Raw genomic sequence first — 57,202 nt, forward strand, 5'->3', positions numbered from 1 at the left:
GGTTCGTGACGTGCACGATTGAGCGGGTCGGTGCGGCGTCGCCTCCTGCGATCGGAAACCGCACCGGACCGCAGCGACACTACTGGCCGCCCTCCCTCCCGCCAAGCCCCGTGAGCTGCGTAAACATCGTCGGGTCGGCTTCTTTGCGGGGCACTCGGGCAGCGAGGGCCAGCCCCGGGGACGAAGCGTCGTCGGACCCCGGCATGGCGACAACCGGACAACCCGACCGCAACCTCCGATGATCATCGAAGTCGATGTGACCGCCTGTGACTGCCTGTCCGATTTTCCCCGGCCGTGACGCCCCCCACACCGGAGCTGGATAACAATTCGACCCCCGAGACCCCCGCCCGCACGGCCCCGGAGCCCTGGGGCCCTGGGGCCCTGGGGCCCTGGGGCCGCAACGGGGCCGAAGTTGCGGGGTCAACGTGGGGTGGACACCGCCATTTGCGCGTCGTTGTGTCGATCACCCCGGGCCGGGCCGGGCCGGGACAGGCCGGGCCGGGCCGGGCCGGGACAGGCCGGGAGCGGCGGTCGCGGGGTGGTCAGCCGACCCGGGCCGGGTGCCAGCGGGCGGCCTGCGTGGGGCGGGTCGCCGCCGACGTCGCGGTACGGGGCAGCGGGACCCGGCCCGGCCGCACCCGCTGCGCCGCCGCGTACGCCTCGGCGGCCAGGGATCGGGCGGCCTCGGCGGCCAGCTCGGCGTCCCGCCACGCGACGCTTTCCCGCCAGGCCGCCGCCCGGTACGCCGCACGCCTGTCCTCCCGGACCGCCCGGGCGAGCATCACCTCGTGCTCGACGGGGTGCCGGCGCGGGTCCCAACCGTCGCGGTGCGCGAAAACGTCCCGCAGCCGCTCCACCGACAACTCGCCCCGCCAGTGCGCCGCCACCGCCTCCTGGTGCAGCCACCGCTCCCGGCCCGCGTACTCGGCGGGTGTCCGGGGGGTACGCGGGCTGGGCAGCGTCCCCGCGCCGACGAACCGGCGGGCGGCCGTCTCGGCCTCGTCGTACGCCTGCCAGGCCCGTTCCAGGGTGTCCTGGGCGGCCAGCCAGGCGGTCCGGTGACGGCGGGCGGTCTGGGCCGCCCCGGCGGCGGCGACGGCCACCTCCTCGGCGTACCGCCGCAGGTCGGCGACCGGGGGTGGGGCGTCCGGCGGTGGTACGACGGGGGTCGCGTCGGTCGCCCGGTCCCGCTCGGGACGGGCGACCAGGACGGCGAGGCCGGTCAGCGCGAGGACGAGCAGCAGGGACCAGATCGCGGTGGCGGTCGGCACCCCGATCAGGAACTGGGAGAGCACGGTGTTCACGGGTCGACACCTCGCGGACGGATGTGGCGGGTCGGGGCCGTACCGGGGCGGGACCGTTGCGGGCAACGCCCGCCCGGGGCGGTACGGGGACGAGGTCGTGGTGGTGGCTGGCGGGTGACTCCGGGTGGAGCGGGGTCAGCCGGCCGGGGGTGCCCGGGGCCCGGCGGCGGCGGGCACCCGGCCGGTCGGTGTCACCAGGGTGGCGGCCGGAAGCTCCCGGGCCGCGCCGGCCGGCACGGCGGACACTCCGGCGTCGACCCGGTCGGTCGCCACCACGTCGACCCGCCCGGTCCCCCGGTCGTCGGAGCGGATGCCGTCGCCCCGGCCGAACGGGGTGTCGAGGGCGACGGCGGCGGGGAAGGAGTGCGCCGCGTCGGCCGACAGGGCACCCGGGGCCGGGTCGAACAGTGCGGGGCCGGCGGCGGCGAACGCGAGTGCGACGGCGAGGCCGGCGAGCAGCCGGGACATCCCGCGCGCGACCCACCACAGGGGACTGGTGGGCGCGACCGGGAACACGTGACCACGCTACCGAAGGGGTCACCGACCCGCAGCACCGCCGGGCGTGTCGCCGCGCCGGTCGCGTATGGCAACCGGTCACACCCGGCGGGCGACAGACACCGGCCCGACATCCACCGTGGAGCGAGCACCGCCACCACCCGCGCCACACCCGGCACCGCCGCCGAGCCCGGCACCGCCGCCGAGCACGGCAGCGAGCAGGGCGGGCGGCAGCGAGCAGGGCGGGACGCGCAAGGCGCAGAGCCGGACGCGCCGGGAACAGGGCCGGGTCAGTGCGGGTCGCGCGGTCCCGCGTACTCGACCGGGCGGCCGTCGCGCGGCCCGCCGTCGGCACCCCTCGGCCCCGGCACGACGGCCGGCCCGCCGGCACCCGGAGCACCGGCACCGGAAGCACCGGCGGCGACGTCAGGAGCAGCGGCGGAGGTGGCCGGGGTGGTGCGGCGGCGGGGGGCCAGGCGGCGCATCATCGGGGTCTCCACGAAGCGGTGCAGCGCGGCGGCCAGCGCCAGGTTCACCACCAGGAAGCCGAGCACGGCCAGCGGCCCCGACCAGCCGGGCAACCCGACACCCCAGTGCCCGGTGAGCCGCAGCACGGTCATCATCACCAGCACGTGCACCAGGTAGAAGGCGAACGACACCTCACCGAGCCAGATCAGGGTGCGGTGCCGCCACGGCGACCAGCGACCCTGCACGTCAGCGCGGGCCGCCGCCGGGATGACCAGGATGTACGCCACCGACAGCAGCGCCGCCCACATCTCGGCCGGGATCCAGTGCGCCGCCACCCAGACGACCACGAAGAGCACGCTGGCCAGGGGCAGCCCGGGGCCCCGCCAGTGCCCACGGCGCAGCAGCTCGGCGGCGGCGACACCCAGCCAGAACTCGGTGGAGCGGACCAGCGGGAAGACCTGGGTGAACCACCAGTTGGTGCCCTCGGGCAGCAGTTGCTGGCCGGGCCACAGCGCCAGGATCACCAGCGGCACCGCCACCACCACGGCCCAGAGCAGGCCGGACCGGGCCCGCCGGATCGCCGGCAGCGCCAGCGGCAGGCAGAGGTAGAAGAACAGCTCGCAGGACAGCGACCAGCTCACGTTGTTGATGCTGTAGAAGTAGCCGGGGGTGGGGTCCCACGCCTGGACGAGGAAGAGGTTCTCCAGGGCGGCACGGGGCACCACCGGGTCGGCGAACCACCACATCACCAGCAGCGCCGCCGCCCAGGTCAGCACGTGGTTGGGATAGATCTTGGCGAGCCGGCGACGCCAGAAGTCCCGCCGCCGGTCGCCGTCGCGGGCCGACCAGACCAGCACGAAGCCACTGAGGATGAAGAAGAACTGCACCCCGGACAGGCCCAGGGTGAACAGCCAGTCGACCACCGCCTTGGCGTCGGGCTGGGTGACGATCCGCATGGTGCCGACGTGGTAGCCGAAGACCAGCATGGCGGCGATCCAGCGCAGCCCGGTCAGCGACGGGAGCCGGTTCAGCGCCGGGGACGCGGTGGTGGGCACGCTGGTCACCCGGGGCACCCTACCGGCACACCCCGGTACCGGCGACGGACCGGGGTGGTGCGGATGTGCGGAAGGTGTACGAAATCCCTCCACTGACCTAACATCGCGGGACCTGTCGGTGTCGGCGTACCCGTGGGTCAGGTCGGCGGCCGGCGGAGGCTCCCGGCGAACGAGGAACGGAGCGAAGTGGTGCACCAACGGATCCTGATGCGGGCGAAGAAGGACCCGTTCGACGTACGCGGCCCGGAGGAGGCGTACGAGGGGAACTGGATCGGGGAGAACAACGGCAACCTGGTCTTCAGCCACGCCGCCCACAAGCTGCTGCGCACCTCCACCGCGCGGATCACGTCGACCGAGTTCAAGGTCGACCTGCGCGACGCCGACCGGATCAACGAGCAGTACGACGTGTACGTCATCCCGCTGGCCAACGCGTTCCGGCGCAGCTACGCCCACCGCATCGAGCTGATGACGAAGCTGGTCGAGCGGCTGCGCATCCCGGTGGTGGTGTTCGGGGTGGGCGTGCAGACCGACATCCACGGCGACCGGGAGTACCTGCGTCCGATCGACGACGTGGTCAGCCGGTTCGTCCGGGCGGCGCTGGAGCGGGGGCCGAGCATCGGCGTACGCGGGGAGATCACCGCGCAGTACCTGAACACGCTGGGCTTCTCCGCCGTCGACGTGATCGGCTGCCCGTCGATGTTCCTGCACGGCGACCAGCTCCGGGTGGAGAAGTCCGCGCCGGCCCTGACCACCGACGCCCGGGTGGCGCTGACCGTCTCCCCGTACGTCAAGTCGATGGCGAAGATCATCGCCTCGCACCAGGCCCGCTACCCGAACCTGCGCTACCTCCCGCAGGACCTCAAGACGCTGGGCACCCTGCTCTACGGCGACGCCCCGCAGGACCGGGGCAAGACCAGCGCCATCCCGATCCACACCTCGCACCCGCTGTTCACGCAGGACAAGGTGCGGATGTTCCTCGACCCGTGGACCTGGATGGACTACCTCGCCGGGTTCGACTTCGCCTTCGGCACCCGTATCCACGGCACCATCACCGCCCTGGTCGCCGGCACCCCCGGCTACCTGTTCGCGCACGACTCGCGCACCCTGGAGCTGGCCCGCTACTTCGACATCCCGCACAAGCTGATGCCGGACGTGCCGGCCGACGTGGACGCCGCCCAGCTCTACGCCGAGGCCGACTACACCGGCCTGAACACCGGGCACCGGGCCCGCTACGAGGTGATGCGCGCCTTCCTCGCCCGGCACGACCTGGGCAACGCGTTCGACGACGGCGACAGCGCGGCCCGCTTCGACGCGCAGGTCCGCGAGACGGTGTTCCCGCCGGCGGTCCGGCCCGCCTCGGCCAGTTCACCCGAGGAGCTACTGGCCCGCATCCAATGGCTACGCGACCGCAACGCGGCGCTCGGCGACGACGTGCGGGAGCTGCGTGAGCAGCGGCTGCGGGCCCGGGTACGGCGCGCGGTCCCCGCACCGGTACGGCGGATGCTGAGCCGTTAACCTGCCGCTCGGCCGCTGTTCAGCAGCTCCATCTCCACCGGATACGTCACGTTCCGTGGCCGTCCATACCCGTGCACCAGGGTGGCGGGGTGGTCATCCAGCCCGCGCCCACCCCGCTGCTCAGCGTCGTCGTCCCGGTCCACGGGGTGGAGGCGTACCTGCACCAGTGCCTGGACTCGGTGCGCACGGACGTGCCGGCCGACGCGACGGGCGCGGTCGAGATCGTCGCCGTCGACGACGCCTCGCCGGACCGGTGCGGGGAACTGCTGCGCGCGTACGCGGCAGAGCATCCGGGCGTACGCACGGTGCACCTGACCCGCAACGTCGGGTTGGGGCCGGCCCGCAACGCCGGCCTGGACGTGGCGACCGGCGAGTACGTCTGGTTCGTCGACAGCGACGACTGGCTGCCCGCTGGCACGGTCCCGGCGGTGCTGGACCGGCTCCGGGCGCACCGCCCCGACGTGCTGATGCTCGACCACCTGCGGGTGAGCGAGGACGGCCGGCGGGAGGTGGACGCGAGCAGTCACCTGCTGCGCGGCATCCCCGGGGTGGTCCGGCTGGCCGACCGACCCGGGCTGCTGCGGGTGCAGCACACCGCGTGGAACAAGGTGGTCCGCCGGGCCTACCTGAACGCGTTGGAGCTGCGCTTCCACCCCGGCTGGTACGAGGACATCCCGTTCAGCAACCCGCTGCTCATCGGCGCGGAGCGGATCTCGGTGCTGGACCGGGTCTGCTACCTGTACCGGCAGGGCCGGCAGGGCGCGATCACCTCTACCCGCAGCGGTCGGCACTTCGACGCCTTCGACCAGTACGACCGGCTGTTCGACTGGGTCGCCCGCCGGTACCCGGACGAGCGGCTGCGCGGCGAGCTGTTCGCCCTGATGGTCAACCACATGCTGGTGGTGGTCGGCAACGACGGCCGGCTGCACCCGCACCTGCGCCGGGAGTTCTTCCGCCGGGTCGCCGCCCACTACCGCCGGCACCTGCCGCCGGGCGGCTACCGCCGGCCGGGCGGGGTGGCCGGGCTCAAGCACCGGCTGGTCGGCCGGGACGCCTACCTCGCGTACGCGGTGCTGCGCCACGCGCACCGGCTGGCGGGGTGGCTGCGCCGCCCGGTCGCCACGCCGCAACCGGCGCCGACGGTCGTCGGGCCGGCCCACGACTGCACCGCCGACCGCGACGCGCTGGCGGGTCGCGGCAGCCGGTGACCGGCCGGCCCACCGTCGGGGGGACGGCGGCCGGGGTACGAGCAACGAGCACAGGGAACAGGGGTCTTGGAATGACGACAGTGAAGATCGGGCCGCACCTGGTGGGGGCCGGGGAGCAGCCGTTCGTGGTGGCGGAGATGTCCGGCAACCACAACGGCGACCTGGGCCGGGCGCTTTCGATCGTGGACGCGGTGGCGGCCAGCGGGGCGCACGCGCTGAAGTTGCAGACGTACCGGCCGGACACCATCACCATCGACGTGGACACCCCGGCGTTCCGGATCTCCGGCGGGCACGAGCTGTGGGGCGGGCAGAACCTCTACCGGCTCTACGAGCGGGCCCACACCCCGTACGAGTGGCACGGGCCGATCTTCGAACGGGCCCGGGAGCGGGGGCTGACCGTGTTCTCGTCTCCGTTCGACCCGTCGGCGGTGGAGCTGCTGGAGGGGCTGGACGTCCCGGCGTACAAGATCGCCTCGTCGGAGCTGGTCGACCTGCCGCTGATCCGGCTGGTCGCGGGCACCGGCAAGCCGCTGGTCATCTCCACCGGCATGGCCACGCTCGCCGAGATCGACGCCGCGGTGCGCACCGCCCGCGACGGCGGGGCCGGCGGCATCGTGCTGCTGGCCTGCACCGCCGCCTACCCGGCCCCGCCGGCCGACAGCAACCTGCGCCGGATCCCGGTGCTGGCCGACGCGTTCGGGGTGCCGGTCGGCCTGTCCGACCACACGCCCGGCATCGGGGTGCCGGTGGCCTCGGTGGCGCTGGGCGCCTGCTTCATCGAGAAGCACGTCACCCTCGACCGGGGCGACGGCGGGGTCGACTCCGACTTCTCGCTGCACCCCGACGAGCTGGCCGCCCTGGTAGTGGAGTCGGCGCGGGCGCACGCGGCGCTGGGCGGCACCGCCGTCGGGCCGACCCCGGCCGAGCGGGAGGGGCTGCGGTTCCGCCGTTCCCTGTTCGTGGTGGCCGACGTCCGGGCCGGCGACGAGGTGACCGCCGCGAACGTCCGCTCGATCCGCCCGGCCGGCGGCCTGCCCCCGGTGGAGATCGACCGGGTCCTCGGCCGCACCTTCACCACCGACGTCCCCCGGGGCACCCCACTGAGCTGGGACCTCATCTGACCCCGCGCCCCCCGCCCCATGATCCAATAACGAAAGAGAACACGACACGCCGGGGAAAGTCGCCGAAATTGCAATCTGATCATGTTGGGGCGGGGCAGCACGGGGTGGGGTGACACTCAGGGGGCGAAGGCGACCGTGATCACCAGGTCGGCCAGGCGCAGGGTGCGCCAGACCGCACCTGCGTGCGGTGGCACGGACAGACCGTGCCGCCGCCACCAGGCCGCCACCGGCACCTCGGCCAGCTTGCAGAGGCTCTCCGCCCTGGTCCAGCGGGCCCAGAAGTCGACCGGCCCGAACCGCGCGGCCAACGCGGGCGGAACCTCGGCGGCAGCCCGTTCGGCATCGATCGCCACCCGCCAGCCCGGCGCGGTCGGCCCGTACCAGCCGACGCAGCGCCCGTCGTCGAGGTGACTTCGGGTCACCGCGTCCCGCAGCTCGGTGGGGGTGCCGACCCGCAGATGCCGTTCGGCCGCCCCCAGCAGCGCCGGCACCGGCCGTATCCCCGCGTCCCCGCCCGTCCCCGCCGGGTGACCCGTACGCCCGGGCTCCCCGCCCACCTCACCGCCACCCGCCCCGTCCGGCACGACCCCGCGACGGTCACCGCCGGTCGGAACCCCGCCGAGCCGACCGTCGCCGGCCTGCACCCCACCGGGCCGGCGGGTGGGGTCAGATCGAGGCGGCACCGTCGACCACGATGACCTGGCCGTTGATGTTGGTGTGCGCGCACAGCAACATCCGCACCACCGGGACCACCTCGGCCGGTTCGGTCAGGTGACCGGTGGGGGTGCGACGGACGATCTGGTCGAGCTGGGTGCTGCCCAGCACGGCGGACATCTCCGAGGCGAAGAAGCCCGGCGCGACGGCGTTGACCAGCATCCGCCCGCCCAGCTCGCGGGCCAGCGAGCGGGTCGCCGCGTCCATGCCGCCCTTGGTGGCCGAGTACGCGACCAGGCCGGGGAAACCGCGCTGTGCGCAGATCGAGGTGACGTTGACGATCCGCCCGCGCCGCCCCTGGCCGAGCATCCGCCGGGCCACCATGCGGGTGAGCTGCAACGGGGCGGTCAGGTTGGTCTCGACGATCCGGGCGATGTCGGCGGTGGCGGTGTGCGTGTGCATCGAGTCCTGCCCGACGGCGGCGTTGTTGACCAGGCCGTCGACCGGGCCGAACCGCGCCTCGACCTCGCGGAGGAACCGCTGGGCCGCCGCGAGGTCGGTGACGTCCACCGCCCCGACGTGCACCCGGTCGGGGTGCGCGTCGGCCAGCTTCTCCAGTTCGGGGGTGATGGTACGGGCGAACGCGGCCACGGTGAGGCCGGCGTCGAGCAGGTCGGTGACGATGGCCAGGCCCAGCCCCCGGGATCCGCCGGAGACGAGGACCACGGTGCTGGCGGGAACGGGCGGCGAGTCAGACATCGCTCTTCAGGGTCTCCTTGACGGGGATCTCGGTCAGTAGCCGGATACGGCGGGGCACCGCGTACTCGGGGAGCCGGTCGGCGCACCAGCGCACCAGCGCGCCCTCGTCGGGCGGGGCCCCGGCGTCGCCGGGCGCGGTGGTGGGGACGACCTCGGCGACCACCATCCGGCCGAGCACCGGCGCGCGGCGGCCGGTGACCCGCGCCCAGGCCACCCCGGGATGGGCGGTGAGCACGTCGCGGACCAGCCCGGCGGAGACCTTGCTGCCGCCGACGTTGATCTCGTCGGAGTCCAGCCGGCCGGTGATCACCACCCGGTCGTCGACCACCTGGGCGCGGTCACCGGTGCGGACCGGCCCGTCGAGTCCGACCCCGTGGTGCGGGGAGGTGATCACCAGTTCGTCGTCGCGCAGGGAGAGGGTGGGTCGGCCCGGGGTGACCCGGTCGAGCCAGCCGACCGGGAACCCGGCCCGCCCGTCGTGCACCACGATCGACGCGCCGACCTCGGAGGAGGCGTAGATCCAGGAGATCCGCGCGGTCGGGAAGAGCGCCCGGAGCCGGTCCAGGACGGCCTGGTCGACCGGTTCGCCGCCGAGGGTGAGCTGGCGCAGCGGCACCCGGGCCAGCGCCTGCGGGTCGCGGTGCAGGGTGCGCCGCCAGAAGGTGGGGGTGCCGGAGACGGCGTCGACGCCGTGCGCGGCGGCGATCGCCGGCCAGTCGTCCAACTCGTCGGGGTCGACCACCACCAGGTGCTGGCCGGGCTGGGTCAGCGACAGGGTGACCACCTGCCACCAGGCGTAGCTGCCGGGGGCGTACGGGCAGAGCCAGGTCCGTTCCGGCTGCGCCGACCGCACGGTGGTCAACGAGTCGAGGCTGTGCCCGACCCGCTTGGGCCGCCCGGTCGACCCGGAGGTGAGCAGCCAGAGCCGACCCGCCTCGGGTGCCCGGGGGACGGCCGGCGGCACGGTCTGCGGCACCCCGGCGGCGAGCACGGTGACGGCGAACCCGGCGGCGCGCAGCTCGTCCCGCATCGTCGCGTCGACCCGGGTGGGGGCGGCGAGCAGCAGTTCGGTGCCGTCGACGGCGTGCCGCCGGGCGACGGCGAGCGCGTCGGCGGCCCCGGCGGCGAGGACCACGCCGGGGGACGGCAGCACCGGGGCGGGCAGGTCCCGCCAGCTCCTGGCCACCCCGGCGACGACGACCCGGTTGTCCAGCCCGGCCGGCGAGGTCGCGACGGTCACTGCCGCTGGAGTTCGGCGAGGAAGTCGAGGACGTCGCCGACGGTGGCGATCCGGCGCAGGCCGGGGGCGTCGAAGTTCAACTCCTCGCCGGTGGCGTCCTCGACCCGCAGGGCCAGCTCCGAGAAGTCCAGCGACCGGAAGCCGATCTCCCGCAGGTCGGTGGCGTCGTCGGCGGGCAGCACCCGGCCCTGGTTGCGCACCACCTGCGCCATGAGGTCGCGAATCTGCGCGCGACTCAATTCGTTCATGCGCCGGAGTGTACAGCCCGACAATTATCCGGCCGCTTTACCCGGGTAGGGTCCGCAGGGGTCCACCAGATGAATACAAAGGGGTACGGGTGCTGCGCGAGGCCACCACGGACGACGTTAACCTGATGTTGTCCTGGCGTAATCAGGAAACCAACCGGCAGGTCAGCAAGACCAGTCACGAGATCACCCCCGCCGAGCACGCGGCGTGGTGGTCGCGGGTGCGCACCGACCCGACCCGGCAGGTGCTGATCTATCTGCACGACGACCGGCCGGCCGGCGTGGTGACCTTCTTCGACCTGCGCCAGGACGGGCCGCAACGCACCGCTTCCTGGGGTTTCTACCTGGACGCCGACGGGTTGGCCGAGCGGGGGGCGACGCTGCCCGCGTGGCTGGGCGTGATGCGGGCGGCGGTGGACCACGCCTTCGACGTGCTCGCGCTGGACCGGCTCGACGGCGAGGTGCTGGCGGACAACACGGTCGTACGACAGATGAACCGACGGTTCCGGTTCGTCGAGGGCACCGGTCGACGGGAGACGCACGACGGCCGGGAAATCACCGTCGTCCCCATTTCCCTGAGCCGGGAGAACCGTCGCCGCCGTTAATTTCGGCGATTGTCCGGCGACCATTCACCGGCCGGCAATCCTCCGTTAACCGAATTGCGATCGGCGGGGCGGTCCAGGGCGGCGCGGCGATGGATTCAGCCACGCCGCCAGGCGGCCCAGCGCTGCTCAGGGTTGCCGCCGAGGCGGACGAAGCCGTACCGGGTGCCGTCCCAGTCGTCCGGCTCGCCGGGTGCCCACCTCACGAACACCACGTCGGCGTCGGCCGGCGGGTCGTCCCCGAACCACCGCACGTCGGCCCAGGTGACCTGGTGGCTGAGGTTGAACCGGAGCACCCACTGCACGCCGAGCGACGCCCAGACCCGGTCGCCGGGGCGTACCCCGAGGTCGGCCACCCGGGGGGTGGGCGCGGTCGCCGCGACCAGCGGTCGGACCAGCCGGTCGGTGATCACCTGCATGGTGCCGAGGTTCACCACCACCAGCGCGGCGAGCACCGGCAGCCGCCACCGGCGCAGCCGCAGGCCGGCGACCAGCAGCAGGCAGCCGGCGATCCCCACGGCGGCCCCGGTGAACGGCCGGAACTCCCGCCAGCCACCCGTGAGCGCCATCAGGTCCGGGGCACCGAACCCGCCGTAGCGCAGCTCGTGTCCCCGGCTGGCGACCCAGGCCAGCCGGGCGGCGATCAGGGTCGCGCCGGCCAGCAGCAGGCCCACCGCGACCGCCGCCCGCCGCCACCGCTGCCGGGGCGTCGCCGTCACCAGCGTCCCCACCCCGAACAGCAGCCAGAACGGGGCGAGCATCTGCACGTACCGGCCGTAGATGGCGTCCAGCGGTTTGCCGGTGATGCCGGCCAGGATCACCGACGCGCCGGCCGCCACCCCCACGCTGGTCACCAGCGCCACCCCGACCGTCCACCGGGTCGCCCCGACCTCGTCCGCCGGGCCGGCGGCGGGGTCCGGGGAGGCGGCGGGGGTGGGACGACGCAGCAGGAGGCGGACGGCCCCGGCCCAGGCGACACCGGCCAGCCCGAACGTGATGACCACCAGGTACCAGAGCTGGGTGGCGACCGCCGCGCCGACCCGCAGCAGCCCCGGCCCGGAGGCGACCGCCCGGACGGTGCCGTCGCCGGGCGGGTCACCCAGCAGGTAGACCCGGTCACCGAGCAGCCGGATGACCGCCTCGTTGAGCAGCGCCAGCACCAGCACCGGCAGCACCGCCGCGAGCACCTGCGCCGGGCCGACCCGTCGCCGCAGGAACAGCAGCAGCACCAGGCCGGCGTGCACACCCACGATCACCAGACCCCGGGAGTGCAGCAGGTGGAACGCCCCGACCAGGGCGCCGGCGGTGGCGGCGGCCAGCGCGCCGGGCCGGCGCACCCAGCGGTGCACGGCCAGCAGCCAGGCCAGCACCAGCGGCGCGAGCACCGCGTCGATCATCGCCACCCCGGCGTAGAACACCGTCGCCGGCAGGGTGGCCGCGGCCACGGCGGCGGCCAGGGCGACCGCCCTGCCCACCGGCACCACGCGGCGCAGCAGCAGGTACGCAAGCGGCAGCACCGTCGCGTTCACCGCCGCGTTGACCAACTGCACCAGTCGGTAGCTGTCGGCGAAGTCCCGCTCCCCGAGGAACGCCGGGGAGATCAGCAACGGGTAACCGACCCGACGCAACGGCCCGTTCTCGCTGCTGAAGCCACCCGGCCCGCCGGCCAGCGCGCGGGCGGTGTGCAGGTAGCTGTCCTCGTCGGTGTGGGCGATGGGCAGCGGCACGTGCCGGGACAGCCACATCCGCCAGCCGACGCCCAGCAGCCAGCCCACCACCAGCAGCGCCGGCACCAGTCGCCGGAGTCGGCGAGCCGGCTGCCCGGCCGGGTCGGCGACCCGGTTTCCCACCTCGGTGACGGCCACCATGCGTCGTCTCCTGCCTCGTCGGGGTAACCCCGTCGGCCCGCGCGGGGTGCGCGACGGCACCGGCCCGCAGGCCGGGCCGGTGGGGGCGAAACCCGGCCGTGGGTGTCGGATGTGCCTGCGGCAGGATGCCCACCGGCCGCGCCGGGCCACTGTAGTCAGCGGCGTACCCGCTGGTCAGCCGGCAGCGGTCGGGTCGGCAAGTGTTCGCCCGCCGGGGGGCCGGCATTCACACGACCAGCGTGGGCGGTTAACCCGGGGGCGTCGGTGCGTTAACCCGACCTGGTTAGCGTCCGTCCGGTCGCCTGGCCCGAGCCGGCGGCGCAACCACGAGCTGGGGAGCACCACCTTGAGTGAGTTGAACGGGTCCTCCATTCTGGTCACCGGCGGGACGGGGTCCTTCGGGAAGACGTTCCTCCGGCACGTCCTCGACGTGGCCGACCCGGCCCGGGTGGTGGTGTTCTCCCGCGACGAACTCAAGCAGTACGAGCTGCGCCAGCAACTCGGCGACGACCCCCGGCTGCGCTGGTTCATCGGGGACATCCGGGACCGGCACCGGCTCACCCGGGCCATGCACGGGGTGGACCACGTGGTGCACGCCGCCGCCCTCAAGCAGGTGGACACCGCCGAGTACAACCCGTCGGAGTTCATCGCCACCAACATCACCGGCTCGCAGCACGTGGTCGACGCGGCCATCGAGGCCGGCGTCCGGAAGGTGATCGCGCTCTCCACCGACAAGGCGTCCAGCCCGATCAACCTGTACGGCGCGACCAAGCTCGTCGGCGACAAGCTGTTCGTCTCGGCCAACCACTACGCCGCCCAGCACCCCACCCGGTTCGCCGTGGTCCGCTACGGCAACGTTGTCGGCAGCCGGGGCTCGGTGGTGCCGTTGTTCCGCCGGCTCGCCGCCGAGGGCAGGAGCCTGCCGATCACCGACAAGCGGATGACCAGGTTCTGGATCACCCTGGACCAGGCCGTGCAGTTCGTGCTGGACAGCTTCGACCAGATGCAGGGCGGTGAGCTGTTCGTGCCGCGCATCCCCAGCATGCGCATCCTCGACCTGGTCGAGGCGGTCGCCCCGGACGCCACCACCCACGAGATCGGCATCCGGCCGGGCGAGAAGCTGCACGAGGAGATGATCGCCCCGGACGACAGCCGCCGGACGCTGCGCGCGAAGGACCGGTTCATCGTCCAGCCGACGATCGCCACCTGGGGTTACCGGCCGCCTGTCGACTGCGAGCCGGTGCCGGACGGGTTCGCCTACCAGTCCGACGGCAACGACGAGTGGTTGACCGTCCCCCAGCTGCGCGACATGCTCGGCATCGCCGCATGACGGCGATGCTCCCGTACGGCCGGCAGTCGGTGACCGACGACGACGTCGCCGCCGTGGTCGCCACCCTGCGCAGCGACTGGCTCACCACCGGCCCGCAGGTCGACGCGTTCGAGGCGGACCTCGCGGGCTGGACCGGCGGGGCCGGCTGCGCCGCCGTCGCCAACGGCACGGCCGCCCTGCACGTGGCCTACGCGGCGGCCGGGGTGGGACCCGGCGACGAGGTGGTGGTGCCGCCGATGACGTTCGTGGCGACCGCCAGCAGTGCGGTCGCCCTCGGCGCGCGGATCGTCTTCGCCGACGTCGAGGAGGAGACGTTCACCCTGGACCCGGCGGCGGCCGCCGCCGCGACCACCGCCCGGACGAGGGTCGTCGCGGCCGTCGACTACGCCGGCCACCCGGCCGACTACGACGCCCTGCGCGCCGCCCTGGCCGGCTCCGACGCGCTGCTACTGGCCGACGCGGCGCACTCGATCGGGGCCACCTACCGCGGCCGGCCGGTCGGGTCGCTGGCCGACCTGACCACCTTCTCGTTCTTCCCCACCAAGAACCTCACCACCGCCGAGGGCGGCGCGGTCGCCACGACCGACCCGCGACTGCTCAGGCGGGCCCGCCGGTTCCGCAACATCGGGCTGGTCCGGGAGCGCGACGAGCTGCGCGCCCCGGACGAGGGCGGCTGGCACCAGGAGGTGCACGAGTTCGGGCTGAACTACCGGCTGCCGGACGTGCTCTGCGCGCTGGGCCGCAGCCAGCTACGCCGGCTCGGTGACTTCCTCGCCGCCCGTGCCCGGCTGGTGGCCCGCTACGACGAGGCGCTGGCCGACCTGGACGGGGTACTCACCCCGACCCGCCGGTCCTGGGCCGCCCCCGCCTGGCACCTCTACCCGGTCCGGATCCTCGACGGCCGCCGCCGCGAGGTGTACGACCGGATGCGCGCCGCCGGCATCGGTGTGCAGGTCAACTACCTGCCGGTGCACTGGCACCCGGCCTTCGCCGACCTGGGCTACCAGCGCGGTTCCTGCCCGGTGGCCGAGGCGTTCTACGCCCAGCAGCTCTCGCTGCCGCTGTACCCGGGTCTCACCGACACCGACCAGGACCGGGTGATCGACGCGCTCGGCGCGGCGCTGCGCGGCGTCACCGCGCCCACCGCCGCCTGACCGGGGGAACCGATGCACCACGCGAACCACTTCTACGGCCACGCCCACGTGCTGGCCCGCTACTGCGGGTTGGGCGACGGCCACCCACCCCGGATCAACGGGTACGTCCAGCACGGCTGGAACATCGGCGACGGGCTCGCCCCCGGCCACCCGTACGCCGAACGCACCCCCAGCCTGCTCTGGTCGGAGCAGACCCGGCGGCGGGCCTGGTCGGTGGGGCGGCGCAACGTGGTGGTCATCGGCGCGCCCTTCGCCTACCTGCTCGACCTACGCCGCGACGACCCGCCGCCGGCCGCCCGGGAGGGCACCATCTGGTACCCGTTCCACGGCTGGGAGGGCCAGCACGTCAAGGGCGACCACCGGGAGCTGATCGCCCGGATCAGGGACACCGAACCCGGCCCGGTCACCGTCTGCCTCTACTGGCACGAGTACGGCATGCGCCGGGTCCGCCGGCTCTACGAGAACGCCGGCTTCCGGGTGATCTGCCACGGCTACCGGGGGCACTGGTGGCGCGACACCGACCCGCTGTTCCTCGACAAGCAGCTCACCGAGCTGCGCCGGCACGCCCGGGTGGCGTCCAACCGGCTGACCAGCGCCATCTTCTACGGCATCGCCGCCGGCTGTGAACCGGCCGTCTACGGCGACCCGATGATCCTGGCCAAGGAGGACCCCACCTTCGGCGGCACCGCCCGCATCCGCCGGCAGTGGCCGCAGCTGCACGGCGAGTCGGTGGACCTGCCGACCGCCGTCGGGATCGCCCGCGCCGAGCTGGGCACCGACCACCGCTGCACCCCCGCCGAGCTGCGTGAACTGCTCGGCTGGGCGCATCCCGCAGGAGGAACGAGTTGACCACTGGAACCACCGCCCCCGTCGTCCTGCCCGGCGGGGAGATGCTGGCCTGGTCCGACCTGCCGGAGCAGCGGCTGGCCGACGGTGGCCCGCTGGGCGCGCTGGCCGCCCGGGTCGTACCGGCCGGGGCACGGGTGCTGCTGGCCGGGCCGCACGACCCGGCGCTGCTCGACCGCCTCGCCCACGCCGAGGTGACCTGCCTGCTGCGCAGCCACCCGGACGCGGTGGCCCTGGCCGACCGGGCCGCCCGGGTGATCGTCGGCGGCCCGACCGGGCTCGACCCGGCCGACACGTTCGACGTGGTGGTGGCCGGGGCCGGGCTGGACGCCGTCGAGTCGGTCGAGGGCGCCCGGTTGGGCTGGACGGGGGTGCTGGCCCGGCTGGCCGCCGCCCTGCGCCCCGGCGGCACCCTGCTGCTGCGCCTGGACAACCCGCTGGGGGTGTCCCGGCTGGTCTCCCCCACCCCCTGGTACGCCGACCGGGGCGACGCGGCGTGGAGCATCGGCGGGGTGCTCGACGCGGGCCGCCCGGCCAACCGGGAGCAGTTGCGGGCCCGACTCGCCGAGGCGGGGCTGACCGCCGACGCCGGCTACGCCGCGTACCCCGGTCCGGGTGCCCCGACGGCCCTGGTCGCCACCGACGCGCTGGAGCGGCGGCCCAGCTCGGGGCTGCTCGACGCGGTGCTGCACGGTGCCTGCGCGGGCGGGTTCGCCGCCGGCCCGGTGCTCCAGGACCCGGCCCGGCTGGTGGTCGACGCGCTGCACGCCGGGCTCGGCGCGGCGCTGGCCCCCGGCTGGCTGACGCTGGCCCGCCGCCCCGGCCACGACACGTCGACAGGTCCGGCGCTGCCGGTGGTGCTGGTGCAGACCGGCCCGCCCGGCGTGGGGGTGGTCGAGGTGTCCGACCGGGCGGACGGCTGGCACTGGTCGGTCTCCGGCGGCGGGGCCGACCGGACCCGGCCGGCGCCCTTCGCCAGCCGGGAGGCCGCCCACCGGGACCCGGCCGCGCTCACCGGGCCGGTACCGCCGGGACGGCTGCTGCGCACCGTGCTGCTCGACGGCTGCCTGCGCCGCGACCTGGACACCCTGCGCCGGCTGCTGCGCGGCTACGCGGGGTGGCTCGCCGGGCAGGCCGACCCGGACGGGCGGCTCACCGGGGCGGTCGCGCTCGCCGACCCGGACACCGTGGTCGTCGAGGGGGACACCTTCGCGGTGCTGGACCCGAGCTGGCAGGCCAGCGAGCCGCTGGCCCTCGAGGTGGCGCTGGCCCGGGGGCTGTGGCGGTTCGCGGTCACCCTGCTCACCGGCGGCTACGCCCACCCGTGGCCGTCCACCCTGGACGTCGCCGGGTTGGCCGTGGTCCTCGGCGGCGTCGCCGGCCACGACCTGGACCGGGCCACCGTCGACACGGCCGTGGGGACCGAGGCGGCGGTCGCCGCCGCCCTGCGTGGGCTGGACGCCGACGGGCGGGGGACGCTCGCCACCGAGCTGCGCGCGGTCACCCCCACCGACCCGCCCGCCGGGCCGCGCAGCTACCAGCAGATGCGGGAGGCCTGGGTACGTCAGCGGGAGGAGCTGACCCGGCTCGCCGCCCTGCTGAAGTGGACCGAGGAACTGCTCACCTCGCGGGAACGGGCGCTGCGCCGCGCCGACGCCACGATCAACCTGCTCAGCGGCTCGCTCAGCTACCGGGTGGGCCGGCTGGCCATAACCCCGGCCCGGCTGGCCAAGCGGGGTGCGCGGGCGGCCAAGCGGCGGGCCCGCGAGGCGCTCGGCCCCAAGCCGCCGCAGGAGCAGCAGTGACCGCCCCGGCCACCCCGCCGCCGGGCCGGCCCGGTGGCACCGGTACACCGGCGACGGGCCGGCCCGGTCACGCCGGCCCCGCCGGACCGGACGCGGTCGTACCGACCGGCTCCGACCTGCGGATCGTCGGGATCGTGCAGGCCCGGATGGGGTCGTCGCGGCTACCCGGCAAGGTGCTGCGTTCGCTGGCCGGACGCACCGTGCTCGGCCGGGTGGTCCGGGCCGCCCGGGACAGCGGGGTCCTCGCCGACCTGGTGGTCGCCACCAGCGTCGACCCCGTCGACGACGCGGTGGTCGCCGAGTGCGCACGGCTCGACGTGCCCGTGCACCGGGGGCCGGTCGACGACGTGCTGAGCCGGTTCGTCGGCGCGCTCGACGCCCACCCCGGCGACGCCGTCATGCGGTTCACCGCCGACTGCCCGCTGCTCGACCCGGAGATCGTCACCCTGGTGGCGTCGGTCTACCGGGCCGTCCCCGGGCTCGACTACGCCAGCACCTCGATCGCCCGTACCCTGCCCCGGGGGCTGGACGTGGAGATCATCCGGGCGGACGCGCTGCGTACCCTGGACCGGCTCGCCGCCGACCACCACCGGGTGCACGTCACCTCCTTCGCGTACGCCCATCCGGAGCTGTTCCGGGTGCTCGGGGTGACCCTCACCCCGGACCGGTCGGCGCTGCGGCTCACCCTCGACACCGACCGGGACTGGGCGCTGGTCAGCGCCGTCGTCGACCACTTCGGCGACGTCAGCGTGCCGCTGGCGAAACTCGCCGACTGGCTCGACGGGCGGCCCGACCTGCGTACCCTCAACTCCTCGGTACGCCAGAAGCGGCTGGAGGAGTCCTGAACCCACCACGGATCGGGCTGCGCTGCGACGCCGGACCGCACACCGGCGTCGGGCACCTGGTGCGGTGCCTGGCCCTGGGCGGGGAGTTCCTGGCCCGGGGCGCCCGGGTCGAACTGTTCGGCACGGTGGACCGGGTCGGCTGGGCCGCCGCCCACCTGGCCACGTGCGGCATCCCGGTCCACCCCGGCCCGGACACCCCCGCCGGGCTGGTCGAGGCGGCCCGTACGCACACCCTCGACGCGCTCGTGCTCGACTCGTACGAGCTGGACCCGGCGGGCGCGGGGGCGCTGCGGGCGGCCGGCGTGGTCACCCTGGCCGTCGTCGACGGCGACACCCGGGGTCAGGACGCCGACCTCTACCTGGACCAGAACTTCGGCGCGGACACCCCCGAGGGGCAGCCCACCGCCGGCGCACCCGGCGACGGGCGACTGCTGGCCGGCGTCCGGTACGCGCTGCTGCGCGACACGGTGACCGCCGCCCGGCCGGCCACCCCGCCGCCGGCCAACCCGGCACCCCGCCCCCGGGTGCTCGCCTTCTTCGGCGGCACCGACGCGGTCGGCGCGGCCCCGGTGCTGACCCGGGTGCTGCTCGGCACCGGTCATCCGATGGCGTTGACCGTGGTCGTCGCCCGCCCCGAGATCGAGGCCGAGCTGTCGCGGGTCGGCACCGGGCGGGGGCAGTCGCTGCACCTCGTCGCGCCGACCGACGCCCTGCCCGCGCTGATCGGCGCGGCCGACCTGGTGGTCAGCGCCGCCGGCACCTCCACCTGGGAGCTGTGCTGTCTCGGTGCGCCCGCCGCCCTGGTCTGCGTGGTGGACAACCAGCGCGACGCGTACCGGCGGGTGGTGGCGCACGGGCTCGCCGCCGGCCTCGGCGAGCTGCCGGAACTGGCGGCACCGGGGTTGGCGGGCCGGGCCGCACGGGCGGACGCGGCCCGCACCCTGCGCACCCTGCTGGCCTCCCCCCGGCGGCGAGCGGCGCTGGCCGCCCGCGCCTGGGCCACCGTCGACGGGCGCGGCCGGCAACGGGTCGCCGAGGCCGTCCTCACCCGGATCGCCGATCGTACGGGTGTACTAAATCCCTGATAGGGTGCCGGGTATGCCGCAGGCCGCCTACCAACCGTCGATGCTCGACCTCACCGACACCGGCCCGACGCTGACCCCGCTGACCGGGCTGCGCCGCCGGATGCTCACCCGGGGCGCCTGGGTCGACCACCTGCCCGGCTGGGTGCACGGCTCCGACGCGGTCCTCGACACCCTGCGCACCGACGTCCCCTGGCGGGCCGAACGCCGCACCATGTACGACACGCAGGTCGACGTCCCCCGCCTGCTCTGCTGGTACGGCCCCGACCGCCCGCTGCCGCACCCACTGCTCACCGCCGCCCGCACGGCACTGAGCCGGCACTACGCCGCCGAGCTGGGCGAGCCGTTCGTCACCGCCGGCATGTGCCTCTACCGCGACGGACGGGACAGCGTCGCCTGGCACGGCGACACCCTCGGCCGTTCCGCGCACACCGACACGATGGTGGCGATCGTGTCGTTCGGCGCGCCCCGCCCGCTGCTGCTGCGCCCCCGGGGCGGCGGCGACACCCTGCGCTTCCCGCTCGGCCACGGCGACCTGGTGGTCATGGGCGGGTCCTGCCAGCGCACCTGGGAGCACGCCGTGCCCAAGACCACCCGCCCGGTCGGCCCCCGGGTCAGCGTCCAGTTCCGCCCCGTCGACGTCGCCTGACAGCCGACGGGGCGGCCCGTCGTCAGTCGCGTTCGATGAGGTGCCCGACGACGGTCGGGCCGAGCATGACGGCGAAGCCGGACCCGTCCCGGCGCGGATCGGCCGGCGGCAGCTCCACCGGGTCACCGGTCGCCGTCGCGCCCACCGGCCGCGCGCCGATCCAGGCCACCACCAGGTCCGTCTCACCCTTGAGGAACCGCTGTGCCCGCACCCCGCCGGTCGCCCTGCCCTTCGCCGGGTACGACGCGAACGGCGTCACCTTGACCGTCGCCCCCGTCGAGGTGACCACCATCGGTTCCCCGTGCACGGCATCGTCGGTGCGGACCGCGCCGAAGAACACCACCCGGGCGCCCGCCGGCAGGCTGACCCCGGCCATCCCGCCGCCCTTGAGCCCCTGCGGGCGGACCACGGACGCCGCGAACCGCAGCAGGGACGCCTCACTGGTCACGAAGGCCAACGTCTCGCTGCCGTCGTCGAGCCAGGTGGCCCCCACCACCTCGTCGCCCGACCGCAGCGAGATCACCTCGAACTCGTCGGAGCGCACCGGCCACTCCGGCGTGCACACCTTCACCACACCCTGCCGGGTGCCCACCGCCAGGCCCGGGGAGCCCTGCGCGGTCGGGCCGAGCGGGGCCAGCCCGATCACCGTCTCCCCCGCCGCCAGCGGGACCAGCTCGGCGGCGGCCATCCCGCCCCGCAGCGACACCGTGCCGGCCTGCTCGGGCAGCACCGGCAGCGGCAACACGTCGACCTTGAAGGCCCGACCGGCGCTGGTGACCAGGAGCACCCGACCCCGGGCCGTGGTGTGCACGACCGCGCGTACCGTGTCGTGCTTGACCCGGCCGTTGCGCCGACGCCCCTCGGACGCCTCCTCCGACTCGGCCGCGGTGCGGGCGACCAGCCCGGTCGCCGAGAGGATCACCTGACACGGGTCGTCGGCCACCTCCAGCGGCCCGGCCGGCACCGACGCGGCCAGCACCTCCTTGAGGTCCCCGTCGACCAGGGTGGTCCGCCGCGACCCGGCGAACTGCTTCACCACGGCGGCCAACTCGTCGGAGACGACCTTCCGGAGCACCTTCGGGTCGTCGAGGATCTTCGACAGCGCGGCGATCTCCCCACGCAGTTTTTCCTGCTCGGCCTCCAGCTCGATCCGGTCGTACTTCGTCAACCGGCGCAGCGGGGTGTCCAGGATGTAGGTGGCCTGGATCTCGGAGAGCTTGAACCGCTGCATCAGGCCGTCCTTCGCGGCCTGGGCGTCCTCGCTGGCCCGGATCAGCTTGACCACCCGGTCGATGTCGAGCAGGGCGATCAGCAGGCCGTCGACCAGGTGCAACCGCTCCTCGCGCTTGCGCCGCCGGTACGCGCTGCGCCGGGTCACCACCTCGTAGCGGTGGGCCAGGAACACCTCCAGCAGCGCCTTCAGCCCGAGGGTGCGCGGCTGGCCGTCGACAAGCACCAGGTTGTTGATGCCGAAGGACTGCTCCAGCGGGGTCAGCCGGTAGAGGTCGGCCAGCAGTGCCTGCGGGTTGACCCCGACCTTGCACTCGACGACCAGCCGGGTGCCGCTCTCCCGGTCGGTGAGGTCCTTGACGTCGGCGATGCCGGTGAGCCGCTTGGTCTTGGTCACCTCGTTGGTGATCGCCGCGATGACCTTCTCCGCGCCGACGCCGTACGGCAACTCGACCACGGTGATCGCCTGCCGACCCCGGCTGCCCTCCAACGGGCCGATCTCCACCCGGCCGCGCATCCGCACCACACCGCGCCCGGTCTCGTAGGCCCGGCGCACCTCGTCCAAGCCGAGCAGCAGGCCACCGGTGGGCAGGTCGGGACCGGGGACGAACTCCATCAGCTTGTCGAGGTCGGCGTCCGGATGGTTGATCAGCCAGCGGGCGGCGGAGACCACCTCGCCGAGGTGGTGCGGGATCATGTTGGTCGCCATCCCGACCGCGATCCCGGACGCCCCGTTGACCAGCAGGTTAGGGAAGGCCGCCGGCAGCACGGTCGGCTGGGTCAGCGAGCCGTCGTAGTTGGGCTCGACGTCGACGGTGTCCTCGCCCAGCTCCCCGACCAGCAGCATCGCCTCCCGGGAGAGCCGGGCCTCGGTGTAACGCGCCGCGGCCGGTCCATCGTCCGGGCTACCAAAATTTCCATGCCCGTCGATGAGCGGGGTGTTCAGCGAGAAGTCCTGGGCGAGCCGGACCATCGCGTCGTAGATCGCCGTGTCGCCGTGCGGATGGTACTTGCCCATCACGTCCCCGACGATCCGGGCGGACTTCACGTGCCCCCGGTCGGGGCGGTGCCCCTGCTCGTGCATGGACCACAGGATGCGCCGGTGCACCGGCTTGAGGCCGTCGCGGGCGTCGGGCAGGGCACGGGAGTGGATGACCGAGAAGGCGTACTCCAGGTAGGAGTCGGACACCTCGGTGACCAGCGGGTTGTCGAAGACCCGCGCGCCGGCCTGGTCGAAGGCGGACAGGTCCACCTTGGCGCGGTCGTCCTTACGGCGTGCCATCGTTCAGCTCTCTTCCCGGTGTACGGCGGCCACGGTGCTCATGCGTCGATCGCGTCGCGGTCGACCCGGTCGGAGGAGTCGATCAGCCAGTTGCGGCGCGGCTCGACCTTCTCGCCCATCAGCAGTTCGAGGATGCGCTCGGCGGCGTCGACGTCGTCGAGGGTGATCCGGCGGACCGCCCGGGTGGCCGGGTTCATCGTGGTCTCCCACAACTCGTCGGCGTCCATCTCACCGAGACCCTTGAAGCGCGGGATCGGGGTGACGATCTGCCTGCCGGCCTTCTCCAGCTTGCGGACCGTCGCCTCCATCTCGGCCTGGGTGTAGGTGTAGGTGGTCTGCGGGCTGCGCCCCTTCGTGGTGATCTTGTGCAGGGGCGGCATCGCGGCGTAGAGCCGACCGGCCTCGATCAGCGGTCGCATGTAGCGGGCGAACAGGGTGATCAGCAGGGTCCGGATGTGCGCGCCGTCCACGTCGGCGTCCGCCATGATCAGCACCCGGCCGTAGCGCAACGAGGACAGGTCGAAGGTGCGTCCCGAGCCGGCCCCGAGCACCTGCACGATCGCCGCGCACTCGGCGTTGTCGAGCACCTGCTGGAGGTTGGCCTTCTGCACGTTGAGGATCTTGCCGCGAATCGGCAGAAGCGCCTGATACTCGGCAGAACGGGCAAGTCGCCCTGTGCCGAGGGCGCTGTCGCCTTCCACGATGAATAATTCACTTCTATCGATGCCTGCGGCGCGGCAGTCGACCAGTTTGGCGGGCATCGACGCGCCCTCCAGGGCGGTCTTGCGCCGGGCGGCGTCCTTCTGCTGCTTCTGGGTCAGCCGGACCCGGGCCGCGTCGACGATCTTCTGGAGCACCGTGCGCGCCTCGGCCTTGCTGCGCCGGTCCTCCAGCCAGGCCTTGACGTGCTGCTCGACCAGGGTCTGGAGCACCTTGGTGATGCCGGCGGTGGAGAGCTCGTCCTTCGTCTGCGAGGTGAACTGCGGCTCGGGGATGCGCACGTGCACCACCGCCGTCATCCCCTCCAGGACGTCGTCCAGGGTGGGCGGGTCCTCCTTGGGCTTGAGCAGGCCCCGGGTGTTGCGGACGGCGTCGGCCAGGGTCCGGGTCAGCGCCCGCTCGAAGCCCTTACGGTGGGTGCCGCCGTGGGCGTTGCGGATGGTGTTGGTGAAGCACTCGACGGTGCGCTCGTAGCCGGTGCCCCAGCGGAAGGCGATCTCGACCTCGGCCCGGCGCTGCACGTTGGACTGCATCACGCCGTTGGCGTCGGCGGCGTTCTCCCGGTACGTCCCCTCGCCGGTGACCAGCAGGGTGCCGGAGACCGGCCGGTCACCGGCCGGCGCCAGGAACTCGACCATGTCGGTGAGCCCGTTGGGGTAGTGGAAGCGCTCCTCGACCGGCTCCTCGGCGGTCTCGTCGCGCAGCCGGTAGTCGACCCCGGGGACCAGGAAGGCGGTGTTGCGCAGTTTCATCCGGACGGCCTCGACGTCGAGGCGCGCGCCGGTCTCGAAGTAGCGGGCGTCGTGCCAGTAGCGGATCGAGGTACCGGTGCGCTGGCCCCGCTTCATCGACCCGACGACCTGCAGGCCGGGGCCGGGGGTGAACGGGGCGTCCGGGCCGTCGCCGGCGAAGACGCCGGGCACGCCGTGCCGGAAGGACATCGCGTGCACCTTGCCGCCGCGCCGGACGGTCACGTCGAACCGGCGGGACAGCGCGTTGACCGCGGACGCGCCCACGCCGTGCAGGCCGCCGGAGGTCTTGTAGCCGGAGCCGCCGAACTTGCCGCCGGCGTGCAGCCGGGTGAGCACCAGCTCGACCCCGGAGATGCCGGACTTGGCGTGCACGTCGGTGGGGATGCCCCGGCCGTCGTCGTCGACCTGCACCGAGCCGTCGGCGTGCAGGATCACCTCGACCGTGGTGGCGTGACCGGCGACACCCTCGTCGGTGGAGTTGTCGAGGATCTCGTTGACGAGGTGACCCACGCCACGGCTGTCGGTGGAGCCGATGTACATGCCGGGACGCTTGCGGACGGCGTCCAGGCCCTCCAGGTGGGTGAGGTCGTCTGCCCCGTAGAAGGTCTCAGGCTGTGCGGTCAACTGGTCGTACTCCCCGGTCTCGGCGGTGTGGTGCCGCTCACCGTCTCGATCTCCACGCGCGGCGTGCCGCAGCGAGCGTAGCCGTACGCCCCGACAGCGCCGTGCAGCCCCACGTCGGACGGCGGGTGCGCGTCCGACGGCGACAACGCCGCCGGGCGTCGGGGCCTTCCCGGGCGGGGTGCGCGCCGGGTCGGAAACGACCGTTTCCGCCATTGGACGATCGTGTTAAGAGGCATTGACGTCCATCTCGCCAAGTGATCTGATCCGGCCCGGAAGGATCTTTCACATTTCCATGGACAGATGGGGGACGTCATGTCCAGGTTCCACCGTAGCGCCCTCGCGGTGCTGCTCACCGTCGCCACGGCCGCCCTGCCGGTCGCCGCCGGCCCGCCCGCGCCGGCCACCGCCGCCCTGCCCACCGCCGCGGTCGCCCTCGGCGACAGCTTCATCAGCGGCGAGGGGGCCGGGGCGTACTCGTCGGTGACCGACGTCAACGGGGTCGCCCAGCCGTTCCCTGGCTGGTCGGCACCGAACAGCAACGCCTACTTCTGCCACCGATCACCCAACGCCTCGCTGTTCAAGGCGGACCTGCCGGGGATCGCCGACCGGTTCAACCTGGCCTGCTCCGGCGGCCAGCCGTACGACATCGCCAACGCCTCGGCCAGCCGGGCCAAGGGCCGTCAGGTCGCCGCCCAGCTCGACCAGTTGCGCGCGGTCGGGCAGACCCACGACATCGACCTGGTGCTCGTCGGCCTCGGCTCGAACAACAGCTCGTTCACCTTCGGCAGCGTCGCCGAGAAGTGCGCGAACCGGTTCATCGCCGATGCCTGGACCGGATGGTGGGAGTTCTGGGCGTACCTCGGCGGGCCGGTGGAGCAGGAGCCCTGCTCGGACGCCGACCTGGCCACCTCCGCCCAGGTCGCCGCCGCGACGGCGGAGACCACCGCGGCGGTCCGGCAGATCCTGACCACGCTGGACCAGATCGACGCCGACGGCCAGCACCGGATCGTCTTCCAGGACTACACCAACCCGCTGCCGCCGGAGCTGGCCTCGACCTACTGGGAGGAGGACAGCCGGGACGACACCCGGGACAAGTTCCGTGACCTGGGGGCCGAGCGGTACGCCGCCGGTTGCCCGATCCACCGGGCCAGTCTCGCCCCCGGCCAGCGCTTCTCGCAGGGCCTGGGCACCCTGGTCAGTTCGGTCCGCAACACGCTGGCCGCCGAGTTCCCCGCCGCCGACCTGGTCTACCTCAACGTGCAGCGGGCCTTCGACGGCGCCCGGCTGTGCGAGTCGGCGGGCAGCCCCGGCAACGCGCTGGCCACCCCGATCCGGCTCCAGGACGGCACCTCGGGGGTCTTCGTGACCAGCCTGTCCGGCTACGACAAGCTGGACATCCAGCGGATCGCGAACACCTGCGGGACGTACTTCCAGACCTGCCAGGAGTCCTGGCACCCCAGCGCGGCCGGGCACCAGGTGCTGGCTCGGTGCCTCACCGGCGCGGCGGCGACCGGCGCCCGCACGGTCTCCTGCGTCCGGTCGCCGGACGGGACGGTCCAGGTCGGCTGAACCGGCGGCCGGTGGGGTGACCGTCCGGGTCGCCCCACCGGCCGACCGGTCCGCGCCCGCCGCCTGCGTTCAGGGCGTCGCCGGGGTGCGGGCCACGGCCGGGCCGGGCGCGGGGGTCAGCAGCAGGGCCGCCGCCGGGCCGCCGGCCAGTTCCCCCAGCGGCATCTCGTCGAGTACGGCGAGGAATGCGGCCTGGGCGCGGCGGAGCTGGACCCGCAGACGGCAGCCGGCACGCAGGGCGCAGCCGGTCTCCTCGCAGGAGACCACCTCCCCCTCCCCCTCGAAGGCGCGCACGACGCGGCCGACGGTGATCCGCTCGGCCCCCTCGGCGAACGCCACCCCGCCGGAGCGGCCCCGGACGGTGAACAGCACCCCGATGCGCTGGAGCCGCTGGACCACCTTGGCCACGTGGCTGCGGGGCAGGTCCAGCCGCTCGGCCAACTCGTCGACGGTGGTGCGGGTCGACGCGGGGGCGGTGAGCATGGCGATCCGCAGGGCCATGTCCGTCGACAGGTTGAGCTTCACGGTCCCGACCCTAGCCAGCACCCCTGGCGACGGACAGGGGCCGGGCGGCGGTGACCGGCACGCCGACGGGCCCGGGACTTTCGACCCTAAGAGGAGTTTCAGATTCCTGTTTGAGTGGTCTCCGGTACCCATCTGGAGGAGGAGCCGTGCTCTCGGAGTCGTCAGCCGCCGTCGTCACCGCCACCCTGCCCGTGGTCCGGGCCCATGCCGACCGGATCACCGGCCGGTTCTACGCCCGGATGTTCGCCGCCCATCCGGAACTGCTGAACCTGTTCAACCGGGGCAACCAGGCGACCGGCCGGCAGCAGGCGGCGCTCGCCGCCTCGGTCGTCGCGTACGCCGGGCACCTGACCGGCGAGGCCGCGACCGGGTGGACGGCCGTGCTGGAGCGCATCGCGCACAAGCACGCCTCGCTGGGCATCACCGCCGGACAGTACCCGCTGGTGGGCAGGCACCTGATGGCCGCCATCGGCGAGGTGCTGGGGGCGGCGGTCACCCCGCAGGTGGCCGCCGCCTGGGACGAGGTGTACTGGCTGATGGCCTGCGAGCTGGTGGCCCGGGAGGCCCGGCTGTACGCGGCCACCGGGCTGCCCCACGGCGGGGTGGTCTGGCGCGACTGGCGGGTCACCGGGGTGACGCCGCAGGCCACCGACGTCGTCTCGGTCACCCTCGTCCCGGTCGACGGCGGCCCGGTGCCGGGCTTCGTCCCCGGCCAGTACGTCTCGGTCGCGGTGGACCTCGACGGCGGGCGCGGCCGGCAGATCCGGCAGTACAGCCTCTCCGACCGTCCCGCCGCCGACCACTGGCGGATCACCGTCAAGCGGGTACGCGGCACGGCCGGTGCCCCGGACGGGCTGGTCTCCGGTTTCCTGCACGACCACGTCGGCCCCGGCGACGTCCTGCGGCTGAGCCCGCCCTTCGGCGAGGTGAGCGCGGTGGCCGGCCAGGGGCCGCTGGTGCTGGTCAGCGCCGGGATCGGGCTCACCCCGGCAATGTCGGCGCTGGCCCACCTGGCGGCGACCGCGCCGGACCGGCCGGTGGTGCTGGCCCACGCCGACCGGGACGGTGCCGCCCACGCCCACCGGGCCGACCTGGTCGAGTTGCACTCCCGGCTGCCCCGGCTGCGGCTGCGGCTGTGGTACGAGGAGATCACCGGCGACGACGCCCCGGCGCTGCCGGCCGAGGTCACCCGGGGCCGGATCGATCCGGAGCTGATCCCGCTCTCCCCCGACGCGCACGTGCACCTGTGCGGTCCGCTGCCGTTCATGAACCGGGTCCGCGGCGGCCTGCTGCGTCGGGGGGTGCCGGTGGAGCGGATCGCCTACGAGGTGTTCGGGCCGGGGATGCTGCCCGGGGCGGGCTGAGCACGACCGGTCACGGGGCACGCTGGGCGCTCGGCCGGGCACACAAAGTTGATGTTTACCGCCTCCGCGCTGGGCAACTGGTTCGGCATGCCGGGCGGCGCGTGACGTCCGGGCATCCGCGCCGCGAGGGCGGCCGGGTGCCCGTCGCGCGCCCGGTGCGCGGGACCGGGTGATGACGCCGGCCGGTAGCCCCCGCACCGGATTCCGCCTCGCCGGTGACCGGATCACGGAGGAGGAAGCATGCGCATCGCGATGGTCTCGGGGCACGCCAGCCCGCTCGCCGTCCCCGGCGGGCAGGATGCCGTGGGGCTGCACCTCCACGTCGCCGAGCAGGCTGCGGCGCTGGCCGCCGAGGGTCACGAGGTGCGGGTCTACACCCGGCGGGACGACGCCACGCTGCCCGACACGGTGCCGACCGACGCGGGGTACCAGGTGTGGCACGTGCCCGCCGGTCCCACCCGGCCGGTGCCGGCCGACGAACTCCTGCCCCACGTGGGCGAGTTCGGCCGCTGGCTGGCCGCGCACTGGCGGCAGGCCGGCTGGCGGCCGGACGTGGCGCACGCGCACTTCTGGCTGAGCGGCCTGGCGGCCGTGCACGCCGGCCGGCGTACCGACACGCCCGTGGTGTTGACGTACCACGACCTGGGCAGCACGTACCGACGCCGCCCGGGTGGCCGGGAGCCGGTCGGCCGGGGACGGATCGGGTACGAGCGGGCGCTGGGGCGGGCGGTGGACCGGGTCGTCACCCAGTCGCACCACGAGTTGGGGGAACTGGTCCGGCTCGGGGTGCCCCGGGCGAAGCTGGCGCTGGTGCCGGCGGGGGTGGACGAGCGGCTGTTCGCCCCGACCGGGCCGGCCGTACCGCGCGACCCGGACCGGCCCCGGCTGCTCACCGTGGGACCGCTGCACGAACGCCGGGGCGTTCAGGACGTCGTGCGGGCGCTGCCCGGGGTGCCCGGTGCCGAGTACGTGGTGGTGGGCGGGCCGCCGGCCGGGTCGCTGCCGGCCGACGACGTGGCCCGCCGGTTGACCGCGCTCGCCGGGTCCTGCGGTGTCGCCGACCGGGTCCGGCTGGTCGGCGCGGTGCCCCGTGCGGAGTTGGCGGCCTGGTACCGCTCGGCCGACGTCCTGGTCGCCGCCCCGTGGTACGAGCCGTTCGGCCGCAGCCCGCTGGAGGCGATGGCGTGTGGCGTGCCGGTGGTGGGCACGGCGGTCGGCGGGATCACCGACAGTGTGGTCGACGGGCTGACCGGGGACCTGGTGCCGCCGCGCGACCCCCGGGCGCTGGGTGCCGCGGTCCGCCGGCTGCTCGCCGACCGGGTACGCCGCTTCGCGTACGCCACGGCGGCGCTGGACCGGGTGCGGGTGCGCTACTCCTTCCGGCACTGGGCCGAGCAGCTCGGCGGCGTCTACGCCGCCGTCAGCGGGGTGGGCAGGCTGGCTCCGGCGGCGGCCTGACCGGCCACGACGGCCCACCCGGGCAGCGCACGGGCCACTTATTACCGGCCGGTAGGATGGGCCGGTGAGCGGGGAAGCGGAGTACACGCAGGAGTTCGTCGACGTCGACGGGGCCCGGATCGGCATCCAGGTCTATCCGGAGCCCACCGGCGTGCCCGCCGCGCCGCTGGTGCTGATCTGCCCGGCGATGGGGGTACGCGCCCGCTACTACCGCCCGTTCGCCGCCGCGCTGCGCGCCGCCGGCCTGGCCGTGGTCGTCGCCGACCTGCGCGGCACCGGGGCCAGCACACCCCCGCCGTCGCGGGCCTGCCGGTACGGCTACCGCGAGCTGGCCGCCGACGTCGGCGCGGTCCTCGACGCGCTCAAGCCTCAGCGGGACGGCCGGCCGACGCTGCTGCTCGGGCACTCCCTCGGCGGGCAGGCGGCCCTGCTGCACGTCGCCCTGCACGGCGTCGACCAGGTCGACGGGCTGGCCCTGCTCGCCGTCGGCATGCCGTACTGGCGCGGCTACCCGGGCCTGCGCCGGTACGGCGTGCTGCCGTACAGCCAGACGATCGCGGCGGTCGCCGGGACGCTCGGGGTCTGGCCGGGCTGGGGGTTCGGCGGCCGGCAGGCGCGCGGGGTGATCCGGGACTGGGCGCGCACGGCCCGCACCGGTCGCTTCCCCACCCTCGACGGGGTGGACGGCGACGCGGCCGTGGGCCGGCTGACCCTGCCGGTGCTCGCGGTCAGCGTCGACGACGACCAGTACACCCCGCATCCGATCGTCGACCACCTGTGCACCAAGCTCACCGCAGCGCCGGTCACCCGGCACCGGTACACGGCGGCCGAGGCGGGGGCCCCGCTGGACCACTTCCGCTGGGTCCGGGCCGGCCTGCCGCTGAGCCGGCGGGTGGCCGACTTCGCGGCCGGTCTGCCCCGCCGCTGACCCCGGTGTCCGGTCCGCCGTCCGCCCCGGTCCGGACCATCGGAGACCCCGCACCGAACCGCCGCCACCCGGGCGCGTAGCCCCCGTCGGGACGGGTATGCCGCTGCGCCCGAACACGGTGGAGGGGGATCAGATGTCGGAACGACACACCGCACTGCGCTCGATGCACGATCTCGGCCTGGCGGCCTGGTTCGGTGGCTCCCTGATGGGGGCGCTGGGCGTGAACGGAGCGGCGGCGCGGATCAGCGACTCGACCCAACGACTTCCGGTGGCCTCGGCCGGCTGGTCACGGTGGACGCCGGTCAACGCGGCGGCGATCGGCGCGCACCTGGCCGGGGCGGTGGGTGAGCTGGCCACCGAGAGCCCCCGGATGATGGCCCAGTCCGGGGTGGGCCGGATGAGCGCGGTGAAGACGGCGCTGACCGTCGGCGCGCTCGCCGTCACCGGGTACAGCCGGTTGGTGGGCATGAAGTTGCAGAACGCCGGCAACCCGCCGGTGTCGGGGACCACCGAGCCCAACTACCAGACGCCCGCCGAGGTGGCGCACCGGCAGCGGCAGATGAAGGTCCTCCAGTGGACCATTCCGGCGTTGACCGGGGCGTTGGTGGTGGTCACCGCGTACATGGGTGAGCAGCAGAAGCCGGGCCAGGTGTTCCGGGGGATGCTCGGGCGCGCCGGTGGGCTGATGGGCGCGCCGGTGACGATGGGCCGGCTGGCCGCGACGGGGGCCCGGCGGCGGATGGCGATGGCCGGCTGAGACGACGGGCCGGGACCGGCCGGTACGGGGATCGCCGTCAGCGTGGACGGCGGACCCCGTACCGGTGTGGTCAGCGGGCCCGTACGTGTGGTCGGTGGACCCGTACCGGCGCGGTCAGTGGCCGGCCGCCGCCGTCGTGGGGGCCACCCCGAGCAGTTCGGCCAGCCGGGCGGCGTCGCGCTGGGCCTGCCCCGCGCAGCAGTTGTTGAACAGCACGTGCAGCTCGCCGGACCGGTCGGCCAGGTCGGTGAGCAGGTCGGCCCAGCGGCGCAGTTCGTCGTCGGCGTAGGCGTACCGGAACCGGTCCTCCTTGCTGCCGTGTTCCCAGTGCGCGCTGTGGCCGTGCATCCGCACCAGCACCGGCTCGGCGGTACCGATCATGATCGGGGGCACCGAGGACGGGTGCCCCTGCGGCATGTCGACGCAGACCAGGCTGAGGTCGTGGTCGCGCAGGAAGGTAACCGTCTCGGCCGCCGCCGCACCGTCGAACCAGGACCCGTGGCGCAGCTCCACGGCGACCCGCCAGGGCCGGCACCGGTCGGCCAGTTCCGCGATCTGCCGCCGGGCGCCCTCCCCCCGCACCAGCCACGGTGGGAACTGCAACAGCACCGCGCCGAGCCGGTCGGCCGCCGCGAGCGGTGCCAGCGCCGCCCGGAACCGGGTCCACAACTCGTCGTACGTCGCCTCGGGCAGGTCCCGGCGGCGGACCCGGGACGGCCCGGTGGCCGGTCGCAGGTCCCTCGGCAGCACCTGCACCGGTGTCGGGTGTCCGGTGAAGAGGCTGAACGCCTTGACGTCGAAGGTGAAACCCGGCGGGGTGGCCGCCGCCCAGCCGCCGGTGGTCTCCGGCACCGGGATGGCGTAGTACGAGGTGTCCACCTCGACCAGCCCGAACCGCCCGGCGTACCAACCCAGCCGCTGGGCCGGGGTACGCACGGACCGGGGATACCAGCCGGCGCGCAGCAGCGTCTGATCCGCCCAGGACGACGTCCCCACCCTGATCGTTCCCATGTGGTCCAGTCCACCGCCCGGCGTCCGGATCGGCAACCGCAGGGGCGGACGCGGTCGGGTCCGTCCCGGCCGGGCACCCTGCGGTGTGGCGGGGCGGGAAGTGTCGGAGGGTGGCCCTAGCGTGACCTTCGACGACATCGACCACGGAGGGTGGCGGATGACCACTTCGGAGCGGGTACTCACCGGCGAGAAGGCCGACCTGTTGCAGTCCCTCGGCCAGCACCGCGGTTTCCTGCGGCACACCGTGCGCGGCCTGACCGACGAGCAGGCGGCGGCCCGCAGCACCGTCAGCGAGCTGTGCCTGGGCGGCCTGATCAAGCACGTGACCCTGGTGGAGCACCGGTGGGCGCGGTTCATGGCCGGCGGCGCCGAGGCGATGGAAAGTGAACCGGTCGACTGGGCCGGGATGTTCCGGATGACCGACGACGACACCCTGGCCGACCTGCTCGCCCGGTACGCCGGGACGGCGGCCCGCACCGACGAGCTGGTCGCCGGCCTCGACCTGGACACGGTCCACCCGTTGCCGGAGGCCCCCTGGTTCGAGCCGGGGGCGAGCTGGTCGGTGCGCCGGACGGTGCTGCACGTGATCGCCGAGACGGCCCAGCACAGCGGGCACGCCGACATCATCCGCGAGTCCATCGACGGCGCGAAGACGATGGGCTGAGCCCGACCGGTTCACCGTGAGCGGTCGACGACGTAACGGGTCAGACCGAGCAGGAACCGGCCGTCCTCGGTGCCGGCCCGGTCACCGAGGACGGTACGCCCCTCGGCCAGTGCCGCGTCGGCCAGTTCCCGGGCGCTGCGCCGGGCCACCTCCACACTGTCGTACGCCGCCAGCCGGCGGTGCAGCCAGCGCACGTCGGCCGCCGTCCGGTCGGCGCGGGGGGTGCCGAGGAAGACCACCGTCCGTTCCCGTTCCCCGGCGGTGCAGCGGGCGAGGAAGTCGATGAGGATCAGGGTGCGCTTGCCCTCCCAGAGGTCACCGGCGATCTCCTTGCCGTATGCGGCGTACTCCCCCACCAGGTTCAGCACGTCGTCGGTGATCTGGAAGGCCGCCCCGAGGTACCAGCCGTAGCGGTCCAGCCGGTCGGTGCGCAGCCGCCCGCCACCGGCCGCCAGCACCCCGGTCCGGCACGGGTAGATGCAGGTGTACCAGGACGTCTTCTTCAGGCACATCCGGTAGTAGTCGTCGGGGGTGAGATCGCAGACGTTGTCCCTGATCCAGCCGATCTCCATGGCCTGGCCCTCCAGCGAGTGGCGCAGCATCAGCCGGGTCTGTTCGACCAGTTGCCAGGCGGTGCCGGAGCCGAGGCCGTCCCGGTTGGCCAGCAACCGGTCCAGGGCGAGCAGGTTGGTCATGTTGCCGACGTTGAGCGCCACGCCGACGCCGTACGCGGCGGACAGGGTGGGTTCGCCCCGCCGCTGCTCGCTGCCGTCCTGGATGTCGTCGTGGATGAGGAAGGCGTTGTGGAACAACTCGACGGTGGTGGCCACGTTGACCGCCGCCTCGTCCGGCTCGCCGCCGTCCCCGGCGAGCCGGCACGCGGCCAGGCAGAGCGCCGCCCGCAGCCCCTTGCCGGAGCGGCGGGGGTAGTCGGCGACCAGGTCGTAGAGGTAGCGGGGGCCACCGGTGGGCAGTTGGGCCAGCAGGGTCGCCATGGTCCGCGCCCGGTAGCGGTCCAGCACCTCCTCGACCCGGTCGTCGAGGCCCGGAACGGTCATCGGCTCAGGACACCGTGGCGGGCCCGCCGTCGGCCGCCGGTACCCCGGCGTCCCGGTCGACACGGACCGGTCCGGTCGGTTCGTGGCCCTGGCCCGACACCCGGTCGATCAGCCCGTTGGCCAGTTCCGGGGTGAGCCGGGCCAGGTCGAGCAGGCTGTCCAGCACGTCGTGGGCGTCGGCGGCGTAGCGGCGGGTCAGCTCGCCCCGTTCACCGGTGACCGGCAGTTGGGCGACCACCATGTCGATCAGCGCGTGGGTGTCCCGGCGGACCCGTCCGGCCACCTCGTCGAACGCCGCCGGGTCGACCCGCCGGTCGGCGGTGAGTTTCTCCTGGAGCCGGCGGGCGCTGTCGATGCCGGCGGACAGCTCCTCCTGAAGCACCGATGCCGCACGGGTGACCGCGGCCGACATCTCGTCGCCGAGCTGATCGAAGCGTTCGTCACGGTGGGTGTCACGTTCGGGCATGGCCCAACCTCCCTCGATGCGACCTGTCCAGCGGATTTTTACACCAGCGCATACCGATCGGTCACGTACTGTAGGGATGCCGACCCGGTTTTCGTCCCCGCCGGCCGGCCTCGGGTGTGACCGGGGCCACGTCGGGACGCCTCGGCGTGACGTCCCACCCCGCGCCGACGCTGAGGGACACGAGATGACCCGATACCGCCTGGATCAGGAAACCGCCGAGCGGCTGCTCAGCGGGGCGGTCGACGGGTCGACCGGGGCGGTCCGGCCGCTGGTGACGCTGCTGAACGCGGTGCGTGCCGCCGTGGCCCGGGACGAACTGCCCGGGGAGTCGGCGGCGGTGTCGGCGTTCCGGGCCGCGAAGGCCGTTGCCGCACCGGGGACACCCGCGGACGGACCGGTGGACGAGGACGACCCCGAACCGACCCGCTCGGCGGGACCCGGTCGGTGACCGGCCGACCCACGGCCGGAGACCGGTGCCGCAGGGGCTGGTAGCTTGCGCCGATGACTCTGCGGCGTCGACGCCTGGCGGTGGCCTTCCGGCTGGCGATCGTGATCGGTGTGCTGGCCGGGATCGTGCTCACCGCCCTCGGCCCGGCCACCGTCACCGGGCTGCTGCCGTACTTCACCATCCAGAGCAACCTGGCGGTCGGGCTCTTCGCCGGCTACGCCGCCTGGCAGGCCGCGCGACGCCGACCCGAACCGCCGTCGGCGCTCAAGGGTGCGGTGACCCTCTACATCACCATCACCGGCGTGGTCTACCACCTGGTGCTGGCGAACCCGGCCAGCCCGTTCGCGATGACCCAGCCCGACCGGGCACCGGGCGAGGCGGTGGGTAACCAACTCCTGCACACCGTCGTGCCGCTGCTCGCCGTCGCCGACTGGACGCTGTTCGACCCACGCGGCCGGCTCCGCCCCCGGTACGCCCTCTGGTGGCTGGCGTTCCCGCTGGCGTACCTGGGGTTCGCCCTGGTCCGCGGGCTGATCGTGCACCGCTACCCGTACCCGTTCATCGACGCCGGACAGCTCGGCTACGACGGCGTCGCGGTCAGCGCGGTCTTCTTCGCCGTCGCCTTCTGGCTGCTCGGCCTGCTCTTCGTGGGCGTCGACCGGGCCCTGTCCCGGTGGGTCACCCACCCACCCGCCGACCCGGACGCCCCGGTGGAAGCGGCACCGCCGGCCGGGCGGTCAGCGCAGCCGGGGGCGATGCCCCGGGCGGACGGCTGACCGGTCCCGGCCGTACGCGTCGGCCCGGCCCCACCGGCCGGGCACGTCCAGCAGTTCGATCCGACCGAAACCGTCGGGCAGGGCCGGGTTCACCAGCAGGTTGTCCCCGCAGGGCCGCAGCCCGAGGAGGGTGCCGAGCAGCATCAGCAGGGCCCCGGCGGACCACGACTGCGGTCGGCCCGCCATCGGCAGTTGCACCGGGTAGCCGGTGACCGCACGAGGGTACCCGGCGATCACCTCCGGCACCGATCCCCCGACCAGGTCCGCCATCGCGAAGACGCCGTCGGCGACCCGGGCGGCCTCCTCGTCGTGGTGGTACCGCCGCAACCCGGCCGCGACGAGGGCGTTGTCCGACGGCCACACCGCCCCCAGGTGCGCGCCCACCGGGTTGTACGCCAACTGCCCGTCGGCGAACGTGCGGACCCCGAAGCCGGAGAAGAGCTGCGGCCCCACCAGGTGGGCGGCGAGGGCGGCGGACCGGTCCTCGGCGACGATCCCGCTCCACAGCAGGTGCCCGAGCTGGGACGTCAACGCCACCACCGGGGTGCCGTCCGGCTCCAGGGCCGACGCGTAGTGCTCCTGGCCGGGCAACCAGAAGTCCCGGTTGAACCGTTCCTTCAGCGCGGCGGCCTGCCGCTCCAGCAGGTCGGCGTACTCGGGTTCGCCCCAGAACTCCCGGGCCAGGCGGGCTCCGCGCCGCTTCGCGTCGTAGGCGTAGCCCTGGAGTTCGCAGGTGGCCCGCGGCCCGGCGGGAGCCCGACCGTCGGCGTCCACGATCGCGTCCGGCGAGTTGCGCCAGCCCTGGTTCACCAGCCCGTTGCGGGTGTTGCGCCGCTGGTAGCGCAGGTAGCCGTCGCCGGTGAGGTCGCCGTACCCGTCGATCCAGTCCAGCGCCATCCGGGCCGGGTGGCGCAGTTGCCGCACCAGCGCGGCGTCGCCGGACCAGCGCTCGTACTCGTCGAGCAGGATCACGAACAGCGGGGTGGTGTCGGCCGCGCCGTAGTACAGCCCGGTCGGCTGCTCGTCGAAGGCCGCCGACTCGCCGTACCGCAGCTCGCCGAGGATCTTGCCGGGTTCCTCCTCATGCTGGTCGTCGAGCCGACCCCCCTGGAGCAGGGCGAGCATGCGCAGCGTGTTCGGGGCCAGTTCAGGGGTGAACGGCAGGGTCATCAGGCAGGTGACCAGGGCGTCCCGGCCGTAGAGCGCCATCGCCCAGGGCAGACCCCCCACCGGCACCCGCCCCGAGTACGCCAGCGGGACGTAGCGCAGCGCGGCCAGGTCGGTCAGCGCCCGCCCGTACGTCGCCGGCAGCCGTTCCCGCTCGCTGATCAGCTGCGGCGCCCGGTCGAGCCAGTCGACCAGGTCGTGCCGCATGTCGTGGCGTACCCGCAGCCGGTGCGACTCCAGGCTCTCCCGCAGGTCGTGCCCGCCCTCGCCCCGGATGGACATGCCGACGTGCAGGTCGGTGGTCCACGTCCCGTGCGCCGGCACGGTGATCCGGTAGGTGAAGCCCCCCTCGTCGACGTCGGCGGGGGCGGTGCTGGAGACCGTCGCCTCCCGGGTGAACCGCTCCCGGTCGTAGCACAGCCGCAGCACCGCGTCGGACGGGGAGGCGACCGTGGTGACCCGCCGGGGCGTCGGGCTGCGGATCTCCGAGGTGTCGGCGAAGTCCGAGCCGACCTCCATCCGCACCACGAAATCGGCCGGCTCGGCGGAGTGGTTGAGCACGGTGAGCTGCTCGGTGAAGCTGTCGTCGATGGACCGGTGCCGGATCACCGACACGTCCGCGTCGACGTAGTGGCTGGCCGTGCCGGGGACCAGGAAGAACCGGGTCTCGAAGTAGGTCATGTCGTCGCGGGACAGGGCGTGCAGCCGCTGCCCGTCGACGGTGAGCACCCAACGGGACAGGAAACGGGTGTCGAAGGAGAACAACCCCACCGGCGCCCTCGGGTCCACCTCCATGTCGCCGTGCGCGTCGCTGACGGCGAAGGCGTTGCCGGCGATGACGTGGACCCGTTCCTCCCTCACCGGTGGCCGTCCCGTTCCCGGGCGACCTCCCGCGGGTGCCGGGCGTCGGACGGGCCGGGGAAGATCCGCCGCAGCATCATCAGCAGCCGCATGTTGCCCCGCACCGACAGGTCGTTGCGCAGCAGCGCGGTGGCGAGGTGGGTCCGGCCCGACGCCAACCGGTCGAAGACCTCCCGGTCGGCGCGGACGACCAGGTCGGCGTCGTCGGCGGAGCGGGTGACCTCGACGCGCTGGTCGCGGATGGTGAGCCGCCAGTGCGCGGTGTGCCCGTCCTCGGCGGCGTCCAGGCGCAGCGTGCCGCTGGTGGTCTCCGGCAGGTCGGGCCGCCGGCCCCCGTCCCACCGGTCCAGGAACTCCGCCACCGACGTCCCCACGGCTGCCCTCCCCCACGGCGTGTCACCTGCCTGGTCAGCGTGCCGGTCGAGGGGGTGAGGCCGGCTCACCCGGACCGGACGAGATCGGGGACGCAGGCGGGACCGGTCGCGGACGGTCAGGACCGCAGCAGGCCCCGCAGGTAGGCGGCCTGGCCGACGTGCTGGAGGTCGTCGGCGGCGACGCTGACCAGCCGGACCCCGAGGGTCACCGGCGGGTCCCAGCTCTCGTCGACCACCCGGTCCAGGTCCGCCGGACGCAACCCGGCCAGGTACGCCCGGGTCCGCTCCGCCACCGCCCGGTGGTAGTCGACGAGTGCCTGCGCGCTGTCCGGCCGGACCGCGGCGACCTGCTCCGGGGTGTGGCCGTAGCCGGTGTCGGCCGGGTCGGCGGGGAGCCCGAACCGGCCCGCCCGGTCACCGGCGACCCACACCTGGTCGACCCCGAGCAGGTCGGCGACCTGCTGGTCCTGGATCCGGGTGAGGTGCCAGACCAGCCAGCCGACCGGGTTGGCACCCGGACCGGGCCGCCGGCACAACTCCTCGGGGCTGAGCCCGTCCACGGCCGCGTCCACCAGGTCGGGCAGTCGGTCGTAGATTCCGGTCAGCAGGTCGTCGACGTTCACCGGGGCCTCCTCATAGCGGCGTACCCGATCGGGATACCGCAGCCGGAGCCCGACAAACCGCCGTGCCGGGGTGATCCGGTGACCCGCGCGGGCGTGCCCGGGGTCAGCGCGGCGGTTCGGGACGGGTGATGGTCCAACTGCCGCCGTGCCGGTCGCGCAGCAGCACCTCGCGTGGCGTGCCGTTGGCGGCGCTGACCTGCGCGCCGGCCGCGCGGGCGCGGCGCAGCACCGCGTCGGCGTCGGCGGCGGTGACGGTGAGCACCGGCAGCCCGCCTGCGGCCCCGGGCGGGTCGGTCCACTCGCTGACCGTGAACCGGTGACCGTCGACGACGAGGTCGGCGGCGAGCACCCGCCCGTCGGGGAGGCACTCCTGGCGGTACGGGACCGCACCGAAGACCCGGGTGTAGAACGCGATGGCGTCGGACGCGTCGGTGACCGTGAGGTGCGGCGCGGCTGGTGGATGCTCGGATGTCATGACGTCGGTGCCACCTTCCCGGTCGACCGGTGACGGAACCGTCGGAGTCGACGGTAGGCGGGCCGGCCGCCGCACCGGCACCCTTACCCGACCCCTGAACCGTCCCGACGGCAGGTCGTGGCCGCCGCGCCGGGACCCCGGTGGCGGAGCGTGGTGGGGGGTGGTGGGGGGCCGGTCGCCGCACTAGCGTCGGCGGCACGGGGCCGCACCGTGCCCCCGGGTGATCGACCGGAGGGGCGTGGACCGTGTCGCTGCTGGCCGCGATGTCATCGTCGGTGGACGACCGTCCGGATCTGCTCCGGGTGGGTGACGTGTGCCTGTCCCGGTCCCGGCTGCTCGGCCTGGCCACCGCCGTCGCCGACGACCTGCGTGGCCTGGACCGGGTCGCGGTCGTGACCACGCCGACGATCGAGACCGTGGTGGGGGTGGTGGGCGCGCTGCTGGCGGGTACGGCGGTGGTGCCCGTGCCGCCGGATGCCGGGCCCCGGGAGCGGGAGCACATCCTGCGCGATTCGGCGGTCGGGGCCCTGCTCGCGCCGGCGGGTCCGGCCCCGGACGCCTCCCCGCCGGCGGACGGGTTGCCGGTCGTCCCGGTCGACCTGCGCCGGGTGTCGGCGACCACGCATCCGGAGCCCGGACCGGAGCGGACCGCCCTGATCCTCTACACCAGCGGCACCACCGGCGCGCCCAAGGGGGCGCTGCTGTCCCGGGGGGCGATCGCCACCTGCCTGGACGGGTTGGCCGAGGCGTGGGCGTGGACGCCGGACGACCTGCTGGTGCACGGCCTGCCGTTGTTCCACGTGCACGGGCTGGTGCTGGGGGTGCTCGGCCCGTTGCGGGTCGGGGGCCGGCTGCACCACGTCGGCCGGCCGCAGCCCGAGCGGTACGCGGCGGCCGGCGGGACGCTCTATTTCGGCGTACCGACGATCTGGTCGCGGATCGCCGCCGCGCCGGCCTCCGCGCGGGCCCTGCGCGGCGCGCGGCTGCTGGTGTCGGGCAGCGCGGCGCTGCCCACGACGGTCTTCGACGATCTCACCGGGTTGACCGGGCACCGGGTCGTCGAGCGGTACGGCATGACGGAGACCCTGATCACGGTGAGCGCCCGCGCCGACGGCCCGCGCCGGCCGGGCGCGGTCGGGGTGCCGCTGCCCGGGGTACGCACCCGGATCGTCGACGAGCAGGGCCGGGACCTGCCCACCGACGGGGCTGCGATGGGCGAGCTGCTGGTCACCGGCCCTACCCTGTTCGACGGCTACCTGAACCGGCCGGACGCCGACGCGGCGAGCCGTACCGCCGACGGCTGGTTCCGCACCGGGGACGTCGCCACCATCGGCCCGGACGGCTGGCACCGGATCGTCGGCCGGGCGAGCACCGACCTGATCAAGAGCGGCGGGTACCGGATCGGGGCGGGTGAGGTGGAGGAGGCGCTGCTGGCCCACCCGGCGGTGCGCGAGGCGGCCGTGGTGGGCCTGCCGCACCCGGACCTGGGGCAGCAGGTCACCGCGTACGTGGTCGGTGACGGGGTGACCGGGCCGGAGCTGGTGGACTTCGTCGCCCGGCACCTGTCGGTGCACAAGCGGCCCCGGGAGGTCCGGCTGGTCGACGCCCTGCCCCGCAACGCGCTGGGCAAGGTGCAGAAGAAGCGCCTCGTCGAGGGGTGAGCCGTCAGACCTGCACGGGCGTCGGCTGCACCCGCCGCAGCCACGAGTCGGGGCGGGGGCGGGTCCGCCACTCCCGGGGGTAGCCGACGGAGACCTCCTCGAACCGCACCCCGTCGTGCCAGGTCACCCGGGGGATGTGCAGGTGCCCGTAGATCACCGCGGTGGCGTGGAAGCGGCGGTGCCAGTCGGCGGTGAGTTCGGTGCCGCACCACTGGGCGAACTCGGGGTAGCGCAGGATGTCGGTGGGCATCCGGACCAGCGGGTAGTGGTTGACCAGGATCTTCGGCACCGCCGGGTCGCTGGCGGCGAGCCGGGTCTCGGTCAGCGCCACCCTGGCCCGGCACCAGGCGTCCCGGCTCGGGTGCGGGTCGGGGTGCAGGAAGACCTCGTCGGCGCAGACCACCCCGGCGGCGTGGGCGCGGGCCAGGGCCTGTTCCTTGCTGGTGACGCCCGGCTCGCGGAACGAGTAGTCGTAGCCGACGAACAGCGGCGCGACCAGCAGGGGGCCGCCGGGCCCGGTCCAGAGCGGGTAGTCGTCCTCGGGGGTGGCCACCCCCAGGTCCCGGCACTGCCGCACGATGGCCTGGTAGCGGGCCTCGCCGCGCAGCCGGACCGGGTCCTGCGAGTGGGTCCACAGCTCGTGGTTGCCGGGCGCCCAGATCACCTTGGCGAACCGCTCGGCGAGCAGCGTCAGCGCCCAGGTGACGTCGGCGAACAGTTCGGCGACGTCACCGGCGACGATCAGCCAGTCGCCGGCCGCGCGGGGCCACAGGCTCTCCACGATCTTCCGGTTCTCCGGGTACGCCACGTGCAGGTCGCTGACGGCGTAGATGCCGGCGTTCATCGGGTGTGGTCCCCTCGTTCGTCCGGTGCGCACGGCGGGGTGCGGCTCCGGGTCGGCTGGTGCGGTCCGGCTCGGCTGGTGCGGTCCGGCTCTCAGTGCGGTACGGCGACCACGGTCAGGGTCAGCCCGGCGTCGTGCAGGTAGCGTCCGTCGAAGTCCCGACTGCGGCCGGGGACGAGGACGCGGCCGGTGAAGGTGCGTCCGGCCGGGTGCAGGACGATCCGGGCCTCGTCGAAGCCGAGGAAGATCCCGGTGATCGGGAACCATGCCTTGTAGAGGGACTCCTTGGCGCTGAACAGCAGCCGGTCCCAGTGCGGTCCGGGGGCGTCGGTGGTCAGCCGGTCCACCATGGCGCGTTCCTCGGGCAGGGCGATCGCGTCGAGCACACCGTCGGGCAGTGCCTCGTCGGGTTCGGCGTCGATGCCGATGGAGCGGACCTCCGCCGCGCGGGCGACCACGGCGGCCCGGTAGCCGGCGCAGTGGGTGAGGCTGCCGACCACACCGGACGGCCAGACGGGTGCCCCGCGGTCGCCGGTGAGCACCGGGGCGGGCGGTACGCCGAGGGCGCGCAGGGCCCGGCGGGCGCAGGTACGGGCGGTGGTGAACTCCCGTAGCCGCTTCTCGACGGCGCGGGCCACCAGCGCGGCCTCCTCGGGGTGCAGCGGCTCGGTGTCGGTGTCGTCGAACGCCTCGACGGCGACGACGCCCGGTGGCGTGATCCGGTCGATCATGCGTCGGCCAGCGGCCGGATGGTCCAGGTGTCGCCGGTGTGGAGGAGTTTGGTGAGTTGTTGTTCGGGGGTGTCGGTGGTGGTGTTTTTGGCGGTGGTGATTTGGTGTTGGACGGTGGTGTCGTAGGTGGGGCGTTGGGTTTGGCGGAGGATGCCGATGGGGGTGTTGCGGTGGTCGGGTTGGGGGAGGCGGGTGAGGGCGAAGGCGTAGGCGGGGTCGGTGATGGTGGTGTCGTGGGTGATGATGTCTTCGGGTGGGGTGGTGGCGGTGTCGCGGATGGCGAGGCCGAAGCTGTGGGGTGGGTGGACGATGCAGTGTTGCCTGTCTCGGCCGAAGGTGATGGGTTGGCCGTGTTCGAGGCGGATGAGGTAGTCGTCGCGGGTGTCGGGTTGTTTGAGTGGGTCGAAGGCGCCGTCGTTGAAGATGTTGCAGTTTTGGTAGATCTCGACGAAGGCGGTGCCGTGGTGTTCGGCGGCGGCGCGGAGGACGGTTTGGAGGTGTTTGCGGTCGGAGTCGATGGTGCGGGCGACGAAGGTGGCTTCGGCGCCTAGGGCCAACGACAGCGGGTTGAAGGGGGCGTCGGCGGATCCGGCGGGGGTGGATTTGGTGATTTTGCCGGTTTCGCTGGTGGGGGAGTACTGGCCTTTGGTGAGGCCGTAGATGCGGTTGTTGAACAGCAGGATTTTCAGGTTGACGTTGCGGCGTAGGGCGTGGATGAGGTGGTTACCGCCGATGGACAGGGCGTCGCCGTCGCCGGTGACGACCCAGACGGACAGGTCGGGGCGGGTGACGGCGAGGCCGGTGGCGATGGCGGGGGCGCGGCCGTGGATGGAGTGCATCCCGTAGGTGTTCATGTAGTAGGGGAAGCGGGATGAGCAGCCGATGCCGGAGATGAAGACGGTGTTCTCGCGGGCGATGTTCAACTCGGGCATGAATTGTTGGACGGCGGCGAGGATGGCGTAGTCGCCGCAGCCGGGGCACCAGCGGACTTCCTGGTCGGATTTGAAGTCTTTGCCGGTGAGTTTGAGGGCGACGGGTTCAGGCATTTTTGCAGACCTCTTCCAGCATCGTCTCGAGTTCGGCGGCGGTGAAGGGTAGGCCGCGGACCTGGTTGTAGGTGATCGCGTCGATGAGGTATCGGGCGCGGATGACCTGGGCGAGTTGGCCGAGGTTCATCTCGGGGATGACGACGCGGTCGTAGGCGGTCAGGACGTCGCCGAGGTTGCCGGGCAGGGGGTTGAGGTGGCGTAGGTGGGCCTGGGCGATGGGGTGGCCGCGGTGGCGCAGGGTGCGGCAGGCGGCGCCGATCGGGCCGTAGGTGGAGCCCCAGCCGAGTACGAGGGTGCGGGCGGTGCCGTCGGGGTCGTCGACGTCGAGGTCGGGCACGGTGATGGCTTCGATGCGGGCGGCGCGGGTGCGGACCATGTAGTCGTGGTTGGCCGGGTCGTAGGAGATGTCGCCGGTCTTGTCGGCTTTCTCCAGGCCGCCGATGCGGTGTTGCAGGCCGGGGGTGCCGGGCACGGCCCAGGGGCGGGCCAGGGTGTCCGGGTCGCGTAGGTAGGGCAGGAACGTGACGCCGTCGTCGCCGTTGGGGGCGGTGGTGAAGTCCACGCGCAGGTCGGGCAGATCATCGACGGCGGGCAGCAGCCACGGTTCGGAGCCGTTGGCGACGTAGTTGTCCGACAGCAGGATCACCGGGGTGCGGTAGGTCAGGGCGATGCGGGCGGCCTCGAGGGCGGCGTGGAAACAGTCCGACGGTGACTTCGCGGCGATCACCGCCACGGGTGCCTCACCGTGGCGGCCGTGCAGGGCCATGTTCAGGTCCGCCTGCTCGGTTTTCGTGGGTAGGCCGGTGGACGGGCCGGCGCGTTGCACGTCCACGATGACCAGCGGCAACTCCAGGGCGACGGCCAGGGAGATCGTCTCGGATTTCAGGGCAACACCGGGGCCGCTGGTCGTGGTCACTCCCAGGGCGCCGCCGTAGGAGGCGCCCAGGGCGGCGCCGACCGCGGCGATCTCGTCCTCGGCCTGCATCGTGACCACACCGAGTTTCTTGTGTTTCGACAACTCGTGCAGGATGTCCGACGCCGGGGTGATCGGATACGCCCCCAGGAACACCGGCAACCCGGACCGCACCCCGGCGGCGACCAGGCCCAACGACAGGGCGGCGTTACCGGTGATGTTGCGGTACGTGCCCGGCAGCATCTTCGCCGGTTTCACCTCGTACCGCACCGAGAAACTGTCGGTGGTCTCGCCGTAGTTCCAACCCGCCTTGAACGCCGCGATGTTCGCCGCGACCAGATCCGGCCGCCTGGCGAACTTCCGCTCCAGAAACCGCAGCGTCGAGGTGTACGGGCGGGAGTACATCCACGACAACAACCCCAACGCGAACATGTTCTTCGCCCGCTCGGCGTCCTTCTTCGACACCGACAACTCCGCCAACGCCCCGACGGTCATCGACGTCAACGCCACCGGATGCACCACGAACCCCTCCAGCGACCCGTCCTCCAACGGCGACACCGCGTAACCCACCTTGACCAGATTCCGGCGCGTGAACTCATCGGTGTTCACGATGATGTCCGCACCCCGACGCAGATCCGCCAGGTTCGCCTTCAACGCCGCCGGATTCATCGCGACCAACACGTTCGGCGCGTCCCCCGGCGTCAAAATATCGTAATCCGCGAAATGCACCTGGAAACTCGACACCCCCGGCAGAGTCCCCGCAGGCGCCCGAATCTCCGCCGGGAAATTCGGCAACGTCGAAATATCATTACCCAACTGCGCCGTCTCCGAGGTGAACCTGTCCCCCGTCAACTGCATCCCGTCACCCGAGTCACCAGCAAACCGGATCACCACCCGGTCCAACTGACGCACCTCGGTCCTGCCGGGCGTCCCGCCGTCCGCCGCCGGCGCATCGTCGTACCGGGTGGTGGAGGTCATGGGCGATCACGTCCCTCTCTGCTGCGCGACCCGCACCACGACGGTGCGTTGCCGGCGAACGGGCGGGCCGACACCCGGCCCCGGCGGTACCAGCGCAGCCATCGGCCGGCGCGGTACGGCGGCGCAGGTCCGTACCGCCGGGGTCGGCGACCCCGGCGTCAGCCTGCGGGGTCGCCGACCGCATCAAGCGCCGGCGAGCGCGTGCGACCACACGCTAGAGTCCGGCCCAGGCCGTGCCAACCCTTAGCGATCCCCTACCCCCACCCGGCAGTGGGCGGCCCTCCTGCGGGCCGTCCACCGGGGACGGCGCAGGGGGCGCGTGCCTCGACCCGACATGGGACACTTGTCTACATGGGCGAGCTGACCAGCGGCGCAGTGACCGAGCCGGGGTCACCGCTGCGGCCGGGCGATCCGGAGCACGTCGGGCCCTACCGGCTGCGTCGCCTGCTCGGCTCGGGCGGCATGGGGGTGGTCTTCCTGGCCGAGGCCCCGGGCGGGGGCCGCGTGGCGGTCAAGGTCGTCCACGACGAGTTGCGCTCCCGGCCGGAGTTCCGGCGACGGTTCGCCCGCGAGGTCGCCGCCGCCGGCCGGGTGGCCGACTTCTGCACCGCCCGGGTGCTCGACGCCGATCCGCAGGGGCCGGTCCCCTATCTCGTCACCGAGTACGTGACCGGCTCGTCCCTGCACGAGCACGTGACCCGGCACGGCTCGCTCTCCGGCCCGCAGGCCGAGGCGCTCGCCGTCGGCGTGGCCGCCGGGCTCACCGCGATCCACGCCGCCGGGCTGGCCCACGGTGACCTGACCCCCCGCAACGTCCTGCTGTCCCCGTTCGGCCCCAAGGTCATCGACTTCGGCCTGGCGAGCCTGATCGAGGCACTCGACCCGACAACCGGCCCCTCGTACGGCACGCCCGGCTGGTTGGCCCCGGAGCGCCTCGCCGGTTTCCCGCCCGCCCAGCCCGCCGACGTCTACGCCTGGGGGATCCTCGTCGGCTGGGCCGCCACCGGTCGGCTGCCGGTCGACCCCCGGGTGCACCCGGCCGGCCCGCCCGACCTGAGCGGGCTGCCCGCCGGCCTCGCCGCGGTAGTCGCGCGGGCGTTGCGCACCGACCCCGGCCAGCGCCCCACCGCGCGGGAGGCGATGCTGATCCTGGTCGGCAGCGCCGACACGGCCAGCATCCGGTCGGCGGTGGAACCGGTGGCGGCCACCACCGAGCAGCTCGACGGCACCCGGTGGTACCCGGCGGTCGGTCAGCCGGCCACCCTGGTCGCCCCGACGCCACCGCCGCGTCGCCCGCCGCCGTCCTGGCCGGCGGTACTGACCGGGGTGGTGGCGGTGGTGGCCCTCGTCGTGCTGGGTGTGGTCGCGGTGCGGCAGGCCGACCAGCGGGGCGCGCCGTCCGCCGGGGCGGGCCCGTCCGCACCGCCCGGCGTCGTCACGCCGAGCCCCACCCCGAGCCCGTCACCCACCCCGAGCCCCACCCCCGCCACCGCGACCGGGCAGGACGGGTCGTTGGAGTTCACCGTGACCGGGGTGCACTGCGGGTCGCGCGAGATCGGGTTCTGGCCGTTGACCCAGAAGGCGGACGGCGTGTTCTGCATGGTCGACGTCGACGTGGTCAACAAGGGGTCCAAGGGCACCATCGTCTGGCCGCTGAGCCAACGGCTGGTCGACGCCGACGGGCGCGGGTACACCCCCGACACCCGTTCCCTGCTCTACTATCCGGACACGCAACGGTTGACGAAGAAGATCGAGCCGGGCGCGACGGTCAGCGGATCACTGGTCTACGACACGCCGGTCGGCACCGAGCTGCGTCAACTGGTCGTCCACGACACGCCACTGAGTGCGGGCACCACCATCGATCTGCCGTGACCGGGGAGCCGGAGGACATGGACGTCGCCAACGCCGCGGAAGCCACCGGGCGGGCCCTGTCGCGGGCGCTGTACGCCACCGGGCGCGGTGTGCTGCTCGTCGCCAGCGCCGCGCTCAGTCTGGCGCTGCTCGTCGCCACCGTGCTCGCCACGGCGTTCATCTCGCTCGGCGTCGGGGTGCTGCTGCTGCCCCTGGTCACCCCGCTGGTCCGCTGGCTCACCGGGCTGTGCCGGGATCTCGCCGGCCGGGCCGGGGTGTCGATCGCCACGCCCTACCTGCCCGCGCCGCCGACCGAGCGGGGGGTGGTCGGCTGGGTGCAGCGCTGCCGGTCCATCCTCACCGACCCGGCGACCTGGCGGGACCTGCTGTTCCTCCTGCTCAACGTGCTGGTCGGCTTCGTGCTCGGCCTGCTGCCGGTCACCCTGCTGGTCTACTCGGTGGAGGGGCTGGTGCTCTCCGCGGGGTTCTGGATGCTGATGCGGGAGTCCGGGGTGGACTTCTGGTACGGCTTCACCCCGATGGACACCTGGCCGCACGCGGTGCTCGGCGCGCTGGTCAGCCTGGTGGTGTTCGCGATCTGGGTGGCCGCCGCCCCCGGGGTGGTGGCCGGGCACGCCTACTTCGCCCGGACGCTGCTGGGCCCGAGCGAACGGGCGGAGATCGCCTCCCGGATGCGGCACCTCTCCGAGACCCGCTCGGACGTGATCAACATCCAGGCCACCGAGCTGCGCCGGATCGAACGGGACCTGCACGACGGCGCGCAGGCCCGGCTGGTCGCGATCGGCATGAAGCTCGGGGCGGCCACCCGGCAGCTGCGTACCAATCCGGACGTCGCGGAGACCCTGCTGGTGGACGCGCGCAACGCGACCGCCAGCGCGCTGGAGGAGCTGCGCTGCCTGATCCGGGGCATCCATCCGCCGGTGCTGGCCGAGCGGGGGCTGGAGGACGCCATCCGGGCGATCGCGTTGGAGAGCCCGATCGAGGTCGACGTCACCGCCGACGTTCCCGGCCGGCTGGCCGCCCCGGCGGAGTCCGCCGTCTACTTCGCCCTGTCGGAGCTGTTGAACAACGTGGTCAAGCACGCCAACGCCGACCGGGCCAGCATCGACCTGCGGCACGAGGACGGTTCGCTGCGCGCCGTGGTGATCGACAACGGTCAGGGCGGTGCCGACGCCACCCTCGGCACCGGACTCCGGGGCATCGAGCGGCGCTGTGCTACGTTCGACGGGACGCTCGTCCTCAGCAGTCCCGAAGGTGGGCCGACCGTCGCGATCCTGGAGCTGCCGTGCGCGTTGTACTCGCCGAGGACCTCTTCCTCCTGAGACAGGGAATGGTCCAGCTCCTCGAATCCTACGACTTCGAGATCGTCGCGGCGGTCGACAACGGCCCGGCCCTGCTCGACGCCCTGGTGACCCTCCGCCCTGAGGTCGCGGTGGTCGACGTGCGACTGCCACCCACGTTCACCGACGAGGGCCTGCAGGCTGCCCTGGAGGCCCGTCGCCGCTGCCCCGGACTGCCGATCCTGGTGCTCTCCCAGCACGTCGAGCAGTTGTACGCCAAGGAGCTGCTCGCCGACGCCAGCGGCGGCATCGGCTACCTGCTCAAGGACCGGGTACTCAACAGCGACCAGTTCGTCGACGCGATCCGCCGGGTCGCCGACGGGGGCACCGCGATGGACCCGCAGGTGATCTCCCAACTGCTGGCCGGCAGGTCCCGTCGGGAGCCGCTGTCGACCCTGACCCCGCGCGAGCGGGAGGTGCTGAAGCTGATGGCCGAGGGATGTTCAAATACGGCCATCGCCCAGCGCCTCATCGTCAGCCAGGGTGCCGTCGCCAAGTACACCACCAGCATCTTCACCAAGCTCGACCTCACCCCGGCGGACGACAGCAACCGGCGGGTGCTGGCCGTGCTGGCGTACCTCAACGGCACCCGGGCCGACGTCGGCTGATCCCGGTGCCACATGCGACGGTGCCCCCGGTCGGTCGACCGGGGGCACCGTCGTGTGGTGCGGGTTGCCGTCACTCGACGGCGACGGCGGCCTCCGCCGGCCGGGAGAGCATCACCCGGCGGCCCGGCAGTACGGTGGCGGCGAAGGCGAGCACGGTCGCGCCCGCCACCACGGCCAGGTAGATCCAGATCGGGCCGGAGGGCACCGGTCGGCCCAGCACCACGATGCTGAACGGCATCAGCGTGGCGATGGAGGCGATGGTGCCGAGCACCACCCCGATGACCGCGACCATGCCCGCCTCCACGCTGAGCATCTGGAGGGCCTGCTTGCGGGTGGCGCCGATGAGCCGCTGCATGCCCAGCTCCCGACGTCGGCCGGCGGTCGCCACGATCAGGGTGTTCGCCACCGAGATCATCGTGTAACCGGCGACCAGGGCGACGAGCAGGTAGTTGACCCAGGCCTGGGTCTTGGTCCGTTCGGCGAACGTGGTGATCGCGTCGCGTCCCTCGATCATGGTGCCGGGGTGACCGGCGACCTTCTCCCGCAGGCTGGCCGTCAGCGCGTCCCGGCTGGTGCCGGGCTCGGCGGTGACCAGGATCTGCCGGGACAGACCGGTGGTGCTGTGCGCGGCGAGCAGGTCGGCGGGGAGCAGGATCGTCTCGAACCCCTTCTTCGCCGGGTAGAGCGCCACCACCCGCAGGTCCACCGCCGAGCGGTCGCCGAGCCGCAGGGTGATCTGGTCACCAACGCCGACGTTGAGGTTCTTGCCGGCCACCTCGGGCAGGGCCACCGTGTCGCCCCGCAGGTCGCCCAGGTTGCCGTCGCTGGTCCGTACCCCGGTGATGCCGGCGGCGCTGGCCCCGCTGACGCCCTGCAACGGCCAGGGCGACTCGACGTGCGACCCGTCGTACGGCTTGTTGATCCAGCCGGCGCTGGTCACGTACGCCGACGCCTCCTCGACGCCCGGCGCGGACCGGATCGCCTCCACCGTCTCCGCGGGGAATCCGCCGGTCGTGGAGCTGAGCACCAGGTCGGCGCGGAGGTTGTCCGAGTAGTAGCGCTCGGCGGCCTCGTTCTGGGTGGTCTGGAGGTAGAAGTTGGCCACCGCCAGCGCCACGGCCAGCATGATCGGGGTGACCGCGGAGGCCACCCGGACGGCGCGGGTGCGGACGTTGACCGTGCCGAGGTAGCCGGCGAGGCCGAAGAACGCCCGCACCGGCAGGCTGAGCACGCCGGCCAGCAGCCGGGTCAGCCCCGGGCTGATCAACGCGATCGAGATCGCCCAGCACATCACCGCCGGCCCGGCGGTCGCGGAAGCCACCGCGCCCTGCATCACGATCGCCGTCACCAGGATCAGCGCGAACCCGGCGGCGAAGAACAGGATGGAGAACACCACCCGGGGCCAGCTCACCCACTTGCGCTGCAGAGCGGCCTCGGCGATGCCGGCGGTGGGCTTGGTCTTGGAGGGGCGACGGCCGGCGACGTAGGCGGCCACCAGCGCGGCGAAGATGCCGATCGCGGGTGCGGCCAGGTAGGGGATGAAGCCCTGGTGGAACTGCACCACCGGCGAGATGACCCCGGCGTCGGAGACGATGTCGTAGAGCAGCGGCCCGAGGAACACCCCGGGTGCGCAGCCGAGGATCGCCGCGCCGACCGCGACGACGAGCGCCTCGCGGCGCACCATCGCGCGGATCTGCCGGGGTGTCGCGCCGATCGAGCGCAGCAGCGCGATCTCCTTCTGCCGCTGCTGCACCGACAGGCCCAGGGTGCTGGCGACCACGAAGATCGCCACGAAGACCGTCATGCCGGCGAACACCCCGGAGAGCGGGATGAGCTGCGCCTGGCCGCCGACCGCCTCGGGGAACTCGGCCGCGCCCCGGTCGTCGCCGGTGAGCACGACGAGCTTGCGGTCGGCGAGGGTCCGCTCGATCCGGTCACGCAGCGCGTCCAGGTCGGTGCCGGGCTTGGCCAGCACACCGATCGCGTCCGCGGTGCCGGTGTGCGGGTTGAGCCGCCGCTCGTCGTCGTCGGAGAAGAACAGCGCCGACTGGCTCAGCTCACCGGGCGGCGCGGCGATGCCGGTCACCTGGAAGGACGACTGGACCCCGCCGACGACGACGTCGACCCGGTCACCGACCTTGATGCGGGCCAGCTTGGCCACCGCCCGGTCCAGCACCACCTGGCCGGCCTGGGCCGGCGGCTGCCCGTCGAGCCGGTACGGCCCGAGCTGCGCCGACTCCCAGCGGTGGCCCAGCGACTGCGTCCCGACGATCACGGGTGCGCCGTTGCGGACGACGGTGGCGGCGAACGACGCCTCGGCCACCGCCCGTTCGACCCCGGGCACGCCCTGGATCTTGCCGACCAGTCCCGGGTCGATCCAGTACCGCTCGGCCAGCGGCACCGACTTGATGTTCTTGGTGTCCTGCGGGTCCTTCTTGGGCACACCGTAGGTCTGCTTGCCGCTCACCACCACGTCGGCCGCCGCCAGCCGCTGCGGCGGGACGGCCATCCGGATACCGGTCTCCATCAGCCCGCCGCAGGCGACGATCAGCGCCACACCGAAGAAGACCGCGATGAACGTCGCGATGAAGGCGAGTTTGCGGTAGCGCAGGGTGCGCCACGCGAGGTACGTCATCAGAAGCCACCCCTGCCGGTGGCCTGCGGCGCGCGGTTCTGCTGCCACGCGGTCAGGTGGGTCATCCGCTCGGCCACCACGTCGGCGGTCGGCGCCTCCAGCTCACCGATGAACTGGCCGTCGGCGAGGAACAGCACCCGGTGCGCGGCGGCGGCGGCGACCGGGTCGTGGGTCACCATGATGATCGTCTGACCGCCGCTGGAGACCGTCTCGCGGAGCAGTTGCAGCACCTCGATGGTGGTCTGGGTGTCCAGCGCGCCGGTCGGCTCGTCGGCGAAGATGACCGCCGGTCGCATGATCAGCGCCCGCGCGATCGCGACCCGCTGCTGCTGACCACCGGACAGCTCGCTCGGCAGGTGCTTGCGCCGCTCGGCCAGCCCCACCCGGCCCAGCACCTCCACCACGGAGTGCCGGTCGGGCCGGCGGCCGGCCAGCCGGAACGGCAGGCCCACGTTCTGCTCGACGTTGAGCGCCGGCATCAGGTTGAACGCCTGGAAGATGAAGCCCACCCGCTCCCGGCGCAGCCGGGTCAGCTGGTTCTCGTTCATGCCGCTGAGTTCCTTGCCGTCCAGCACCACCGAGCCGGACGAGGGCACGTCGAGCCCTGCCGCGCAGTGCAGGAAGGTGCTCTTACCGGAGCCGGACGGCCCCATCACCGCCGTGAAGCTGCCCCGGGGGAAGCTCATCGTGACGCCCCGCAGCGCGTCGACGCGGTTGTCGCCGCGTCCGTACGTCTTGCGCACGTCGTCGAGCCGCACCGCGTCGGCGCCACTGATCGGCGTCCGCCGGTCCTTGTTTCTGTCCACCTCAAGCTCCCCGCAAAAGAACGTCGCCGAACGGCGGTGGGTACATGTTTCACGGTAGGGATCGGGCCGTTTGCGCTCAATGGAGCTAATGACCCGAAGGGGTGGGCCTAGGCCCACCCCGGAATCGCCACCTCTGACGAGCTCAGCTCGCCTGGACCGCCGACTCCCACTGCGGCCAGGAGCGCTCGGTGCCACCCGGCGCCACGGCGAGCAGCCCGGCCCCGGCGGCGTCCATCGGCAGGCCCAGCGACAGCTCGGTACGCCGCCGGACGTTCAGCTTCCGGTAGACCCGGGTGAGGTGCTGCTCGACCGTACTCACCGTGATGTAGAGCTTCTTGCCGATCTCCCGGTTGGTGTGGCCGAGCGCGGCGAGCGTCGCCACCCGCTGCTCGGCGTCACTGAGCCGGGACATCTCCTCGTGCTCCGGCGGCGTGTCCGGGTCCTCGGTGCCGGCGGCGTCGCCGCCGGGCAGCAGCCGGCGGCACAGCGCCTGCGCCTGGATGTCCTTGGCGAGCTGCATCGCGCTGCGGGCCACCACCCGCGAGGTGTTGAACTCGCCCCGCCCGTAGTGCGCGCTGCTGAGCGCGGCCAGGGCCAGGAAGAGCTGGTAGCGGTCACCGGCCTCCTGGAGCAGGTTGGCCGCCTGCCGCAGGGTGTTGACCCGCTGCTTGACGTCCAGCGCGGAACCGAGCAGCCGCAGCGAGATGCCCCGGGTACGGGCGTTGTCGGCACCGGGCCGGGAGAGCTGCTCGGTCACCATGCCCCGGGCCCGGTCGGGCCGGCCGGAACGCAGGTAGACCTGGGCCAGGTCGCCGCGCCAGGGCAGCAGGGTCGGCAGGTCCATGCCCCACTGGGTGGCCAGCTGCCCGCAGGTCTCGAAGTCGGCCAGCGCCGCGTGCACCCGCCCGCCGGCCAGGTGCAGGTGGCCCCGGGCCCGCAGGTACATCGGCCAGAACCAGGTGTCGCGCATCGCGTCCGGGATGACGTGCTTGAGCTGCGCCTCGGCCTCGTCGAGCTTGTCCATGCCGATCTTGGCGAGCAGCATGTTGGACAGCGGTGAGCCGATCGCCACGCCCCAGTTGTGCGGGGACATCGCGTCCAGCGCCTCCCGGGCGAACCGCTCGCTGAGCGGCAGGTCGCCCTGGCGCAGCGCGATGTGCGAACGGACGTCGGAGAGGATGGCGTGCCAGGTGGTGGCGCCCCGGGCGCCGGCCTCGGCCCCGAGCACGTCGCACCAGTGCACGGCGCGGTCCATCCGGTCGGCGTAGACCAGCGTCTGGAGGGCGCACAGCGCCGACTCCAGCCCGACGTCGACCAGCAGGTGGCTGCCGAGCACCTGCTCGGCGCGGGCGATCACCTCGTCGGTCACCCCGTCGGTGAGCACCGCGGTCAGCGACGGGGGGGCCGAGCCGAGGGTGCCGTCGGAGCGGGCCGGGGCGGCGTCGGTGGCGGCGTCGAGTTCGGCGAAGGCGACGGGGAAGTGCAGTCGCAGCCACTCCGCGCACCCCTCCAGCTCGGCGGCGGTGGTGGCGTCGAGCTGCTGCCGGGTGTCGCGCAGGTGCCGCAGGGTCTCCTGGGCGTCCGCCCGGTGGCCGTGCCAGAGCTGGTAGCGCAGCAGCGCGGCGGCGTGCCGTTCGGAGAGGTGACCGGCGCGCAGCGCCTCGCGCTGCGACTGGAGGTGCTGGCTCACCGCCGCCGGGTTGATCCGCCACTGGCAGGCGGCCAGCATCGCGGTCAACGCCGCCCGGCGCGGCTCGTCGTCGCACATCTCGTGCGCCAGCTTGAGCGACTCCACCGCGTCGTCGACGCGGTCCTCGGCCAGCGCGTGGGTGGCCGAGTCCTGGAGCACCGTGATCGCCCACGACTCGGCCAGGCCGCCCGCGGCGAGCAGGTGCCCGCCGATCGCCGGGGCCGGCGCGCCCTCGGCGTGCAGCAGTTCCGCCGCCCGCGCGTGCATCTCGGACAACGCGTCCGGGGCCAGGTCGTGCAGGACGGCCGCCTGCGCCGCCGGGTGCCGGAACCGGCCGCCGTGCAGCAGACCGGACATGGTCAGGGCGTTGAGCACCCACTGGACCCGGGCCGGCTTGGTGTCCAGCAGCCGGGCCAGCAACGCCGGGGTGGCGAAGTCACCGAGCAGGGCCAACCCGTGGGCGGTCTCCAGGATGGTCGGGTCCCAGCGGCGCAGACAGGCCAGGACGGCCTGGCGGAACTGGTCGCCGACGACCACCTCGGTGGGCTCCGTGGGCCCGGCGACCCGCCGGTCCTGGCCGAGCGCGTGCAGCAGCAACGGGTTGCCCCCGCTGACCTCGTGGTACGCCGGGGCGAGCGCCGCGGCCGTCTCCTCGTCGGTCCAGCCGCGCAGCAGTTCGGCGACGCCCGCCTCGGACAGCGGTGACAGCTGGATGTTGCAGAAGCTCGCCTGCCGGCTGATCTCGGCCCGGAACTCCGGGTGGAAGGGCTGCGGCTGCGGCGACTCGGTGAGCACCACCAGGATCTGCGCGGCGGTGAGCCGACGCTGGAGGTAGAGCAGGGTGTGCAGGGTCTGCTCGTCGGCGAACTCGACGTCGTCGACGAGCAGCACGAGCGGCCGGCTGCGGGCGATGTCGAGCAGCTCGACACACATCGCGTGCACGGCCCTGATGTCGGCGTCGCCCTCCGTCGCGACGCCGTCGATGTCCACGAACGCGCCGACGCGGCGCATCACCTCGGCCGGCAGCGGCACGCTGTGGAACAGCTGCCCCATCACGGCCGCGGGCAGCAGGCGTTCCGCCCGGGAGCAGGCGGCGCGCAACACCAGCCCGCCCGCCGCGCCGACGTGGTCGGCGAAGGCCCGCAACAGCTCGGTCTTGCCCGTGGCACCGGGGCCGCTGATCAGCGCGACCCGCCCCCTGCCCGTGGCGCTGTCGGAGTAAAGGTCCCGCAAGATGTCAAGCTCGCGGCTTCTCTCCACAAAATCCACCCGTCTCCCCCCAGGTCAGCGATGAGGCATCGAACGGGCGCTGCCGACTCCGGGTCAGGCCCCCCGACGAAACCGTTCGGCTCGATGCCACGCGGCCACCGGGACCCACCGGTCGCCGGCCACGTCGGCCGGCAAACCGGGGCTTGCAATGATGACTGCCAATTGATTGATGGCTTTCACCGCGTCCCGACGGCGAGCACAGCATACATAGACACCCGTACAAGACGGTAGTGGGGTAGTGATACTTCGTCACCGATATTACGAGCGGGGACGGCGTTTTGTCGGTTTGTTGTCCCTAGTCGAGAAATTACCACTCGGTAGCAATTACATGATCGAAGAGCCATCGCGACCCCTCCCACCTGCAGGGATGGCCGCAGATTCACCCCGGGACACAGGGCTGTGACCTGGGAAATGACTCCGACAGAGGACTCCTACCGGAAGTTTTCGGGCCAACTCCCCCGGCCCGCACGGTTGCCCCCGACGTCGGCACACCGCCACCGACCGGACGAGAGGCAGCGAATCGGGCAATCTACTCTTGAGCAAAAATTGAGTTTCAGGGAGAAGACGGCTCTATTACAGAAGCAATTCATAAGCCATGGTCAATGCTGTCACCCATGCGACAAGCCGCGGGCCCCACAAATGCGACTCACCGGGCCACAAAGTAACCGCAGGTTGGCCGGCCGCTGAAAACTGGTCGTCCGCCGGGAGTTAGGGGTCGCTTCCGGGTATGCGCCGGCCGGCGCTGCCGCCACGCTGGAGGCATCCGAGGGCAGTGACGCGAAACACGGTTTCCCAGCGTCGCCGCCCCCAGCCGAGGAGGAAAGCGTGGACGATCTCACACGGGTGAGCAGCGCGCGGCGGTTCAGCGGCGTTCGCGGCGATGACCACTTCGACGTCGTGCTCGAGGGTGGCCCGGTCGGGCTGACCGCCACCGAGCGGGCCTACAGCGCGCCGGTCGGCACCGGCCGGATCAAGGTGCCCTACCTGGGCGGCTACGAGCACTTCGAGCGTTCCAGCGACCACGACGGCCTCAACGACGACGCCTCGCGGGTGGTGGTCTTCCACTGGACCATGCGGACGAAGATCGCCGAATGACGGGTACGACGGGCGGGGTGCCGGTGGCCGGCGCCCCGCCCGTCATGCTGTCCGTAACCGGTGCGACCGGCCACCCGCCCGACTCCTGCGGCGGCGTGGGCGGTCGCCCACCGGTCCCGCCACCGCGATGCCGCGTCCCGTAGGGACCGGCACCCCGGCCGGGGCGCGGAATCCGGTCAGGCCGCCGGGCCGCCGGGGACCGCGCGGTGCAGTTCCGCCCCGATCAGCTTGATCACGTCGGCGGCGTGGTCGTTGAGGTAGAAGTGTCCACCCGGGTAGACCCGGACGTCACACTCCGCGGTGGTGTGCCGGGCCCAGTCGTGTGCCTCGTCCA

The 57,202-nt window shown here is 73.4% G+C and carries 50 protein-coding genes and 1 riboswitch (2 of these 51 running past the window's edge); of the genes, 24 read left to right on the plus strand and 26 right to left on the minus strand.

Annotated elements, in window-relative coordinates; translation table 11 throughout:
• A riboswitch (cyclic di-AMP (ydaO/yuaA leader) is annotated at positions 1-35 on the minus strand; it reaches 110 nt to the left of the window's first position.
• A gap of 507 nt (positions 36-542) precedes the next feature.
• The 3 genes from ACN260_RS19760 to ACN260_RS19770 all read right to left on the minus strand — a co-directional run bounded on the left by ACN260_RS19760 (position 543) and on the right by ACN260_RS19770 (position 3,331).
• The gene (locus tag ACN260_RS19760) at positions 543-1,304 is read right to left on the minus strand and encodes a hypothetical protein (RefSeq protein ID WP_422752500.1); all 762 of its coding nucleotides are present in this window, start codon (positions 1,302-1,304) and stop codon (positions 543-545) included.
• A gap of 135 nt (positions 1,305-1,439) precedes the next feature.
• Positions 1,440-1,820, minus strand: a complete 381-nt coding sequence (locus tag ACN260_RS19765; RefSeq protein ID WP_422752501.1) for a hypothetical protein — start codon at positions 1,818-1,820, stop codon at positions 1,440-1,442.
• A 269-nt stretch (positions 1,821-2,089) separates the two neighbouring features.
• Positions 2,090-3,331: an acyltransferase family protein gene (locus ACN260_RS19770; protein ID WP_422752502.1), complete on the minus strand. Its 1,242-nt coding sequence runs from the start codon at positions 3,329-3,331 to the stop codon at positions 2,090-2,092.
• 180 nt (positions 3,332-3,511) lie between these two features.
• On the opposite strand from ACN260_RS19770, the gene ACN260_RS19775 reads away from it, so the two are divergent.
• The 3 genes from ACN260_RS19775 (at position 3,512) to pseI (ending at position 7,166) form a co-directional block, all read left to right on the plus strand.
• Positions 3,512-4,837 carry a polysaccharide pyruvyl transferase family protein gene (locus ACN260_RS19775; RefSeq protein ID WP_422752503.1) on the plus strand — a complete coding sequence of 442 codons (1,326 nt, stop codon included), beginning with the start codon at positions 3,512-3,514 and terminating at the stop codon, positions 4,835-4,837.
• Positions 4,838-4,926: 89 nt separating this feature from the next.
• A complete protein-coding gene (locus ACN260_RS19780; RefSeq protein ID WP_422752504.1) occupies positions 4,927-6,045 on the plus strand; it encodes a glycosyltransferase family 2 protein in 1,119 nt (372 codons plus the stop codon).
• Between the two features lie 71 nt (positions 6,046-6,116).
• Positions 6,117-7,166, plus strand: coding sequence for a pseudaminic acid synthase (gene pseI, locus ACN260_RS19785; RefSeq protein ID WP_422752505.1), 1,050 nt, complete (start codon positions 6,117-6,119; stop codon positions 7,164-7,166).
• A gap of 116 nt (positions 7,167-7,282) precedes the next feature.
• Here pseI and ACN260_RS19790 read toward each other — a convergent pair whose 3' ends face one another.
• Genes ACN260_RS19790 through ACN260_RS19805 form a run of 4 tightly spaced genes read right to left on the minus strand, consistent with a single transcriptional unit; the run spans position 7,283 to position 10,067 of the window.
• Entirely contained in the window at positions 7,283-7,849 is a 567-nt protein-coding gene (locus tag ACN260_RS19790) for a hypothetical protein (RefSeq protein ID WP_422756887.1), read from the minus strand.
• Complete coding sequence (locus ACN260_RS19795) at positions 7,833-8,579, minus strand: SDR family NAD(P)-dependent oxidoreductase (RefSeq protein WP_422752506.1); 747 nt, start codon at positions 8,577-8,579, stop codon at positions 7,833-7,835. Before ACN260_RS19795 ends, ACN260_RS19790 begins: the two co-directional genes overlap by 17 nt.
• Positions 8,572-9,819: an AMP-binding protein gene (locus ACN260_RS19800; protein ID WP_422752507.1), complete on the minus strand. Its 1,248-nt coding sequence runs from the start codon at positions 9,817-9,819 to the stop codon at positions 8,572-8,574. Before ACN260_RS19800 ends, ACN260_RS19795 begins: the two co-directional genes overlap by 8 nt.
• Entirely contained in the window at positions 9,816-10,067 is a 252-nt protein-coding gene (locus ACN260_RS19805) for a phosphopantetheine-binding protein (protein ID WP_422752508.1), read from the minus strand. The genes ACN260_RS19800 and ACN260_RS19805 overlap by 4 nt, the downstream gene beginning before the upstream one ends.
• Before the next feature lie 89 nt (positions 10,068-10,156).
• Between ACN260_RS19805 and ACN260_RS19810 the strand changes: the two genes are divergently transcribed.
• Positions 10,157-10,669, plus strand: a complete 513-nt coding sequence (locus tag ACN260_RS19810) for a GNAT family N-acetyltransferase (protein WP_422752509.1) — start codon at positions 10,157-10,159, stop codon at positions 10,667-10,669.
• A gap of 95 nt (positions 10,670-10,764) precedes the next feature.
• Here ACN260_RS19810 and ACN260_RS19815 read toward each other — a convergent pair whose 3' ends face one another.
• The gene (locus ACN260_RS19815; protein ID WP_422752510.1) at positions 10,765-12,534 is read right to left on the minus strand and encodes a hypothetical protein; all 1,770 of its coding nucleotides are present in this window, start codon (positions 12,532-12,534) and stop codon (positions 10,765-10,767) included.
• Between the two features lie 346 nt (positions 12,535-12,880).
• Here ACN260_RS19815 and pseB point away from each other — a divergent pair, with 346 nt between their 5' ends.
• The 7 genes from pseB to ACN260_RS19850 all read left to right on the plus strand — a co-directional run bounded on the left by pseB (position 12,881) and on the right by ACN260_RS19850 (position 20,245).
• Complete coding sequence (gene pseB, locus ACN260_RS19820) at positions 12,881-13,864, plus strand: UDP-N-acetylglucosamine 4,6-dehydratase (inverting) (RefSeq protein WP_422752511.1); 984 nt, start codon at positions 12,881-12,883, stop codon at positions 13,862-13,864.
• Entirely contained in the window at positions 13,861-15,018 is a 1,158-nt protein-coding gene (locus ACN260_RS19825; protein WP_422752512.1) for a DegT/DnrJ/EryC1/StrS family aminotransferase, read from the plus strand. The genes pseB and ACN260_RS19825 overlap by 4 nt, the downstream gene beginning before the upstream one ends.
• A 12-nt stretch (positions 15,019-15,030) precedes the next feature.
• Entirely contained in the window at positions 15,031-15,867 is an 837-nt protein-coding gene (locus tag ACN260_RS19830) for a hypothetical protein (protein WP_422752513.1), read from the plus strand.
• A complete protein-coding gene (locus tag ACN260_RS19835) occupies positions 15,864-17,669 on the plus strand; it encodes a class I SAM-dependent methyltransferase (protein WP_422752514.1) in 1,806 nt (601 codons plus the stop codon). Before ACN260_RS19830 ends, ACN260_RS19835 begins: the two co-directional genes overlap by 4 nt.
• A 116-nt stretch (positions 17,670-17,785) precedes the next feature.
• On the plus strand, positions 17,786-18,514 hold the full coding sequence (locus tag ACN260_RS19840; protein ID WP_422756763.1) for a cytidylyltransferase domain-containing protein: 729 nt from the start codon (positions 17,786-17,788) through the stop codon (positions 18,512-18,514).
• The gene (locus tag ACN260_RS19845) at positions 18,511-19,599 is read left to right on the plus strand and encodes a PseG/SpsG family protein (protein WP_422756764.1); all 1,089 of its coding nucleotides are present in this window, start codon (positions 18,511-18,513) and stop codon (positions 19,597-19,599) included. Before ACN260_RS19840 ends, ACN260_RS19845 begins: the two co-directional genes overlap by 4 nt.
• A gap of 13 nt (positions 19,600-19,612) precedes the next feature.
• Positions 19,613-20,245 (plus strand): alpha-ketoglutarate-dependent dioxygenase AlkB, encoded by a 633-nt coding sequence (locus ACN260_RS19850; RefSeq protein WP_422752515.1) that lies wholly within the window; start codon positions 19,613-19,615, stop codon positions 20,243-20,245.
• 22 nt (positions 20,246-20,267) lie between these two features.
• Here the strand turns inward: ACN260_RS19850 and ACN260_RS19855 are convergent, their stop codons facing one another.
• Positions 20,268-22,757 carry a DNA gyrase/topoisomerase IV subunit A gene (locus ACN260_RS19855; RefSeq protein WP_422752516.1) on the minus strand — a complete coding sequence of 830 codons (2,490 nt, stop codon included), beginning with the start codon at positions 22,755-22,757 and terminating at the stop codon, positions 20,268-20,270.
• Between the two features lie 38 nt (positions 22,758-22,795).
• Positions 22,796-24,853 (minus strand): DNA gyrase/topoisomerase IV subunit B, encoded by a 2,058-nt coding sequence (locus ACN260_RS19860; RefSeq protein WP_422752517.1) that lies wholly within the window; start codon positions 24,851-24,853, stop codon positions 22,796-22,798.
• Positions 24,854-25,165: 312 nt separating this feature from the next.
• On the opposite strand from ACN260_RS19860, the gene ACN260_RS19865 reads away from it, so the two are divergent.
• Positions 25,166-26,422, plus strand: a complete 1,257-nt coding sequence (locus tag ACN260_RS19865) for a hypothetical protein (protein WP_422756765.1) — start codon at positions 25,166-25,168, stop codon at positions 26,420-26,422.
• Between the two features lie 69 nt (positions 26,423-26,491).
• On the opposite strand, the gene ACN260_RS19870 is transcribed toward ACN260_RS19865, so the two are convergent.
• A complete protein-coding gene (locus ACN260_RS19870; protein WP_422752518.1) occupies positions 26,492-26,947 on the minus strand; it encodes an RrF2 family transcriptional regulator in 456 nt (151 codons plus the stop codon).
• A 146-nt stretch (positions 26,948-27,093) separates the two neighbouring features.
• On the opposite strand from ACN260_RS19870, the gene ACN260_RS19875 reads away from it, so the two are divergent.
• The 4 genes from ACN260_RS19875 (at position 27,094) to ACN260_RS19890 (ending at position 31,454) form a co-directional block, all read left to right on the plus strand.
• Complete coding sequence (locus ACN260_RS19875) at positions 27,094-28,311, plus strand: globin domain-containing protein (protein ID WP_422752519.1); 1,218 nt, start codon at positions 27,094-27,096, stop codon at positions 28,309-28,311.
• A 240-nt stretch (positions 28,312-28,551) separates the two neighbouring features.
• Positions 28,552-29,769, plus strand: coding sequence for a glycosyltransferase (locus ACN260_RS19880; RefSeq protein WP_422752520.1), 1,218 nt, complete (start codon positions 28,552-28,554; stop codon positions 29,767-29,769).
• Positions 29,770-29,833: 64 nt separating this feature from the next.
• Entirely contained in the window at positions 29,834-30,697 is an 864-nt protein-coding gene (locus ACN260_RS19885) for an alpha/beta fold hydrolase (RefSeq protein WP_422752521.1), read from the plus strand.
• A gap of 133 nt (positions 30,698-30,830) precedes the next feature.
• Positions 30,831-31,454 carry a hypothetical protein gene (locus ACN260_RS19890; protein ID WP_329008213.1) on the plus strand — a complete coding sequence of 208 codons (624 nt, stop codon included), beginning with the start codon at positions 30,831-30,833 and terminating at the stop codon, positions 31,452-31,454.
• A gap of 114 nt (positions 31,455-31,568) precedes the next feature.
• Here ACN260_RS19890 and ACN260_RS19895 read toward each other — a convergent pair whose 3' ends face one another.
• Positions 31,569-32,465 (minus strand): DUF72 domain-containing protein, encoded by an 897-nt coding sequence (locus tag ACN260_RS19895; protein ID WP_422752522.1) that lies wholly within the window; start codon positions 32,463-32,465, stop codon positions 31,569-31,571.
• Positions 32,466-32,622: 157 nt separating this feature from the next.
• Between ACN260_RS19895 and ACN260_RS19900 the strand changes: the two genes are divergently transcribed.
• Positions 32,623-33,129 carry a DinB family protein gene (locus ACN260_RS19900; protein WP_422752523.1) on the plus strand — a complete coding sequence of 169 codons (507 nt, stop codon included), beginning with the start codon at positions 32,623-32,625 and terminating at the stop codon, positions 33,127-33,129.
• Positions 33,130-33,140: 11 nt separating this feature from the next.
• Here the strand turns inward: ACN260_RS19900 and ACN260_RS19905 are convergent, their stop codons facing one another.
• Both ACN260_RS19905 and ACN260_RS19910 read right to left on the minus strand, forming a co-directional pair.
• Positions 33,141-34,187 (minus strand): polyprenyl synthetase family protein, encoded by a 1,047-nt coding sequence (locus ACN260_RS19905; RefSeq protein WP_422752524.1) that lies wholly within the window; start codon positions 34,185-34,187, stop codon positions 33,141-33,143.
• Positions 34,188-34,191: 4 nt separating this feature from the next.
• The gene (locus tag ACN260_RS19910; RefSeq protein ID WP_422752525.1) at positions 34,192-34,653 is read right to left on the minus strand and encodes a hypothetical protein; all 462 of its coding nucleotides are present in this window, start codon (positions 34,651-34,653) and stop codon (positions 34,192-34,194) included.
• 184 nt (positions 34,654-34,837) lie between these two features.
• Between ACN260_RS19910 and ACN260_RS19915 the strand changes: the two genes are divergently transcribed.
• On the plus strand, positions 34,838-35,101 hold the full coding sequence (locus ACN260_RS19915) for a hypothetical protein (RefSeq protein WP_422752526.1): 264 nt from the start codon (positions 34,838-34,840) through the stop codon (positions 35,099-35,101).
• 53 nt (positions 35,102-35,154) lie between these two features.
• Positions 35,155-35,877: a Pr6Pr family membrane protein gene (locus ACN260_RS19920; RefSeq protein ID WP_422752527.1), complete on the plus strand. Its 723-nt coding sequence runs from the start codon at positions 35,155-35,157 to the stop codon at positions 35,875-35,877.
• Here the strand turns inward: ACN260_RS19920 and ACN260_RS19925 are convergent.
• The 4 genes from ACN260_RS19925 to ACN260_RS19940 all read right to left on the minus strand — a co-directional run bounded on the left by ACN260_RS19925 (position 35,839) and on the right by ACN260_RS19940 (position 39,377).
• Complete coding sequence (locus tag ACN260_RS19925; RefSeq protein WP_422752528.1) at positions 35,839-37,905, minus strand: glycogen debranching N-terminal domain-containing protein; 2,067 nt, start codon at positions 37,903-37,905, stop codon at positions 35,839-35,841. The genes ACN260_RS19920 and ACN260_RS19925 overlap by 39 nt on opposite strands.
• Positions 37,902-38,279 (minus strand): SCP2 sterol-binding domain-containing protein, encoded by a 378-nt coding sequence (locus ACN260_RS19930; RefSeq protein WP_422752529.1) that lies wholly within the window; start codon positions 38,277-38,279, stop codon positions 37,902-37,904. The genes ACN260_RS19925 and ACN260_RS19930 overlap by 4 nt, the downstream gene beginning before the upstream one ends.
• A 116-nt stretch (positions 38,280-38,395) precedes the next feature.
• Positions 38,396-38,902: a mycothiol transferase gene (locus tag ACN260_RS19935; protein WP_422752530.1), complete on the minus strand. Its 507-nt coding sequence runs from the start codon at positions 38,900-38,902 to the stop codon at positions 38,396-38,398.
• Positions 38,903-39,005: 103 nt separating this feature from the next.
• Complete coding sequence (locus ACN260_RS19940) at positions 39,006-39,377, minus strand: VOC family protein (protein WP_422752531.1); 372 nt, start codon at positions 39,375-39,377, stop codon at positions 39,006-39,008.
• A gap of 263 nt (positions 39,378-39,640) precedes the next feature.
• On the opposite strand from ACN260_RS19940, the gene ACN260_RS19945 reads away from it, so the two are divergent.
• A complete protein-coding gene (locus ACN260_RS19945) occupies positions 39,641-41,038 on the plus strand; it encodes an acyl-CoA synthetase (RefSeq protein WP_422756766.1) in 1,398 nt (465 codons plus the stop codon).
• Positions 41,039-41,042: 4 nt separating this feature from the next.
• Here the strand turns inward: ACN260_RS19945 and ACN260_RS19950 are convergent, their stop codons facing one another.
• The 4 genes from ACN260_RS19950 to ACN260_RS19965 all read right to left on the minus strand — a co-directional run bounded on the left by ACN260_RS19950 (position 41,043) and on the right by ACN260_RS19965 (position 45,553).
• Positions 41,043-41,882, minus strand: a complete 840-nt coding sequence (locus ACN260_RS19950; protein WP_422752532.1) for a metallophosphoesterase family protein — start codon at positions 41,880-41,882, stop codon at positions 41,043-41,045.
• Positions 41,883-41,974: 92 nt separating this feature from the next.
• The gene (locus ACN260_RS19955; RefSeq protein WP_422752533.1) at positions 41,975-42,613 is read right to left on the minus strand and encodes a 4'-phosphopantetheinyl transferase family protein; all 639 of its coding nucleotides are present in this window, start codon (positions 42,611-42,613) and stop codon (positions 41,975-41,977) included.
• A complete protein-coding gene (locus tag ACN260_RS19960) occupies positions 42,610-43,659 on the minus strand; it encodes a 2-oxoacid:ferredoxin oxidoreductase subunit beta (RefSeq protein ID WP_422752534.1) in 1,050 nt (349 codons plus the stop codon). The genes ACN260_RS19955 and ACN260_RS19960 overlap by 4 nt, the downstream gene beginning before the upstream one ends.
• Positions 43,652-45,553 carry a 2-oxoacid:acceptor oxidoreductase subunit alpha gene (locus ACN260_RS19965; RefSeq protein ID WP_422752535.1) on the minus strand — a complete coding sequence of 634 codons (1,902 nt, stop codon included), beginning with the start codon at positions 45,551-45,553 and terminating at the stop codon, positions 43,652-43,654. The genes ACN260_RS19960 and ACN260_RS19965 overlap by 8 nt, the downstream gene beginning before the upstream one ends.
• Positions 45,554-45,904: 351 nt before the next feature.
• Between ACN260_RS19965 and ACN260_RS19970 the strand changes: the two genes are divergently transcribed.
• The 3 genes from ACN260_RS19970 to ACN260_RS19980 are packed head-to-tail and all read left to right on the plus strand — an operon-like array spanning position 45,905 to position 49,373.
• The gene (locus ACN260_RS19970; protein WP_422752536.1) at positions 45,905-47,425 is read left to right on the plus strand and encodes a serine/threonine-protein kinase; all 1,521 of its coding nucleotides are present in this window, start codon (positions 45,905-45,907) and stop codon (positions 47,423-47,425) included.
• Between the two features lie 17 nt (positions 47,426-47,442).
• Positions 47,443-48,747 carry a sensor histidine kinase gene (locus ACN260_RS19975; RefSeq protein WP_422756767.1) on the plus strand — a complete coding sequence of 435 codons (1,305 nt, stop codon included), beginning with the start codon at positions 47,443-47,445 and terminating at the stop codon, positions 48,745-48,747.
• Positions 48,711-49,373 carry a response regulator gene (locus tag ACN260_RS19980; RefSeq protein ID WP_204928153.1) on the plus strand — a complete coding sequence of 221 codons (663 nt, stop codon included), beginning with the start codon at positions 48,711-48,713 and terminating at the stop codon, positions 49,371-49,373. Before ACN260_RS19975 ends, ACN260_RS19980 begins: the two co-directional genes overlap by 37 nt.
• Before the next feature lie 70 nt (positions 49,374-49,443).
• Here the strand turns inward: ACN260_RS19980 and ACN260_RS19985 are convergent, their stop codons facing one another.
• The 3 genes from ACN260_RS19985 to ACN260_RS19995 form a co-directional block, all read right to left on the minus strand.
• Positions 49,444-52,008: an FtsX-like permease family protein gene (locus ACN260_RS19985; protein ID WP_422752537.1), complete on the minus strand. Its 2,565-nt coding sequence runs from the start codon at positions 52,006-52,008 to the stop codon at positions 49,444-49,446.
• Positions 52,008-52,814 (minus strand): ABC transporter ATP-binding protein, encoded by an 807-nt coding sequence (locus ACN260_RS19990; RefSeq protein ID WP_422752538.1) that lies wholly within the window; start codon positions 52,812-52,814, stop codon positions 52,008-52,010. Before ACN260_RS19990 ends, ACN260_RS19985 begins: the two co-directional genes overlap by 1 nt.
• Before the next feature lie 142 nt (positions 52,815-52,956).
• Entirely contained in the window at positions 52,957-55,773 is a 2,817-nt protein-coding gene (locus ACN260_RS19995; RefSeq protein ID WP_422752539.1) for an AAA family ATPase, read from the minus strand.
• Between the two features lie 825 nt (positions 55,774-56,598).
• On the opposite strand from ACN260_RS19995, the gene ACN260_RS20000 reads away from it, so the two are divergent.
• On the plus strand, positions 56,599-56,868 hold the full coding sequence (locus tag ACN260_RS20000) for a DUF5988 family protein (RefSeq protein WP_422752540.1): 270 nt from the start codon (positions 56,599-56,601) through the stop codon (positions 56,866-56,868).
• 176 nt (positions 56,869-57,044) lie between these two features.
• Here the strand turns inward: ACN260_RS20000 and ACN260_RS20005 are convergent, their stop codons facing one another.
• Positions 57,045-57,202, minus strand: partial view of a thioesterase II family protein gene (locus tag ACN260_RS20005; protein WP_422752541.1) — the end only. Its footprint extends 619 nt past the window's final position; 158 of the gene's 777 nt are visible here — the last part of the coding sequence; the start codon falls outside the window, past its right edge; the stop codon is at positions 57,045-57,047.

Origin of the sequence: Micromonospora sp. WMMD708 (genome assembly GCF_049315245.1) — a bacterium.
Lineage (GTDB): Bacteria > Actinomycetota > Actinomycetes > Mycobacteriales > Micromonosporaceae > Micromonospora > Micromonospora wenchangensis.

What these genes read in the sequence shown, in the direction of transcription:
- pseI (WP_422752505.1), top strand. Translation starts at nt 6,117, where the DNA reads ATGACGACAGTGAAGATCGGGCCGCACCTGGTGGGGGCCGGGGAGCAG.
- ACN260_RS19920 (WP_422752527.1), top strand. Translation starts at nt 35,155, where the DNA reads ATGACTCTGCGGCGTCGACGCCTGGCGGTGGCCTTCCGGCTGGCGATC.
- ACN260_RS19900 (WP_422752523.1), top strand. Translation starts at nt 32,623, where the DNA reads ATGACCACTTCGGAGCGGGTACTCACCGGCGAGAAGGCCGACCTGTTG.
- ACN260_RS19950 (WP_422752532.1), bottom strand. Translation starts at nt 41,882, where the DNA reads ATGAACGCCGGCATCTACGCCGTCAGCGACCTGCACGTGGCGTACCCG.
- ACN260_RS19895 (WP_422752522.1), bottom strand. Translation starts at nt 32,465, where the DNA reads ATGGGAACGATCAGGGTGGGGACGTCGTCCTGGGCGGATCAGACGCTG.
- ACN260_RS19795 (WP_422752506.1), bottom strand. Translation starts at nt 8,579, where the DNA reads ATGTCTGACTCGCCGCCCGTTCCCGCCAGCACCGTGGTCCTCGTCTCC.
- ACN260_RS19915 (WP_422752526.1), top strand. Translation starts at nt 34,838, where the DNA reads ATGACCCGATACCGCCTGGATCAGGAAACCGCCGAGCGGCTGCTCAGC.
- ACN260_RS19905 (WP_422752524.1), bottom strand. Translation starts at nt 34,187, where the DNA reads ATGACCGTTCCGGGCCTCGACGACCGGGTCGAGGAGGTGCTGGACCGC.
- ACN260_RS19960 (WP_422752534.1), bottom strand. Translation starts at nt 43,659, where the DNA reads ATGCCTGAACCCGTCGCCCTCAAACTCACCGGCAAAGACTTCAAATCC.
- ACN260_RS19940 (WP_422752531.1), bottom strand. Translation starts at nt 39,377, where the DNA reads ATGACATCCGAGCATCCACCAGCCGCGCCGCACCTCACGGTCACCGAC.
- ACN260_RS19865 (WP_422756765.1), top strand. Translation starts at nt 25,166, where the DNA reads ATGTCCAGGTTCCACCGTAGCGCCCTCGCGGTGCTGCTCACCGTCGCC.
- ACN260_RS19975 (WP_422756767.1), top strand. Translation starts at nt 47,443, where the DNA reads ATGGACGTCGCCAACGCCGCGGAAGCCACCGGGCGGGCCCTGTCGCGG.
- ACN260_RS19985 (WP_422752537.1), bottom strand. Translation starts at nt 52,008, where the DNA reads ATGACGTACCTCGCGTGGCGCACCCTGCGCTACCGCAAACTCGCCTTC.
- ACN260_RS19855 (WP_422752516.1), bottom strand. Translation starts at nt 22,757, where the DNA reads ATGGCACGCCGTAAGGACGACCGCGCCAAGGTGGACCTGTCCGCCTTC.
- ACN260_RS19910 (WP_422752525.1), bottom strand. Translation starts at nt 34,653, where the DNA reads ATGCCCGAACGTGACACCCACCGTGACGAACGCTTCGATCAGCTCGGC.
- ACN260_RS19970 (WP_422752536.1), top strand. Translation starts at nt 45,905, where the DNA reads ATGGGCGAGCTGACCAGCGGCGCAGTGACCGAGCCGGGGTCACCGCTG.
- ACN260_RS19815 (WP_422752510.1), bottom strand. Translation starts at nt 12,534, where the DNA reads ATGGTGGCCGTCACCGAGGTGGGAAACCGGGTCGCCGACCCGGCCGGG.
- ACN260_RS19825 (WP_422752512.1), top strand. Translation starts at nt 13,861, where the DNA reads ATGACGGCGATGCTCCCGTACGGCCGGCAGTCGGTGACCGACGACGAC.
- ACN260_RS19850 (WP_422752515.1), top strand. Translation starts at nt 19,613, where the DNA reads ATGCCGCAGGCCGCCTACCAACCGTCGATGCTCGACCTCACCGACACC.
- ACN260_RS19955 (WP_422752533.1), bottom strand. Translation starts at nt 42,613, where the DNA reads ATGATCGACCGGATCACGCCACCGGGCGTCGTCGCCGTCGAGGCGTTC.
- ACN260_RS19965 (WP_422752535.1), bottom strand. Translation starts at nt 45,553, where the DNA reads ATGACCTCCACCACCCGGTACGACGATGCGCCGGCGGCGGACGGCGGG.
- ACN260_RS19890 (WP_329008213.1), top strand. Translation starts at nt 30,831, where the DNA reads ATGTCGGAACGACACACCGCACTGCGCTCGATGCACGATCTCGGCCTG.
- ACN260_RS19805 (WP_422752508.1), bottom strand. Translation starts at nt 10,067, where the DNA reads ATGAACGAATTGAGTCGCGCGCAGATTCGCGACCTCATGGCGCAGGTG.
- ACN260_RS19880 (WP_422752520.1), top strand. Translation starts at nt 28,552, where the DNA reads ATGCGCATCGCGATGGTCTCGGGGCACGCCAGCCCGCTCGCCGTCCCC.
- ACN260_RS19945 (WP_422756766.1), top strand. Translation starts at nt 39,641, where the DNA reads ATGTCATCGTCGGTGGACGACCGTCCGGATCTGCTCCGGGTGGGTGAC.
- ACN260_RS19830 (WP_422752513.1), top strand. Translation starts at nt 15,031, where the DNA reads ATGCACCACGCGAACCACTTCTACGGCCACGCCCACGTGCTGGCCCGC.